Source organism: Micromonospora sp. AB353 (assembly GCF_049538395.1).
In the GTDB taxonomy this organism is placed as follows: Bacteria; Actinomycetota; Actinomycetes; order Mycobacteriales; family Micromonosporaceae; genus Micromonospora; species Micromonospora aurantiaca.
The window spans coordinates 1-56,531 of the sequence record NZ_JBMVFV010000002.1 but is presented as its reverse complement, the minus strand read 5'-3'; the positions used below and the strand labels follow the sequence as shown (position 1 = coordinate 56,531).

At 74.9% G+C, this 56,531-nt stretch carries 50 protein-coding genes (1 of these 50 running past the window's edge); 18 read left to right on the top strand and 32 right to left on the bottom strand.

The genetic code is table 11. The features are described 5' to 3' along the window. Both ACPCK6_RS01375 and ACPCK6_RS01370 read left to right on the top strand, forming a co-directional pair. On the top strand, positions 1 to 1,021 hold the 3' portion of the coding sequence (locus tag ACPCK6_RS01375) for an NAD(P)/FAD-dependent oxidoreductase (RefSeq protein ID WP_423480093.1). It extends 260 nt beyond the left edge of the window; only the last 1,021 of its 1,281 coding nucleotides appear in the window; the start codon falls outside the window, past its left edge; the stop codon is at positions 1,019 to 1,021. Beyond that, the gene (locus ACPCK6_RS01370; protein ID WP_396881561.1) at positions 1,018 to 1,731 is read left to right on the top strand and encodes an aspartate/glutamate racemase family protein; all 714 of its coding nucleotides are present in this window, start codon (positions 1,018 to 1,020) and stop codon (positions 1,729 to 1,731) included. Before ACPCK6_RS01375 ends, ACPCK6_RS01370 begins: the two co-directional genes overlap by 4 nt. 224 nt (positions 1,732 to 1,955) lie before the next feature. On the opposite strand, the gene ACPCK6_RS01365 is transcribed toward ACPCK6_RS01370, so the two are convergent. Further along, positions 1,956 to 2,645 (bottom strand): hypothetical protein, encoded by a 690-nt coding sequence (locus tag ACPCK6_RS01365; protein ID WP_423480092.1) that lies wholly within the window; start codon positions 2,643 to 2,645, stop codon positions 1,956 to 1,958. A gap of 374 nt (positions 2,646 to 3,019) precedes the next feature. Here ACPCK6_RS01365 and ACPCK6_RS01360 point away from each other — a divergent pair, with 374 nt between their 5' ends. Next, a complete protein-coding gene (locus tag ACPCK6_RS01360) occupies positions 3,020 to 5,815 on the top strand; it encodes a helix-turn-helix transcriptional regulator (protein WP_423480091.1) in 2,796 nt (931 codons plus the stop codon). 177 nt (positions 5,816 to 5,992) lie between these two features. Then, complete coding sequence (locus tag ACPCK6_RS01355; protein WP_194800084.1) at positions 5,993 to 6,529, top strand: hypothetical protein; 537 nt, start codon at positions 5,993 to 5,995, stop codon at positions 6,527 to 6,529. 10 nt (positions 6,530 to 6,539) lie between these two features. Here the strand turns inward: ACPCK6_RS01355 and ACPCK6_RS01350 are convergent, their stop codons facing one another. Further along, a complete protein-coding gene (locus ACPCK6_RS01350; RefSeq protein WP_423480090.1) occupies positions 6,540 to 7,595 on the bottom strand; it encodes an acyl-CoA dehydrogenase family protein in 1,056 nt (351 codons plus the stop codon). Between the two features lie 15 nt (positions 7,596 to 7,610). Next, entirely contained in the window at positions 7,611 to 8,750 is a 1,140-nt protein-coding gene (locus tag ACPCK6_RS01345; RefSeq protein WP_423480089.1) for an acyl-CoA dehydrogenase family protein, read from the bottom strand. 132 nt (positions 8,751 to 8,882) lie between these two features. On the opposite strand from ACPCK6_RS01345, the gene ACPCK6_RS01340 reads away from it, so the two are divergent. Beyond that, a complete protein-coding gene (locus tag ACPCK6_RS01340; protein WP_318335040.1) occupies positions 8,883 to 9,143 on the top strand; it encodes a hypothetical protein in 261 nt (86 codons plus the stop codon). Between the two features lie 37 nt (positions 9,144 to 9,180). Here ACPCK6_RS01340 and ACPCK6_RS01335 read toward each other — a convergent pair whose 3' ends face one another. Then, on the bottom strand, positions 9,181 to 9,789 hold the full coding sequence (locus ACPCK6_RS01335) for an NADPH-dependent FMN reductase (RefSeq protein WP_216933419.1): 609 nt from the start codon (positions 9,787 to 9,789) through the stop codon (positions 9,181 to 9,183). Positions 9,790 to 9,983: 194 nt separating this feature from the next. On the opposite strand from ACPCK6_RS01335, the gene ACPCK6_RS01330 reads away from it, so the two are divergent. Both ACPCK6_RS01330 and ACPCK6_RS01325 read left to right on the top strand, forming a co-directional pair. Next, the gene (locus ACPCK6_RS01330) at positions 9,984 to 11,072 is read left to right on the top strand and encodes a phosphotransferase family protein (RefSeq protein WP_396881556.1); all 1,089 of its coding nucleotides are present in this window, start codon (positions 9,984 to 9,986) and stop codon (positions 11,070 to 11,072) included. Positions 11,073 to 11,084: 12 nt separating this feature from the next. Continuing rightward, positions 11,085 to 12,083 (top strand): DUF7064 domain-containing protein, encoded by a 999-nt coding sequence (locus ACPCK6_RS01325; RefSeq protein WP_396881555.1) that lies wholly within the window; start codon positions 11,085 to 11,087, stop codon positions 12,081 to 12,083. A 1-nt stretch (position 12,084) separates the two neighbouring features. Here the strand turns inward: ACPCK6_RS01325 and ACPCK6_RS01320 are convergent, their stop codons facing one another. After that, the gene (locus ACPCK6_RS01320) at positions 12,085 to 13,794 is read right to left on the bottom strand and encodes a carbamoyltransferase C-terminal domain-containing protein (RefSeq protein WP_135243910.1); all 1,710 of its coding nucleotides are present in this window, start codon (positions 13,792 to 13,794) and stop codon (positions 12,085 to 12,087) included. A 2-nt stretch (positions 13,795 to 13,796) separates the two neighbouring features. After that, positions 13,797 to 14,060, bottom strand: coding sequence for an acyl carrier protein (locus ACPCK6_RS01315; RefSeq protein ID WP_167796881.1), 264 nt, complete (start codon positions 14,058 to 14,060; stop codon positions 13,797 to 13,799). Positions 14,061 to 14,201: 141 nt separating this feature from the next. On the opposite strand from ACPCK6_RS01315, the gene ACPCK6_RS01310 reads away from it, so the two are divergent. Then, positions 14,202 to 14,849 carry a GNAT family N-acetyltransferase gene (locus ACPCK6_RS01310; protein WP_423480088.1) on the top strand — a complete coding sequence of 216 codons (648 nt, stop codon included), beginning with the start codon at positions 14,202 to 14,204 and terminating at the stop codon, positions 14,847 to 14,849. A 12-nt stretch (positions 14,850 to 14,861) separates the two neighbouring features. Here the strand turns inward: ACPCK6_RS01310 and ACPCK6_RS01305 are convergent, their stop codons facing one another. After that, entirely contained in the window at positions 14,862 to 16,184 is a 1,323-nt protein-coding gene (locus tag ACPCK6_RS01305; RefSeq protein WP_396881552.1) for an acyl-CoA dehydrogenase family protein, read from the bottom strand. Between the two features lie 231 nt (positions 16,185 to 16,415). Here ACPCK6_RS01305 and ACPCK6_RS01300 point away from each other — a divergent pair, with 231 nt between their 5' ends. Then, complete coding sequence (locus ACPCK6_RS01300) at positions 16,416 to 18,020, top strand: (2,3-dihydroxybenzoyl)adenylate synthase (RefSeq protein WP_423480087.1); 1,605 nt, start codon at positions 16,416 to 16,418, stop codon at positions 18,018 to 18,020. Next, positions 18,020 to 18,502 carry a PaaI family thioesterase gene (locus ACPCK6_RS01295; RefSeq protein ID WP_423480086.1) on the top strand — a complete coding sequence of 161 codons (483 nt, stop codon included), beginning with the start codon at positions 18,020 to 18,022 and terminating at the stop codon, positions 18,500 to 18,502. The genes ACPCK6_RS01300 and ACPCK6_RS01295 overlap by 1 nt, the downstream gene beginning before the upstream one ends. A 44-nt stretch (positions 18,503 to 18,546) precedes the next feature. Here the strand turns inward: ACPCK6_RS01295 and ACPCK6_RS01290 are convergent, their stop codons facing one another. Then, positions 18,547 to 19,641 (bottom strand): class I SAM-dependent methyltransferase, encoded by a 1,095-nt coding sequence (locus tag ACPCK6_RS01290; protein WP_423480085.1) that lies wholly within the window; start codon positions 19,639 to 19,641, stop codon positions 18,547 to 18,549. A 67-nt stretch (positions 19,642 to 19,708) separates the two neighbouring features. Here ACPCK6_RS01290 and ACPCK6_RS01285 point away from each other — a divergent pair, with 67 nt between their 5' ends. Beyond that, positions 19,709 to 21,001, top strand: a complete 1,293-nt coding sequence (locus ACPCK6_RS01285; protein ID WP_194800073.1) for a condensation domain-containing protein — start codon at positions 19,709 to 19,711, stop codon at positions 20,999 to 21,001. Between the two features lie 10 nt (positions 21,002 to 21,011). On the opposite strand, the gene ACPCK6_RS01280 is transcribed toward ACPCK6_RS01285, so the two are convergent. Continuing rightward, positions 21,012 to 21,458 (bottom strand): VOC family protein, encoded by a 447-nt coding sequence (locus ACPCK6_RS01280; protein ID WP_135239725.1) that lies wholly within the window; start codon positions 21,456 to 21,458, stop codon positions 21,012 to 21,014. A 96-nt stretch (positions 21,459 to 21,554) separates the two neighbouring features. Here ACPCK6_RS01280 and ACPCK6_RS01275 point away from each other — a divergent pair, with 96 nt between their 5' ends. Further along, positions 21,555 to 23,006, top strand: a complete 1,452-nt coding sequence (locus tag ACPCK6_RS01275) for an MFS transporter (RefSeq protein ID WP_396881546.1) — start codon at positions 21,555 to 21,557, stop codon at positions 23,004 to 23,006. 3 nt (positions 23,007 to 23,009) lie between these two features. Beyond that, complete coding sequence (locus ACPCK6_RS01270; protein ID WP_269696772.1) at positions 23,010 to 23,876, top strand: thioesterase family protein; 867 nt, start codon at positions 23,010 to 23,012, stop codon at positions 23,874 to 23,876. Between the two features lie 4 nt (positions 23,877 to 23,880). Here ACPCK6_RS01270 and ACPCK6_RS01265 read toward each other — a convergent pair whose 3' ends face one another. Genes ACPCK6_RS01265 through ACPCK6_RS01250 form a run of 4 tightly spaced genes read right to left on the bottom strand, consistent with a single transcriptional unit; the run spans position 23,881 to position 28,740 of the window. After that, a complete protein-coding gene (locus tag ACPCK6_RS01265) occupies positions 23,881 to 24,288 on the bottom strand; it encodes a VOC family protein (protein WP_269696771.1) in 408 nt (135 codons plus the stop codon). A 9-nt stretch (positions 24,289 to 24,297) separates the two neighbouring features. After that, positions 24,298 to 25,578 (bottom strand): cytochrome P450, encoded by a 1,281-nt coding sequence (locus ACPCK6_RS01260; protein ID WP_396881544.1) that lies wholly within the window; start codon positions 25,576 to 25,578, stop codon positions 24,298 to 24,300. A 32-nt stretch (positions 25,579 to 25,610) separates the two neighbouring features. Then, positions 25,611 to 27,014, bottom strand: coding sequence for an FAD-dependent oxidoreductase (locus ACPCK6_RS01255; RefSeq protein WP_396881543.1), 1,404 nt, complete (start codon positions 27,012 to 27,014; stop codon positions 25,611 to 25,613). Position 27,015: 1 nt separating this feature from the next. After that, on the bottom strand, positions 27,016 to 28,740 hold the full coding sequence (locus tag ACPCK6_RS01250; protein WP_423480084.1) for an FAD-dependent oxidoreductase: 1,725 nt from the start codon (positions 28,738 to 28,740) through the stop codon (positions 27,016 to 27,018). A gap of 73 nt (positions 28,741 to 28,813) precedes the next feature. On the opposite strand from ACPCK6_RS01250, the gene ACPCK6_RS01245 reads away from it, so the two are divergent. Further along, a complete protein-coding gene (locus ACPCK6_RS01245) occupies positions 28,814 to 30,115 on the top strand; it encodes a condensation domain-containing protein (RefSeq protein WP_423480083.1) in 1,302 nt (433 codons plus the stop codon). A gap of 182 nt (positions 30,116 to 30,297) precedes the next feature. On the opposite strand, the gene ACPCK6_RS01240 is transcribed toward ACPCK6_RS01245, so the two are convergent. Further along, positions 30,298 to 31,677 carry a cytochrome P450 gene (locus ACPCK6_RS01240; RefSeq protein ID WP_216933403.1) on the bottom strand — a complete coding sequence of 460 codons (1,380 nt, stop codon included), beginning with the start codon at positions 31,675 to 31,677 and terminating at the stop codon, positions 30,298 to 30,300. Between the two features lie 267 nt (positions 31,678 to 31,944). Here ACPCK6_RS01240 and ACPCK6_RS01235 point away from each other — a divergent pair, with 267 nt between their 5' ends. Beyond that, entirely contained in the window at positions 31,945 to 33,402 is a 1,458-nt protein-coding gene (locus tag ACPCK6_RS01235) for an amidase (protein WP_423480082.1), read from the top strand. Here the strand turns inward: ACPCK6_RS01235 and ACPCK6_RS01230 are convergent. The 16 genes from ACPCK6_RS01230 to ACPCK6_RS01155 form a co-directional block, all read right to left on the bottom strand. Next, entirely contained in the window at positions 33,396 to 33,779 is a 384-nt protein-coding gene (locus ACPCK6_RS01230) for a hypothetical protein (RefSeq protein WP_423480081.1), read from the bottom strand. The two genes, ACPCK6_RS01235 and ACPCK6_RS01230, sit on opposite strands and share 7 nt — an antisense overlap. Continuing rightward, positions 33,776 to 36,181, bottom strand: coding sequence for an alpha-L-rhamnosidase-related protein (locus tag ACPCK6_RS01225; protein WP_423480080.1), 2,406 nt, complete (start codon positions 36,179 to 36,181; stop codon positions 33,776 to 33,778). Before ACPCK6_RS01225 ends, ACPCK6_RS01230 begins: the two co-directional genes overlap by 4 nt. After that, positions 36,178 to 37,347 (bottom strand): acyl-CoA dehydrogenase family protein, encoded by a 1,170-nt coding sequence (locus tag ACPCK6_RS01220; RefSeq protein WP_262014485.1) that lies wholly within the window; start codon positions 37,345 to 37,347, stop codon positions 36,178 to 36,180. The genes ACPCK6_RS01225 and ACPCK6_RS01220 overlap by 4 nt, the downstream gene beginning before the upstream one ends. Before the next feature lie 48 nt (positions 37,348 to 37,395). Further along, on the bottom strand, positions 37,396 to 38,331 hold the full coding sequence (locus ACPCK6_RS01215; protein WP_423480079.1) for a TIGR03560 family F420-dependent LLM class oxidoreductase: 936 nt from the start codon (positions 38,329 to 38,331) through the stop codon (positions 37,396 to 37,398). 45 nt (positions 38,332 to 38,376) lie between these two features. Next, positions 38,377 to 39,525 (bottom strand): steroid 3-ketoacyl-CoA thiolase, encoded by a 1,149-nt coding sequence (locus ACPCK6_RS01210; RefSeq protein WP_269696764.1) that lies wholly within the window; start codon positions 39,523 to 39,525, stop codon positions 38,377 to 38,379. Then, positions 39,522 to 40,745 (bottom strand): cytochrome P450, encoded by a 1,224-nt coding sequence (locus ACPCK6_RS01205; RefSeq protein WP_135239710.1) that lies wholly within the window; start codon positions 40,743 to 40,745, stop codon positions 39,522 to 39,524. Before ACPCK6_RS01205 ends, ACPCK6_RS01210 begins: the two co-directional genes overlap by 4 nt. Then, positions 40,742 to 41,440 (bottom strand): 2-hydroxychromene-2-carboxylate isomerase, encoded by a 699-nt coding sequence (locus tag ACPCK6_RS01200; RefSeq protein ID WP_423480078.1) that lies wholly within the window; start codon positions 41,438 to 41,440, stop codon positions 40,742 to 40,744. The genes ACPCK6_RS01205 and ACPCK6_RS01200 overlap by 4 nt, the downstream gene beginning before the upstream one ends. Further along, entirely contained in the window at positions 41,437 to 42,246 is an 810-nt protein-coding gene (locus tag ACPCK6_RS01195) for an alpha/beta fold hydrolase (RefSeq protein ID WP_396881536.1), read from the bottom strand. The genes ACPCK6_RS01200 and ACPCK6_RS01195 overlap by 4 nt, the downstream gene beginning before the upstream one ends. Continuing rightward, positions 42,243 to 43,316: a beta-ketoacyl synthase N-terminal-like domain-containing protein gene (locus ACPCK6_RS01190; protein WP_423480077.1), complete on the bottom strand. Its 1,074-nt coding sequence runs from the start codon at positions 43,314 to 43,316 to the stop codon at positions 42,243 to 42,245. Before ACPCK6_RS01190 ends, ACPCK6_RS01195 begins: the two co-directional genes overlap by 4 nt. Further along, a complete protein-coding gene (locus ACPCK6_RS01185; protein ID WP_194800058.1) occupies positions 43,313 to 44,530 on the bottom strand; it encodes a beta-ketoacyl-[acyl-carrier-protein] synthase family protein in 1,218 nt (405 codons plus the stop codon). The genes ACPCK6_RS01190 and ACPCK6_RS01185 overlap by 4 nt, the downstream gene beginning before the upstream one ends. A gap of 4 nt (positions 44,531 to 44,534) precedes the next feature. Further along, positions 44,535 to 44,789, bottom strand: a complete 255-nt coding sequence (locus tag ACPCK6_RS01180; RefSeq protein WP_135239705.1) for an acyl carrier protein — start codon at positions 44,787 to 44,789, stop codon at positions 44,535 to 44,537. A 49-nt stretch (positions 44,790 to 44,838) separates the two neighbouring features. Further along, positions 44,839 to 45,588, bottom strand: a complete 750-nt coding sequence (gene fabG / locus ACPCK6_RS01175; protein ID WP_423480076.1) for a 3-oxoacyl-[acyl-carrier-protein] reductase — start codon at positions 45,586 to 45,588, stop codon at positions 44,839 to 44,841. Further along, the gene (locus ACPCK6_RS01170) at positions 45,585 to 46,610 is read right to left on the bottom strand and encodes a methyltransferase (RefSeq protein ID WP_396881533.1); all 1,026 of its coding nucleotides are present in this window, start codon (positions 46,608 to 46,610) and stop codon (positions 45,585 to 45,587) included. Before ACPCK6_RS01170 ends, fabG begins: the two co-directional genes overlap by 4 nt. A gap of 2 nt (positions 46,611 to 46,612) precedes the next feature. Beyond that, positions 46,613 to 48,316, bottom strand: a complete 1,704-nt coding sequence (locus tag ACPCK6_RS01165; RefSeq protein WP_423480075.1) for a carbamoyltransferase N-terminal domain-containing protein — start codon at positions 48,314 to 48,316, stop codon at positions 46,613 to 46,615. 52 nt (positions 48,317 to 48,368) lie between these two features. Then, positions 48,369 to 48,659: a phosphopantetheine-binding protein gene (locus ACPCK6_RS01160; protein ID WP_216933389.1), complete on the bottom strand. Its 291-nt coding sequence runs from the start codon at positions 48,657 to 48,659 to the stop codon at positions 48,369 to 48,371. A 77-nt stretch (positions 48,660 to 48,736) separates the two neighbouring features. Then, entirely contained in the window at positions 48,737 to 50,416 is a 1,680-nt protein-coding gene (locus ACPCK6_RS01155) for a carbamoyltransferase N-terminal domain-containing protein (protein ID WP_423480074.1), read from the bottom strand. 226 nt (positions 50,417 to 50,642) lie between these two features. Between ACPCK6_RS01155 and ACPCK6_RS01150 the strand changes: the two genes are divergently transcribed. Genes ACPCK6_RS01150 through ACPCK6_RS01140 form a run of 3 tightly spaced genes read left to right on the top strand, consistent with a single transcriptional unit; the run spans position 50,643 to position 54,370 of the window. After that, positions 50,643 to 52,313, top strand: coding sequence for an AMP-binding protein (locus ACPCK6_RS01150; protein WP_423480073.1), 1,671 nt, complete (start codon positions 50,643 to 50,645; stop codon positions 52,311 to 52,313). Continuing rightward, a complete protein-coding gene (locus ACPCK6_RS01145) occupies positions 52,310 to 53,275 on the top strand; it encodes an FAD-dependent oxidoreductase (protein ID WP_396881528.1) in 966 nt (321 codons plus the stop codon). Before ACPCK6_RS01150 ends, ACPCK6_RS01145 begins: the two co-directional genes overlap by 4 nt. Before the next feature lie 39 nt (positions 53,276 to 53,314). Further along, a complete protein-coding gene (locus tag ACPCK6_RS01140) occupies positions 53,315 to 54,370 on the top strand; it encodes a hypothetical protein (RefSeq protein ID WP_135239698.1) in 1,056 nt (351 codons plus the stop codon). A gap of 42 nt (positions 54,371 to 54,412) precedes the next feature. Here the strand turns inward: ACPCK6_RS01140 and ACPCK6_RS01135 are convergent, their stop codons facing one another. Continuing rightward, entirely contained in the window at positions 54,413 to 55,831 is a 1,419-nt protein-coding gene (locus tag ACPCK6_RS01135) for an aldehyde dehydrogenase family protein (RefSeq protein ID WP_423480072.1), read from the bottom strand. A 14-nt stretch (positions 55,832 to 55,845) separates the two neighbouring features. Further along, on the bottom strand, positions 55,846 to 56,531 hold a 686-nt coding region (locus tag ACPCK6_RS01130; protein WP_423480071.1), incomplete at its 5' end, for an NAD-dependent epimerase/dehydratase family protein.

Sequence of the window (56,531 nt, the reverse complement as noted above, 5' to 3'; positions counted from 1 at the left end):
GCCCCGGCTCGACGGCGCGCTGCTGGCCTGGCTGTGGCACTTCCGCCGGCACTGCACCGAACGGCACGCCCGCGCCGGGTTCGAGACGCTGCTCGCGCTCAAGCAGCGCAGCCTCGCGCTGCTGCGCGAGATCTGCGCCGAGGACGAGCTGGCCGGGACGCTCACCGAACGCGGCATGATCCTCGCCTGCCACACCGAGCAGGGGTACGCGAAGGCGCGCCGGACGATCCCGGCGGCGACCGCGCGCGGCGTGCCGTTGCGCGAGCTGGACCGGGCCGAGCTGGCCCGGCTGGAACCCGGCGTCGACTTCGAGGTCGCCGGGACGCTGCTCAACGAGGAGGGCGCGGCGCTGCGCATCCCGGCGTTCCTGGTGGCGCTCGCGGCGGCGCTGCGGGCGCGGGGCGTGGACGTCGTCACCGGGGCGGAGGTACGCGACTTCGAGGTGACCGGGCGGCGGGTACGCGCGGTGCGCACCAGCAGGGGCGAGCTGCGCCCGGCCGAGGTGGTGATCGCCGCCGGGGTGTGGTCGGCGGTGTGCGCCCGGATGCTCGGCGTCGCGCTGACGCTGCAACCGGCGAAGGGCTACACCGTCACGCTGCCCGCCGGGCCGGGCACGCCCACCCGCCCGGTGCTGCTCAGCGAGGGCAAGGTCGCGGTGATGCCGCTGGGTGACCGGGTACGCGTCGGCGGCACGCTGGAACTGTCCGGGCTGGACACGTCGATCTCGCCGCGCCGCGTCGACGGGATCCTGCACACCGCGCGGCGGTACCTGCCGGCGCTGGACACCGGCCGCCGGCTGGACGTGTGGAGCGGCCTGCGGCCGTGTACCCCGGACAGCCTGCCGCTGATCGGGCGGGCCGGCGGCTACGACAACGTCAGCGTGGCCACCGGGCACGGGCACATCGGGATGGGTCTGGCACCGGCCGGTGGGCAACTGCTCGCCCAGCTCGTCTCCGGCGCCGAGCCGGACCTGCCGCTGGAGACGTTCGCGGTGGACCGCTTCCAGAGGGGGATCTCGTGAACGACCGGCCGGAGATCGGCGTGCTCTGCCTCGACACCAGCTTCGACAAGATCCCCGGGCACATCCGCAACCCGGACACGTTCGACTTCCCGGTCCGCTACCGGGTGGTGGAGGGCGCCACACCGCAGCGGCTGGTCCGCGAGGCCGACCCGACGCTGCTGCGACCGTTCGTCGACGCGGCCCGTGACCTGCAGGCGGCCGGGGTCGCCGGGATCACCGGGGCGTGCGGGTTCCTCGTGCTGTTCCAGGCCGAACTCGCCGCCGCGGTGCGCGTGCCGCTGTGGTCGTCGAGCCTGGTGCAACTGCCGATGGTGCACCGGATGGTCGGGCGTCCGGTCGGGCTGCTGGTCGCCGACGAGGCCGCGCTGACCCCGCGTCATCTGGCCGCGATCGGTGCCGCCGACGTGCCGGTGGCGGTCACCGGCATGGCCGGGCAGCCGGAGTTCCGCGAGGTGATGCTGGAGGGGCGGCGCGACGCCCTGGACGTCGAGCGGCTGGCGGCCGAGGTGGACGAGCGGGTCGACGCGCTGGCCGGCGCGCACCCGGATCTGGGGGCGCTGGTCGTCGAGTGCACGGACCTGGTGCCGTTCGCCCACCGGATCCAGGCGCGGCTGGGTGTGCCGGTGTTCGACATCGTCACGCTGACCACGATGGCGTACGCGAGCCTCACACGGCGGCCGTACCACCGGAAACGGCGCGGACCGCAATGAGGAGCTGTCGGAGAACTGCGCCGGAAACCGCCGGTTTCGTACCCGTCCGGGGTGCAACGACAACGGGCGCCGCTGACGTGCGGCACTTCCGCCGATTGGTCAATAATTGCGGCCGGAAGAAGTGGGCAAATGCCTGGAACAACTGTTCCGTGGGTGCGCTCCCGGGCTCCCGAAACGACGCAGGGTGAGCCGGTGGTGGCAGTTTCGGTGTACGGTCGCCGCGGTCAGCCGCACCAGTCGTAACCGGGCGCGCGGCGGGTGCGGTGCGCCCGCAACGGGACGCCGGAGGTGACGGCGAGCACGGCGCGCCTCGCGGTCGCCTCGATCCGCCGGCTGTCCGCCCCGGTGAGGCCGATCTGGTTGAGCAGACACCGCAGCGGGGTGGTCAGCTCGTCCGGTCCGCCGGCCACCGGGACGATCCCCGACCGGCGCAGCACCCCGGTCCACCGCGCCACCCAGCCGCGCCCCTCGGCGAGCAGCCCGGCCACGCCGCGCAGCCGCGCCGGCACCCCGGGTGGTGGCGACTGCAACCACTGCACGCAGTGTGGACAGGCGTCCGGCCCGGCCGGCTCGGCGGCTGCCGGGCCGGGGTACGCGGCGGCGACCCCGGCGCACAGGAACGTGGCGAGGGCGAGATCGCAGCCCGTCCGGATCCGCGCCGGGCGGGTGGCGGTCGCCGCGATGATCTCCAGGGCGAGCGCGCTGGACTGCTCCCGAAGGTCGGTGTGGCGTACCGGCAGCGCGCCGGGCTCGGGGCACACGGTCACCGGCCGGCCGGCGCTGCGGCCCGCGAGCACGAGACCGGCCAGCCGGGCCCGGACCACGCCGGGGTCGGTGCAGCGGCCGTGCACGTGGACGTCGGCGGAACCGCGCCGGTCGTAATACCAGCCGGTAACCTCGCCGCTTCGGTGCATACCCGAAAAGAGCGGACCGATACCCCTCGTCAGAAAGGAGTCGGCATGGGTCGAACGGCCCGGTAACGGACAGTGCAACAGCACCCAGTCACCGGTTTCCTGACCTCGTTTGCGCATGGGCGAACCCTTTCCGCGAAACACCGCGACCAGTGTCGATCGCCGGCCCGTCGTCGACAGTGGGGGAAACCCCACATTGCATCGGGGCGTTAGGGTCGTGGCGTCAACAACCGTCGATTACGCCGGTATCCGGCGCAACGGCGCGCCCGCCCGGCGCCGTGCCGTGCAGCGGCACATCATGGACGGCGACGCCCAGGCGGAGCAGGCCGGGGTCGGGCACCCGCCCGGCGCACGTCCCGAAAGGATGCAGGTGTCCGATGGCGAGCCTCGACGACGACCCGGAGGGTGCCGAACCGGCGTCGTTCGTGGGCCGGGCACCCCTGCTGGCGGCCGCCCGCCGGGCCGTCACCGCGGCGGCCGACGGCACGTCCACCGTCCTGGAGCTGCCCGGCGCGCCGGGGATCGGGAAGACGGCGCTGCTCGAACGCTGCGGGCGCCTCGCCCGCGCCGCCGGACTCACGGTGCTGTCAGCGGTCGGGCGCGCCCCCGCGACGTACGCGATGCTCGCCCCGCTCTGGCGCTCCCACGACGGCGCGCGCGGCACCGGCCGGCGTGACCCGAGGTCACGGCTGCTCGCGGCGCTCGCCGCCGGGCACAGCCGGCAGGGCGGCCCGATGCTGCTGGTCGACGACGCGCACCTGGCTGACGCGTCCTCACTGGAGCTGGTCGGCGAGCTGGTCCGCAATCCGCCGGCCGGGCTGATCCTCGTGCTGGCGTACCGGCTGGCCCGGATGTCCGCCCCGCTCGCCGCGGCCCTGGCGGTGACGAGCGGCCGGCACGAACGCCTGGAGGTGCCGCCGCTGTCGGTGGTCGAGGTCGGGCGGATGCTGGCCCAGCCGTGTCACCGCGCGGAGCGCATCCACGCGCTGGGCGGGGGCAACCCGCTGTACAGCCAGGCGTACCGGCACCTCGACGACGACTGCCTGGACCCGAGCCGGCACCAGCCGGTCGACCTGGCCGAGGCGCTGCCGCCCGAGGTGGTGCGGGTGCTCGCGCCGGAACTGGCGCTGCCGCCGGCGGAACGGGCCGTGGCCGAGGCCGCCGCGGTGCTCGGAGTGACATTCGACCCGACGCTGATCGCCGCCATGTGCGAGCTGGACCCGCAGGACTGCCAGGACCTGACCGACCGGCTCGTCGCCCGCGAGGTGCTGCGCGCCGATCTGCACGAGGAGCCGGCGCTGCGGTTCCGGCACCCGGTGCTGTGCGCCGCGGTCTACCAGCAGGTGCCGCCGGGACGCCGCCGCACGCTGCACGCCACCGCCGCCCGGGTGCTGCGCGAGCTGGGCCATCCCCCGCCCGCGTACGCCGACCACCTGGCCCGATCGGCCCGCCCGGGCGACACGGACGCCGCCCGTACGCTGCTCTCCGCCGCCGGTCATCCGTTCGTGCCGGCGGCGGACACCGTGCGCTGGCTGTCGGTGGCCGCGCGTCTGGCCCCGTCGGCGTCGGCGCGCTCCGGGCTGCCCCCGGCCGAAGGGCTGCACCTGGCCGACGCGCTGGTGCGCGCCGGCCGGGTTGCCGACGGGCGGGGCGTGCTCCAGGACGTCGCGGCCCGGTCGGACGGGGACGTACGGGCGGAGGCGGTCCTGGCCCAGGCCCGGGTGGAACGGCTGCGCGGGCAGAGCCGCCTCGGGTACACGCTGCTGCGTGACCTGATGCCGGAGCCGCACACCGCACCGCTGCCCGGACGGCTGACCGCCGCCGTCGCCGCGGAACTGGCGATCTGCGGGGCGCTGGCCGGTGAGCGGGAGGCGGCCCGCTACGCCGCGCTGGCCCGGCGGGCCGGCGGGTCGGCCGGCCGCCCGGTGGAGGCGGCGTGGTTCGGGGTGGTCTCGGCGTTCGCCGCCTGCTACGTGCCGAGCACAGTGGACGTGACGGCGACGGTGGCCGACGCCACGGCGGCCGCCGACGCCTCGACCGACGCCGAGCTGAGCACCCACCTGGACGTGCTGGCGCTGCTCGGCTGGGTGGAGTTGCTCCAGGGCCGCGAGACGCGCGCGATCCGGCACTTCGACCGGGCGCTGCGCATCGCCACCACCGCCCGCAACGACGTGCTGGTGCCGTACCTGCGCAGCGGGCGGTCCTGCGCCGCCCGCCAGCTCGGCCTGCTGGACCAGGCGCGCGCGGACGCCGTCGAGGCCGAACGGTACGCCGACCGGCTCGAGCTGGACACCATGCACCGGTTCGCGCGCATCATGCGTACCGCCGTCGTGTACTGGCAGGACGGGCCGGCCGCGGCGCTGCGCCTGGCCGAGCCGGTCGTGCGCAGTTCGGCCGACGACTGGTTCGGCTCGGTCGTCCAGCGCATCCACGCGCAGATGCGCGACGAGTGCGCCGACCGCGCCAACACGCTGACGTTGCTGATCCGGGCCTGCGGCGGGACGACGCTGCGCGCGGTGGACGTGTGCCACCGGCCCTACTGGGCCGCGACGCTGTCCGGCGCGGCCCGGCGGCGGGGCGACGTCGAGGAGGCCCGGCGCTGGGTGCAGCAGGCCGAACGGCACGCCGGCGCGTGTGACCTGCCGGGGCAGCAGGCGCACGTGGCGCTGGCCCGGGCGCGGATCGCGATGGCCACCGACCTGCCCGCGGCGGCGGCCGGCGCGGCCGGCGCGGCCGAGGCGTTCGCCCAGCTCGGCTGGCCGCTGGAGGAGGCCGCCGCGCGTCTGGTGCACGCCAAGGCGCTGGACGGGCTGCACGACTGGCAGGCCGCCGAGGCGAGCCTGGCCCAGGTGCGCCGCATCGCCGAGGCGTGCGGCGCCCGGATCCTGCACCGGGCCTCGATCAGCGCGCAGAGCCGGTTGCTGGGCCGGGCCGGTCGTGCCGGCCGGCGGACCTCCGGGCCGCCGGCCGACATGCCGACGCTGACCCGCCGGGAACGGGAGATCGTCCAGCTCATCGCGACCGGCATGAGCAACAGCGAGGCGGCGGAGCGGCTCTACGTCACGGTCAAGACCGTCGAGGCACACCTGACCCGCATCTTCCGTAAGGTCGGGGTGTCGTCACGCTCCGCGCTCATCGCCTCGATGATGGACCCCGGCACCGACGAGTATTGAGTCTCTGTGCTGGGCTCCGGCGATTCCGCGTTCGCCGCTTGGTGTATTGCGTCTTCTGTTCCGCTACGATGTGTCAACCGTGCTTCGACGCAAGCCGCGCACCCTACCTCCGACGCCCGGGCCGCGCCACCGCGGGACCAGAAACTCTGGACCGCAGGTGCCCGAAGAAGGCATGACATGAACGAATACATCGTCACCATCGTCCCCGTCGTCGACGACAGCTTCGCCAGTCCGGCGGTGCAGACGCGGGTCCGCCTCGAACTCGAGGGCGGCCGTCCGACGGTCAAGGAGGTCGTGATCCAGCCGGTCGAGGGCGCGGAGATGCGCGGCGGCGAGCTTCCGTACGTCAATCTCGAACTGCTGCTGTCCGCGTTCATCCCGGGTGCCGCCGGGGACCGGCCGGGCGTGTCGGTGACCGGTGGCGCGCTCCCCCGGGTCAGCACCGGCGCGGCCGAGCCGGCGCGTGCCGAACCGGCGAGCCCGACGGCCGGCCGGTCCCGCAAGGGCGGGCTGAGCCGCAAGCCGTCCGCGACCGCCCGGATCCAGGCCGGGCGGGCGTACCGGCGGGCGCCGCAGGACGACGAGCTGGAGGCGGTCTACCGGCAGACCGGCACGATCGCCGGGGTGGCCGGGCACTTCGGCGTCCCCGCGCACACCGCGCAGGGCTGGATCACCCGGTTGCGCCGCAAGCACTCCGCGGCCACCGACAGCTGAGCCCCGGGCGTCAGGCCGCGGCGAGGACCATCGCGGCCAGCTCGGCCCGCAGATCCGACGCCGTACCGGCGAAGTCCTGGTGCCACAGCGCCCGGCGGTACCAGCGATGGGCCGGATGCGCCCAGGTGAACCCGGCCGCGCCGAGCGTCTGGATCGCGGCCTCGGTGGCGGTGAGCGCCGCCTCCCGCGCGGCCAGTGCCGCCGCGACGACCTCCGGCTCCATGCCGGGCTCCCGCTCCGCGACGCACCAGGCGGCGCGGTAGGCGAGCGACCGCGCCGTCTCGATCCGGGCGTACGCCTGGGCGAGCGGGTGCGACACCGCCTGATTGGCGCCGATCGCGCGGCCGAACTGCACCCGGTCGCGGGCGTGGGCGACGGCGATCTCGTGGGCCCGGCGGGCGATTCCCACCGCCTCGCAGGCGAACAGCGCCAGCGCCAGCCGCCGGGTGTCGGCCAGTACCCGGCGGGCGTCCAGCCACAGATCCTCCGCCGGCGCGCCGGCGAGGTCCACCCGGCACTCGGCGCGGGTGGCGTCCCACGGCGCCGGCAGCGGCACGCGACGGGTCGCCGCGAGGTCGGCGAGGTACAGGCCGGGGCCGTCGGGCCCGCGGGCGACCACCACCGCCGAGGTGGCGGCCAGGCCGTCGACGACGCGTTCCTTGCGGCCGTGCAGCCGGACCGCGTCCCGGTCCGGTACCGCCCGGCATCCGGGCAGGTGCGCCTCGTCGAGACGGGCCCGCCCGGCGGGTGCCTCCGCCCACGCCAGCGCCACCGGGCCGGCCGGCGGCTGACCGGCGGCCCGCAGCGCCGGGCCGGCCAGCGCGACGGTGGTCAGCCAGGGCTCGCGGTGCAGCCCGTAGCCGCACTCCTCGGCGAGCACGCCCCACTCGACCGCGCCGAGGTCGGCGTCGAGCCAGCCGAGCGTGCCGAGCGTCTTCCAGGCGGCCTCGCGCCGGGCCGGGTCGGTCTCCGGGACACCGGCGGCGTCGGGGGGCTGCTGCTCGGCCAGATACCGGCGGGCGGTCTCGGCGAGGGCGAGTTGTTCCGGGGTGAACGCGAAGCGCACGGTCCCTCCACGGGTTCAGCGTGATCGGGGCAGGCCGAGCACGCGCTCGGCGAGGACGTCGCGCAGCACCTCGCTGGTGCCGCCCTCGATGGTGTTGCCCCGGCTGCGCAGCAGGCGGTCCCGCCACAGCGCCGTGGCGTGTTCGTCGGCCGCGGCGACCTCCGCGCCCAGGTGCGCCAGCCGCTGGTTGGCCTGCGACCAGAGCAGCTTCACCACCGAGGTACGGGGACCGGGTTCGCCGCCCTCGGCCAGCTCGGCCAGCAGCCGCAGGTTGGTCCAGCGCAGCGCGGTCAGATCCGTCCAGACGCCGGCGAGGCGGTCGCGGACGCCCGGGTCGTCGGCCAGCGGGGAGGTCCGCAGCAGCGCGACGAACTGGCGCAGGTGCTCCTCCAGCCGGGCGGTGAGGGTGAAGCCGAACGTGCCGCGCTCGTGGGCCAGGGTCGTCATCGCCACCCGGAACCCGTCACCGGGCTCGCCGAGCACCGCGTCGGCCGGCACCCGCGCGCCGTCGAACGAGATCTCCGCGAAGTCGGCGCGCCCGGTGATCTGCCGCAGCGGCCGTACCGTCACGCCCGGCGTCCGCAGGTCCACCAGCAGGCAGGTGAGTCCGCGGTGGCGTTGTCCGCCGGTACGTGCCAGCAGCAGGCAGTGGTCGGCGACGGCGGCGTACGAGGACCACAGCTTCTGCCCGTCGACGACGTAGGCGTCAGCGTCGAGTCGCGCGGTGGTGGCCACGGCGGCCAGGTCGCTGCCCGCCTCGGCCTCGGAGAAGCCCTGGCAGAACAGCAGGTCCCCGCGCATGATGCCGGGCAGGTAGCGGGCCCGTTGCGCGGGCGTGCCCCAGGCGACGACCGTCGGGCCGACCATGCCCAGCCCGATCACGCCGGCCTGTTCGGTGGCGCCCCGGCGGGCCGACTCCTCCAGGAAGATCGCCTGGTGCCCGAGCGGCAGCCCCCGGCCGCCGTACTCGACCGGCCAGCCCAGTCCGGCGTAACCGGCGGCGTGCAGGCGGCGCGCGTACGTGGTCAGGAAGTCCCTGTCGAACCAGCGGGCCCGGGCGGCGGCCGGGTCGTCCACGGCCGGGACCGCCTCCGCGAGCCAGGCACGGGCCCGGGCCCGGAAGGCGGCCTCGTCGGGCGAGTCACGCAGGTCCATGGCCGGACGCTAGCCGAACCGCCCAGCAAAGGCGAGATACACGAAGCGACAAGGCATGACAGGCGGCACCGGCTCTCCTAGGATCACTGGCGGATCCGGGCCGCCGAACGCCCCGGTCGAGAGGAGCATCGGGTGACCGACACCGAGACCGCCGGCCAGCGCCCCGGCGCCGGAACGCTGAGCTTCGCCCGCGACATCCGGCCGCTGTTCCGCGAGATGGACGTGGCCGAGATGACGTTCCTGCTGGACCTGACCAGCCTGGACGACGTCCGGGACTACGCCGAGTCCATCCTGGAGCGGGTCGCGGACGGCTCCATGCCCTGCGACGCGCCGTGGGAGGCGGAGAAGGTCGAGCTGTTCCGCACCTGGATCGCGCAGGGCATGGCCGCCTGACCGGTCCGGAGCCGGGCCGGGCCGGCTCCGGACCGCCCTACACGAACGTGAGCAGGGACGGATCGGGCAGCATCGGCAGGATCGGATCCGCGACCGCCGGCAGCACCCCGGCCAGGACCGGCGCGGCCGCCGAGCACCACCGCCCCACCACGTCGTCGAGCCGGTCGAACTGCGACTCCAGCACGGACAGCCCGGGCACCGGCACGCTGGCGTCCAGCGCCAGCAGCAGCGGCCGCAGGTGGCTGTCGACGGCGTGCTGGTCGGCCGCGCGCGCCGCGGTCATCACCGGCACCGCCACCGTCGCGCCCAGCGCCCGCCGGGGAAGCGGGTCCACGAACAGCTTGAGCAGCCCGGTGTAGGAACCCTTGAACGTGGGCGTGGCCACCAGCAGCAGCCGGGCCGACGTCACCTGCCGGTACGCCTCGGCGAGCGCCGCCGGCGGCGGCTGCGCCCAGTCGGCGGTGGCAAGCAGCGGGGTCAGCCCCGACAGGTCCACCACGGACGGCTCGGCCAGGCGTACGCCGCGCGCGGCCAGGCACTCCACCAGTGTGTCCGCCGCCCGGCGCGCCACGTTCGCGGTGCGCGACCCGGCACGCGGGTTGCCCAGCAGGACCGTCACCGGGTGCGGCCCGTTCGACTCGATCACCACACGGCTCCCCTCGCGCCACCGGCCCGGACGGGGCGACGGCGGTCCTCCGCGCCGGTGCACCCGGCGGGTTCACGTCGCTATCCTCGCCGATGACGCATCAGTGTCGATACGAGATACGGAGTGCGAGTGCCGATCGCGCGCATCCTCCAGGCCGTCGTCCGTCCCCGCGCCGCGTCACCGGCCGGGCCCCGATGAGCGCCCCCGCTCCGGTGACCGTGCCGGTGCGCCCGTTCCGGGAGCCCGGACTGGTCACCCCCGGCCGCCTCACCGAGGTGCTGGTCGCCGCCGGCGCCGCCGCGCCCGGTGACCGGGTCGACGCGGTCACCGCCACCCCGCTCGGCCTGGGCAAGCTCGGGCACAACGTCCGGTACGAGCTGGCCTGGGCCGGCGGGAGCGGACCGGCCAGCGTCGTCGGCAAGTTCCCGGCGCTGGACGAGCGCAGCCGCCACACCGGGCAGGGCAGCGACGCGTACCGCCGGGAGGTGGCGTTCTACCGGGAGCTGGCCGGCGCTCTGCCGCTGCCGGTGCCGCGCTGCTACGCGGCCGGGTACGACGAGTCCTCCGGCGACTTCGTGCTGCTGCTCGGTGACGCCGCGCCGGCCCGCCCCGGCGACCAGCTCACCGGCTGCACCGTCGACGAGGTGGCGACCGTGCTGACCGGGCTCGCCGCGGCGCAGGCCGTCCACTGGGACCGCCCGGCGCCCGGCTGGCTGCCGGTACGCGGCGCGGACGGCGGACGGCGGCTGGGCGCGGCGTACCGGCTCACCGCCGGGGCCTTCACGGAACGCTTCGGCGACCTGCTCTCCCCCGCCGCGATCGGCGTCGTGGAGGCGCTGCGCACCCGGATCCGGGGCTGGGTGCGGGCGGACCGGCCGCCGCTGACGCTGCTGCACGGCGACCTGCGGGTGGACAACCTGCTGTTCACCGACGGCCCGGAACCGGCGGTGACGGTGGTGGACTGGCAGACCGTCCAGCTCGGACCGGGGCCCAGCGACGCCGCGTACCTGGTCGGCGGCAGCCTGCCCACCGACGTGCGCCGGGCACGGGAGGCGGAGCTGTTCGCGTCGTACCACGACGCCCTGCGCGCCGCCGGGGTGCGGTGGAGCCGCGACGAGTGCTGGCGCTCGTACCGGGTGAACACCGTCGCCGGCCTGCACATGACCGTCGTCGGGGCGATGCTCGTCGCCCGCGACGGGCGCGGCGACGCGATGTTCGTGGCGATGGCCGAACGGCACGCCGCGCACGTCACCGACCTCGACGCGCTGACCCTGCTGAGCTGAGATCGGAGCGCGATGGACATCCTCACCGCCGCGGACGAGGACTTCGTCCACTTCACCCGCCCGCCCGGCCCGCGCCTGCCCCGGGCGTACCGGCACTGGCGGGAGAGCTACTTCTTCGTGGCCCACCCGGACCGGGCCGACGGCGACGTGCTGCTGGTGACGCTCGGCCACCACCCGTACCGGGGTGTGGTGGACGCGTACGTGATGGTGCGCGTGGACGGACGGCTCCGCTTCGACAGGTTCTCCCGCCCGGCCGGCGGTGACCGGCCGGACCCGGTGGCCGGGCCGGTCGCGGTGACCGTCGAGGAGCCGTACCGCCGGGTCGCCGTCCGCGCGTCCGGTCCCGGCGTGCCGGTGCCGCTGGAGCTGACGTTCACCGCGCGGACCGCGCCGCACGCGCTGCCCCGGGGCGTACTGGACGGCCCCGGCGGCCCGGTGTGGGACCAGCGGCACATGTTCCAGTCCGGCTGGTTCGACGGCGCCTACTGGGTCGACGGGGAACGCCGGCCGGTGCGGCGGTGGTGGGGCCAGCGGGACCACTCGTGGGGCGTACGCGACCACCGCAACGTGCCGGCCTGGATGTGGTTCGCGGTGCAGCTGCCCGACGGCATGCTGGGCCTGTGGTGCTGGGAGTACCCGGACGGCTCGCGGGTGTTCACCGAGGGCTGCTGGGCGCCGGCCGGTGACGCGCCGCCGGTGCCGCTCACCTCGTTCACGCACGAGCTGGACTGGACCGGCGCGGACGGCGTCCCGGTCGGCTACGGCCGCGACGGCGAGGCGGTGACCGGGCTGGCCGGCACCGTCACCACGGCCTTCGCCGACGGCACCACGATCCGGCTGACCGGCGCCGGCGCGTGGTCGGCACGGTACGGCCGGCTCGGCGGCGGCCAGCAGCTGATGGCGGTGCGCACCGACGACGGCCGGACCGGCACGGCCGTCTACGAGATCACCGGTGCGCGGCACCACCGGTTCTTCCCGGTCGCCCGGGCCACCGGGGTGCCGCAGCGGTGAGTCACCCGGCGGCGCCGGCTCCCGGGTCGGCGTCGGAGGTGAACAGCGTCCCGTTCGACCAGACGTACCGGACCTGACCCCAGCGCATCACCGACTCGGCGTCGGGGAAGAACCCGCTGCCGCGGAAGTTGGCGCTGGTGTTGCAGAGCACCGGCACGCCGGTGCTGCGCTCGTACGCGGTCAGCAGCCGCCACATCAGCTCGTTGTCCGGTCCGACGGTCTCCAGGCGGGCGCTGTTGTCGACGTGCGCGACCGCCGGGATGCGGGAACGCCACTGCGGCCGGATCTGGTGGTCGAACAGCATGTACGGGTCGGGTGTGCCCGGGTCGAAGACCTCCGGCGCCCGGTGCTCCAGGCAGATCGGCGCGACCGGGCGGTAGGGCTCCCGGCCCTTCACGGCGTTGAGCCGGTCCTTCATCGCCGCCGAGGTGGGCGGCGCGATGATGCTGCGGTGGCCCAGCGCGCGCGGGCCCAGCTCGGCCCGGCCGCTGACGACCACGACCGGTTCGCCGTGCACCTCCAGGATCTTGGCCAGTTCCTCGATCTCGCAGGGCTGCGCCGACCACCCGGGCGGCGGCTGGCCGACGTCGCGCACGCCGGGCCCGGCGAACACCGACCACTCCAGGTCGGCCCGTCCGGTGCGGCGCACCATCTCGGTGCAGGCCGCGCCGATCGCCGAACCACTGTCGTTGGGGAACGGCGGCACCCAGACGCCGGCGAACCGGCCGCTCGCCCGCAGCCCGGCGTTCCACTTGATGTTGAGCGCGCAGCCGCCGGACAGGCAGATCGGCAGGCCGTCCAGGTCCGGCCGCCGGGACAGCAGGCCGTCGAGCCCGGCCGCGAAGACCCGGAACAGGAACTCCTGGATCGAGCCGACGAGCGCCGCGTCGGACAGGCCGAGCGGCGCGGTGCGGGTGAGCACGCGGCGGCTCCACAGGTACGCCGGGATCGCCGCGTCGACCAGGCCGATCTCCTCGGTCACGGCGGCCATCACGGCCACCGCCTCCTCGCTGACCGTGTCCAGCGCCGCGTACGCCATCGCCTTGCCCGCGATCGGCAGCAACGCCTCCAGGCCGGGGCCGGGATCGTTTGCGCGCCGGGTGCCGTGATCGATCTTGAACGGCGCGAAGTGCGAGCAGAAGATCGGGAACAGCGCGCCGGAGATCGAGCCCACCGGTCCCAGGCACTCCAGGCTCACCCGTTCCGGGTCGAACACGTACAGGCACGGCACCATGCCGCCGTCCCAGACGGTGATCAGCGCGCGCTGCCGCCGGGCGGCGAACGGGCTGGTGCAGTAGCTGGACAGCGCGTGGTCGGTGGCGTGGCTGAAGCTGCGGAACGGCGTCGGCGCCCCGAGCAGCGGCGCGCTGCCGGTCACCCCGGTCAGCAACCGGCCGGCGCCCGGCTCGTCGTGGTAGCCGGCCACCTCGACCGGGTGCAGCGTGCCGGCGGCGTCGGCGACCTCGACCCAGGTCTCGCCCTGCGCGCCGCGCGCCCAGCCGTCCACCGCGACGCCGGCGAGGTCACCCGGGGCCAGCCCGTTGGCGGCGAGCTGGGCGACGATGTCGGCCGCCTCGTGCATGGTGGCGTGCCGGGGCCGGTTCTCCAGCTTCTCCGCCTCGATCGAGAACAGCAGGCGGTTCCCCTCGATGGCGGCGACGCCGCCGTCGTGCGTGAGTTTCAGGCCGCACCACACCTCGGGCGTCGGCATGCTCAACCCGACCGCTGCGCGCTGATGACCGACACGCACTCGTTGACAGTGGGATTCTCGAACAGCAGGAACAGATCGATGACCTCGCCGAACTCCTCGTTGATGCGGTTGCACACCTGCATCAACTGGATGGAGTCGAGGCCGAGGTCGAAGAAGCTCTCGTCGGGCCGTACGTCGACGCCCGCGACCTCCTCGACGATGCCGTGCACGACGGTGGCGGGATCCGCCCTGTTCGTTTCCTGGCCGCTCGCCTGGTCCAAAGCCATCTCGTCTTCCCCACTCCGGTCGGTGCGACAGAACCGAGAACTCCGAGGCAACATAGGTGCCGGATCGCCGCCGCCACAAGGATCACGGACGCCGTCGTCACGCCCCTGCCCGGGCCGCCGCGCCGCTGTTAGCGTGCGCCCGTGACCGACACCAGAGCCGTACCCCGGACCCTGCCCACACTCCAGATACGAGAGCTGCGCAAGGACGACCGACGGCCGGCCGCCGGACTGGTCGCCCGCGCGATGCGGGACAACCCCACCACGTACGCGATGTTCGGCGACGAGCCGCTGGACCGGCTGGCCGGGCTGATGCCCATCTGGACGGCGTTCTTCCACCGTCCCGCGCCGCCGCAGATCGGGGCGTTCTACAAGGGCTGCCTGGTGGGTGCCGCCGCGGCGGTCCCGCCCGGCGGCTGCATCGGCGCCGCGCTCGACAGCGACGCCCGCCGGATCGCGCTCGGTGCGGCGCCGCCGCTGGGCGACCCGGCGCGGGCCGAGTACGTCCGGGCGCACTACGCGATCCACGACCTGGCCGAGCCACACTGGCACGTCGGTCCGGTCGGCGTCGAGCCGCGCTTCCAGGGCCGGGGCATCGGCGAGGCGCTCATGCAGGCGCTGCTCGACGTGATGGCCGGCGACCCGCGCCCCACCTGGGGCGAGACCGACACCGAGGCGAACGTGCGCTTCTACACCGCGCTCGGCTGGGAGCTGACCAAGACCGTCGAGGTCGTCGGCATCCCGCTGTGGTACCTGCGCCGAGACGGCCGGCCGGCCGACCGCACGGGCTGAGGGCCCTCCCCGTCAGCCGGCGGCCGCCGCCGCGCGGGCCGACGCCAGGCTGTCCCGCAGTTCCTCGAACGGGTCCAGGCCCAGCGCGGTACGCCCGACGAACTCCAGCGCCTCCGGCGGCGAGTACGGCTGCATGAACCCGCCCGCGCGCACGTCCCGGTAGAGGCGGTTGAGCAGGTGCCCGGTCCGGTACGACTGGCCGCCGGTCACCGCCATCGCCCGGTCGACCACCGCGGCGGCGGACCGGTTCACGACCAGCTTCGCGACCTGGAAGTCCTCGATGGCGCGGTACGCGTCGGCCGGCTCCACCTCGGCGTCGGGGCGGGCCAGGAACGCGTCGATCGCCTCCGCGGCCCGGCCCAGCGTGGCCCGCGCGACGGCCAGCTCCACCGCCATCTCCGCCACCTGCGACCGCACCGGCGCGCGGTCCGCGAGCAACTGGCCGGAGGGCTGCTGGCGGCGCGTCACGGCCAGCTCCGTCACGTGGCTCATCGCCCGCTCGGCGATGCCCACGTACGCGGCCACGAGCGGGAAGTTCACCGCCAGCAGGCCCGGCCACTCCGTGGCCATCTCCCCCAGTGGGCGGCCGACCAGCACCATGTCCCGCCCGACGACGCAGTCGGTGAAGCGGATGTCGTGGCTGCCCGAGCCCCGCATGCCGAGCGCGTCCCAGGTGCGTTCCACTGTCATCCCCGGTGTGCCGGTGCGCACCACGGCGGTGCCGGCGTTGAACCAGCCCGCGCCGTCGGGCACCCGCAGGAACACCACCACCGTCTCGGCGATCTCGGCGTTCGTGGCGAAGATCTTGTGCCCGTTGATCCGGTAGCCGCCGGGGACCGGCTCGGCAGTCGTACGCGGGAAGCTGATCGCCCCGCCGCCGGGCTCGGTGCCGGCGTGCGACACCACGATGCGGCCCCGGCCGAGCAGCCGCAGCAGCATGGTGAGCTGCGGTGGCGGCTGCGCGGCGGCCCGCCAGCCCCGGGCCGTGCTCCACACGAACCCCAGGTGCATGTTCGCGGCGATCGCGGTGGACGGGCAGCCGCGGGCGAGCCGGGACACCGCGACGACGAGGTCGTGCAGGGACGACACACCGAGGCCGCCGAACTCCTGCGGCGCGGTGGCGGCGAGGAAGCCGCTGGCCTTCATCGCCTCGAAGTTCTCCCGGACGAACGTGTTGTCCCGGTCGTGGTCGGCGGCGCGGGTGGCGAAGTCGGCGGCGTGCTCCTGCGCCAGCTCCACCATCCGCCGGCCGGCCTCGGTGCGGGCGGTCAGCTCACCCGCGTCCGACCGGCACTCCTTGCCCCGCCCGTCCCCGCCGTTGACATCCGGGCCCATGCGTCCCCTCCCGTCGGATGACAGTGCCCCGGCCGGGCGGCCGGCTGTGCAACTGATGCGCATCCGCAGTCGCACCCGGTCACGACCGGGGGGACCTGCGCCCGCGCAGGATCGCAGCCGGGCCCCGCGGGCGGCAACGCTGACCGCTTGCCGGGCCGCGACGGCACCGGCCAAGGTGGAGCGCACCTCGCCCGAGGCGGACGCGTCCACAGTTGACAGGGGAGTCGTGCGGTGCTGAAAGGTTGTGTCGCCTGGCCCGAGACGGACGCGGAACGCTACCGCGCCGCGGGCATCTGGACCGGTGAGCTGCTCGGCGAGATCGGCCGCGAGGGGGCGCGCCGGCATCCCGGCCGCACCGCCGTCGTCGACGCCGGCGGCCGGATGACCTTCGCCGAACTCGACGCCGCCGCCGACCGGTTCGCCGCCGGTCTGCACCGGCTCGGCCTGCGCGCCGAGGACCGGGTCGTGGTGCAACTGCCGAACACGGCCGCGTTCGTGGTGGTCGCGCTCGGCCTGTTCCGCCTCGGCGCGGTACCGGTGTTCGCGCTGCCGTCGCACCGCGAGGCCGAGCTGACCTACCTGGCCCGGCACACCGAGGCGCGGGCGCTGGTCGTGCCGGACCGCTTCGGCGGGTACGACCACCGGCCGCTGGCCGCGACGGTGGCCGCGTCCGCCGCCGGCCTCGACCACGTCATCGTGGCCGGGGAGCCCGGCCCGCACCTGGCCCTGAGCGAGGTACGCGACGAGCCCCGCGACCTGCCCGCGCCGGACCCCGGCGACGTCGCGTTCTTCCTGCTCTCCGGTGGCACCACCGGGCTGCCGAAGCTGATCCCCCGCACCCACGACGACTACGCCTACCAACTGCGCCGCAGCGCCGAGGCGCTCGGCGTGGACGAGCACGGCGTCTACCTCGCCTCGCTGCCGGCGGCGCACAACGCGGCGCTGGGCTGCCCCGGCGTGCTCGGCACGCTGCGCGCCGGCGGCCGGGTCGTGCTCAGCCCGACACCGAGCCCGGACGACGTGTTCCCCCTGATCACCGCCGAGGGCGTCACACTGACCACGCTGATGCCGCCGCTGCTGGCGGTCTGGCTCGACCTCGCCGGCGACTACGGCGTGGACCTGTCCGGCGTGCTGCTGGAGGTCGGCGGCGCGCCGCTGCGCCCGGAGGTGGCCCGGGAGATCCTGAGCCGGGGGCTGCGGCTGAGCCACTGGTTCGGGATGGCCGAGGGACCCCTGTGGTACACCCGGCTGGACGACCCGCCGGAGACGATCGCCACCACCCAGGGCCGGCCGCTGATCCCGGCCGACGAGTACCGCGTCGTCGACGAGCACGACCGGGACGTCCCGCCGGGCGGCGTCGGCGAGTTCCTGGTCCGCGGGCCGACCACGCTGCGCGGCTACTACGACGCGCCGGAGTACAACGCCACCGCGTTCACCGCCGACGGCTACCTGCGCACGGGCGACCTGGTCCGGCTCACCCCGGAGGGCAACCTGATGGTCGCCGGCCGGATCAAGGACGTGATCAACCGTGGTGGCGAGAAGATCGGCGCGGCCGAGCTGGAGAGCCAGATCGAGGCCCATCCGGCCGTACGCGCCGCCGCCGTCATCGCGGTGCCCGACCCGGCGCTGGGCGAGAAGATCTGCGCCGTGGTGGTCCGGCGCGACGAGGGCGGGGGTCTCGACCTGGCGGAGCTGCGCGCCTTCCTGACCGGCCGGGGGCTGGCCGCGTACAAGCTGCCGGACCGGCTGGAGGTGGTGCCCGCGTTCAGCCACACCGGTGCCGGCAAGGTCGACAAGCGGGCGCTGCGCCGGTCCCTCACCGGGGACGGCGCCTGATGGCCGTACGACGGCTGGACGAGCACAGCGGCCCGCTGGAGACGCACTGCTTCGTGTGCAGCCCGATCAACGAGCACGGGCTGCGGATCCCGTTCTCCTACGACGACGAGCGGGCCGAGGTGCTCGCCTCGTTCACGTTCGCGCAGCGGCACTCCGGCGCGCCGACGTACGTGCACGGCGGGCTGAGCCTGGCCGTGCTGAACGAGGCGATGGCGTGGGCGGTGGTGGCCGGCGCCCGGCGCTTCGCGGTCACCGTCGACACCACGGCCCGGTTCGTCCGGCCGCTGCGCATCGGCGCCGACTACCGGGTGCGTGCCCGGATCGCGACGACCGCCCCCGACCGGCTCGGCACGACGGGCACGATCGTCGACGGCACCGACCGGGTGTGCGTGGAGGCCACCGCGGAGTTCCGGGTGCTGTCCGAGTCGACGGCGAGCCGGCTGAGCGCCCGGGTGGCGGCCCGCCGCGACCCGTCCGCCTGAGCCGCCTGATCCGCGGGGCGGCCCGGCCGGGCCGGCCCCGTGAGTCAGGCCGGCGGGTCCAGGCGGTAGAGGCGGTGGAACCGGTGCTCGACCGGCAGCACCGTGGTCGCGGCGAAACCGGCCCGCTCGGCGTAGCGGCGCACCGTGTCCGGCCGCATGACGGTGCCGGTGCCGGCCGGGGCGCCGCCGTCGTCGCCGTCACCGGTCAGGCCGACCGGCAGGCAGTGCAGCACGCTCACCGCGTACATGAACCGCTCGACCTCACCGGCCGGCGCGGTGAACCGCTCCCCCACCCGCGGCTCCATCAGCAGCACGCAACCACCCGGGCGCAGCAGGTTCCGGGCGGCGGTGAGCACCCGTACCGGCCGGCTCATGTCGTGCAGCGCGTCGAACACGCACACCAGGTCGCCGCGCTCGGCGCCGGGCCGCTCGGCCACGTCGGCGACGGTGAACACGACCCGCTCGGCCAGCCCGGCCGACGCGGCGCGGTCACGGGCCGCGCCGATCGCGGCGGCACCCAGGTCGACGCCGTGGACAGTGGCGAACGGGTACGCCTGCGCCAGCGCCAGCGAGGAGTCACCGGTGCCGCACCCGACGTCGATCACCACCGCGCCGGGCCGGGACAGCCGGGCGTGCACGTCCGGCAGGGCGGTCCGGATCCAGCGCGGCAGTTCGTGGGTGAACACCGGCCGGTTCATGCCGGCCTGCGCGGCGCGGAACTCCTCGCCGTACTCGTCGTATCCCACGCCCTCGCCCTTGGCGTACGCCTCGACCAGCCGGTCGAGCATCGGCGCCAGCCCGGCCACCGGCAGCACCGCGAGGGACAGCACCGCGAACGGGCTGGTGGCGTCGGTGAGCGCCTGCCGGTGTCCCTCCGGCAGGCGGAAGCGGCCGTCCCCGGCGGGCTCGACCACTCCGGCGGCGGCCTGCTGCTCCAGCCACTCGGTGGCGTGCCGGGCGCCGACGCCCGCGCGCGCGGCCAGCTCGGCACCGGTCACCGGCCCGTCGCCGAGCACCCGGTAGAGCCCCAGCCGATGGCCGAGGTACATCGTCATCAGCTCGGCCGCGCCGAGACTGTGCAGGAACAACCGCATCGACAGGGCCTGCGCCTGCCGCGCCGGTGAGCTGGACGGTTCCACCCTCGACCTCGTTTCACCGGCCGGATCGCATTGCGCCGGGCGTCGCCGGATCTCGATACTCCGGGGCATGGGCGTACGCGAAGTGCCGGCCTCGATCGGACAACGGTTGCTGTGGTTCCTGGAGCATTATCGGCCCGACTCGGCATCACTCAACTGCCCCGTCGTGTGCCGCCTGCACGGCCCGCTGGACGTCGGCGAGCTGCAGATCGCGCTGGACCGGCTGGCCGCGCGGCACGAGGCGCTGCGCACCACGCTGGTGCGGCAGGGGCGCAACCTGGTGCAGCACGTGCACGACCCGGCGCCGGTCCGGGTCCGCCACGTCGACCTGCCGGACCCGGACGAGGAGACGCTCGGCGCGGCGGTCGCGGCCGAGGTCCGCGACAACGTGGACGTCAGCGAGTGGCCGGTCCGGGTGACGCTGTGGCGGCTCGGACCGGACGAGCACGTGCTGTCGGTGAACATGCACCACCTGGTCTCCGACGCCTGGTCGTGCGGCATCATCGTGCAGGATCTGATCCGGCTGCTGGAGGCCGGCCCGGACGGCGAGCCGGACCTGACGCCGATCGGCTGGCAGTACCCGGAGTTCGCGCAGTGGCAGCACGAGCTGATGACCAGGGGCGAGCTGAAGCCGCACCAGGACTACTGGACCGGGCAGCTGACCGGGCTGACGCTGCCCGACGTGCCGATGCGTGAGCTGGACCCGCAGGCGCCGCGGCGCAGCTACCTGGAGGCCGAGACCATCGACCGCGAGACGTTCAACCGGCTGCGGCTGCTGGCCCGCACCGAGCGGACCACGCTGTTCACGGTGATGCTCTCGCTGTACTACCTGATCCTGCAGCGGGAGACCGGCAGCACCGACCTGGCGGTCGCGTCGTTGTTCGCCAACCGCTCCCGCCGCGAGGTGCAGTCGACCGTCGGGTTCTTCGCCAACATGCTGATGCTGCGCACGCGGATCCCGCAGGGGGCGAGCTTCCGCGAGGTGGTGCAGGCGACCCGCCGGACCGTGGTGGACGCGTTCCTGCACGAGGGCATCCCGTACCAGATGCTGCCGGTGCGGTTCCAGACGAACGGGCGGCGCGCCGACGACGTGGTGTTCCAGATGCTGCTCACGCCACCACCGGGCACGAAGGTCACCGCGCGGGGCGTCGACTTCGACCTCTACGTGCCGGAGGCGCTGCGCAGCCGGTTCGGGCTGGAACTGGGGCTGATCCCGCAACCCGGCGGCGACTGCCGGGCGCTGCTGTTCTACGACGACCAGTTCGACCCGGAGTGGGCGCGGGCGTTCCTCACCGACTACGTCGCGCTGGCCGTGCGGGCGGCGGGCGCGCCGGACCGGCGGCCGCAGCCGGACCCGGTCTGACGCGACGGCGCTACGCCGGGCGTACCTCGCGCCAGCCCGGCGCCAGCCGCACCTCGTCGGTCAGGTGCTGCCAGAACGTCCACTGGTGCCCGCCCGGGTCGGTGACGATGTAGATCCGAGCCCCGTACGGCTGGTCCTCCGGCTCGGGCGCGTCCACACCGGCCGCGACAGTGGCCTTGTGGTGGGCGTCGACGTCCTCGACGTACACGATGCACATGTGCCCGACCGGGCCGGGCGCCGACTGCTTCGCCCAGTAGCCGGGGTCGGCGCCGTGCAGCATGATGAGCGTGTCCCCGGCGTGCAGCTCCGCCTCCCGGACCACACCGGCCTCGTCGAGGTAGCGGACCTTCTCGGTGAAGCCGAACGTGCGGACCAGCCAGTCCAGCGCGGCGCCCGCGTCCTCGTAGTAGAGATACGGACTGTAACCCCGATAGTGTGTTCCGGTGAGATCGGCCATGCGGGCAGTATGCCAGCCCCGGCCGCCGCTCCCGAGCGCACGAGCCTCCCCGCCGCCGGCGCGTCCCGGGCCGGCCCGAGCCCTTGGAGCCCGCAAGTGACGACGACAGGAAAGGCGGCGCCGGCGCCGGCCCGCGCCGCCGGCGCGCCGAGCGGGGCGATCCTCGCGGTGGTCTGCCTCGCCCAGTTCATGGTGATCCTCGACGTCGCGATCGTGAACCTGGCGCTGGACCGGATGGGCGAGTCGCTGGCCATGGGCCCGGCCGAGCTGCAGTGGGTGGTGAACGCGTACACCATCGTCTTCGCCGGGTTCCTGCTGCTCGGCGGCCGCACCGCCGACCTGTTCGGACGCAAGCGGATGTTCCTCACCGGCCTGACCGTCTTCACCGTGGCCAGCCTCGTCGGCGGCTTCGCGCCGAACGCGGGCACGCTGATCGCCGCCCGGGCGGTGCAGGGCCTCGGCGGCGCGATCCTCGCCCCGACCACGCTGACGGTGCTGGTCACCACGTTCACCGACCCGAAGCAGCGAGGGCGGGCGATCGGCCTGTGGAGCGCGGTGGCCGCGTCCGCCGGCGCGATCGGCTCGCTGGCCGGCGGCGTGCTCACCGACCTGCTCAGCTGGCGCTGGGTGCTGTTCTGCAACGTGCCGCTGGGCGTACTGCTGTTCGCCGGCGCGGCCTGGGCGCTCACCGAGTCGGCGCCGGCCGCCGGGGCGCGCCGCCGCCTCGACGTCACCGGCGCGGTCACCGTCACCGCGGGTCTGGCCACGCTCGTGTACGGCATCGTCGGCGTACGGGAGCACCCATTCCTCTCCGCTCCCGTCCTGGTGCCGATCGCGGTCGGCGTCCTGCTGCTGGCGGTGTTCCTGGTGGTCGAGACGCGGGCGGCCGAGCCGATCATGCCGCCGGGTTTCTTCCGGCACCGCAACGTCGCGCTCGCCAACGTCATCGCGCTGGTGGGCGGCACCGCGATGGTGTCGATGTTCTTCTTCCTGTCGCTCTTCCTCCAGCAGGTCCTCGGCTACCGGCCGATCGAGGCCGGGCTGGCGTTCCTGCCGCTGTCGATCGGCATCGTCGCCGGCTCCGGCGTCTCCACGAAGCTACTGCCCGGCACCGGTCCCCGGCTGCCGCTGGTGGCCGGTGGCGTGGTCGCCGCGGCCGGGCTGCTGTGGCTGTCCCGGACGCCGGCCGACGCGACGTTCCTGGTCGACCTGCTCGCCCCGACGGTGCTGATCGGACTGGGCATCGGCATCGTGATGGTGCCGATCACCGCGGCCGCCACCAGCGGCATCCCGCCGGCCCAGGCGGGCCTGGCGTCCGGGGTCATCAGCAGCACCCGGCAGCTCGGCGGCGCGATCGGCCTGGCCACGCTGGTCACCGCCGCCGTGGCGCACGCGTCGCACCTGGCCGACGCGGGGCGGTCCCCGGCTGTCGCGCTGGCCGCCGGGTACGACCGCGGCTTCCTGCTGGCCGCCGTGCTCATCGGTGTCGGCACCGTGGTCAGCCTGCTGACGCCGGGCCGCCCGGCGACGCCGGCGACGGCGGGCTGAGCCGTGGGCCACCTCGCCGAGGACACCACCATCGAACCGGCCGGCGACGGCCTGTTCCGGGCGAAGCTGTGCTCGGACTGGGCGCTGATGGGCCCGAACGGCGGCTACCTGGCCGCGGTGGCGCTGCGCGCCGCCCAGCAGACCCTGTCCCTGCCCCGCCCGGCGAGCCTGTCCTGCCAGTTCCTGAGCCCGCCCCGGTTCGGCTACGTCGACCTGGCGGTGGTGACGTTGCGGGCGACCCGCCGGGCGGCGGCGGCCCGGGTGTCCATGACGCAGTTCGGCCGGCCGGTGCTGGAGGCGATGGTGTGGGCGGCGCACGACGGGCTCACCGGCCCGGACGGGCCGTGGACGCCGATGCCCGAGGTGCCCGGTCCGGACGAGCTGCCCGACCTGCGGGAGCTGCTGGAGGCGGAGGGGCGGGGCGTGCCGCCCTGGCACGACTGCGTCACGCTGCGGGAGCTGGCCGGGCGGACCACGCTGGAGACGCCGGCGCCGGTGGCGTTCAGCTGGGCCCGGTTCCAGCCGCAGGCCACCTTCGACGACCCGTGGCTGGACGCCTGCCGCTCGGTGATCCTGGTGGACAGTCTCCAGTGGCCGGCGGTGATGAACGCGTTCCCGGAGCTGGAGACACAGTTGTTCGCCCCGAGCATCGACCTCTACGTGGCGTTCCACGACAGCGCCCCGGGCGACGAGTGGCTGCTGGTGAACGCGGCCGGGGTGGCGTCGCACCGGGGCGTGCTGGGTGGGGCGGCCCAGGTCTGGGCGCCGGACGGCCGGCTGGTGGCGGCGGGGATGCAGCAGATGCTGAGCACCTCCACCCGGCGGGGCGCCGCGATGGCACCCCGCCAGGTGCAGCCGACCCGCTCGTGAGCCGCTAGGCCGGGGCCGGGGTGCTGCCGGGCTGATAGGTGCCGATGATCCAGACGTTGCCCTCGAGGTCCCGGGCGGCGTACCCGCGGGACGTGCCGAAGTCCTCGTCCTTGAGTTCCCGGATGATCTCCGCGCCGGCCGCGACGGCGCGGGCGTGGTGCGCGTCCGGGTCGTCCACCACGAGGTAGAGGCCGCCCTGCCCGACCTCGGTGGCCAGGCGGGTGCCGGTGCCGACGGAATTGACCATCACCGCTGAGCCGCGCCAGCCGAGCTCGGCGTGCGCGATGGTCCCCTCGGGGCCGGGGAACACCACGTTCTTGGTGAACCCGAACGCCTCGACCAGCCATTCGATCGCCTTTTCGGCATCCCGGTACAGCAGACACGGGTAGATGCCGACCGCATTCTCCGTCATGCCCGAACGCTACGACGCGGGCCAGCGCACCAACAGCCGTTCAGGTCCGTGGAACGAGGTGTTCGGGGCGTGACCGAAGTCCTGGCCGGGCACCAGTTCCAGCGCGGGCAGACGGCGGGTCAGTTCCTCCAGGACGACACGCAGTTGCAGCCGGGCCAGGTGCGCGCCGAGGCAGGCGTGGTTGCCGTCGCCGAAGGCCAGGTGCCGGCGCACGCCGCGCCGGGCCGGATCGAACGTGTCCGGGTCGGCGAACATCTCGGCGTCCCGGTTGGCCGACGCCGTCACCAGCAGCAGCCGGGCCCCGGCGGCCAGCGGCACGCCACCCAGGACGGTGTCCCGGACCACCCGGCGCCGCCAGGCGACGACGGGGGGCCGCAGCCGCAGGCACTCCTCCACCGCGGCCGGGATGCCGGCCGGGTCGGCGCACAGCGCCGCCCACGCACCCGGCGTCTCCAGCAGCGTCCGCACCGCGTTGGCCGCGCCGGACGCCGTGGTCTCGTGCGCCGCGGTGGTGCCGTTGAGCACCAGCGACTGCAGGTACGAGTCGCTGAACAGCTCCGGGTTGCGGGCCTGGGCGCGGACCGCGTGGGCGATCCAGCCGGCGCCCCGGCCCTCGGCCTCCTTGAGCCCGCTCACCAGGCGGGCGGCGTACTGCCAGTACCGGCCCATCACGTCGCACGCGGCCACCTGCTCGTCGTCGGTGGGCAGCCCCCAGTTGAACACGGCCTGGGACACCGAGTAGCCGCGCACCTCGGCCAGGTCCTCGTCCGGTACGCCCATGAAGACGGCGACGACCAGGGCGGGCACCTCCCACAGCAGCTCGGCCACCAGGTCGGCGTGGCCCCGGCCGGCGAACGCGTCGATCCGCTCGCCGACGAGCGCGCGCACACGTGGTTCCAGCCGCTGCACCCGGCGCCGGGTGAACGGCCTGGCGAGCCGGCGCCGCCGCCGCAGGTGCACCGGCTCGTCCTCGTTCGCCAGCACCGGGCCGCCGGTGAACCGCCGCCGGACCAGCTCGCGCAGGGCGGGGCGGGACAGCGGGCGGTACGGGTCCATCGCGTTTGCGGCCGAGAACGTGTCCGGGTCGCCGAACACGGCACGCACGTCCCGGTACCGGGTGACGATCCAGTAGTCGAGGCCGGGGTGGTGGAAGACCGGCCGTTCGGCGCGGGCCCCGGCCAGACTCGCCCCGGCTTCGGCGTTGTAGGCGGGGCCGAACGGCTCGAAGTCCGCGGCGCCGGTCACCGGGCAGCGGGCGGGCGCGTCGGTCCGGGCGGGTCGTGCGTCCATGGTGGCCTCCGAAGGTGCCGTCCGGTCGCGGCTCAGGCGGCGACTATCGCCTCGAACTCCCGCCGGGCCGGACCCTCGACGACGTCGTCGGTGACGGTCCGGCCGTCGAGGAACCCGGTCACCCGGCGCACCACGTCGCGGTCGCCGAGCAGCTGTGCGGGTGTGATGAGCAGGTGCGCCATCCGGCCGAGCGCGCGGGCGACGACCTCGTCCCGCCCGGCCAGCACCTCCATGCCGGCCATGAAGCGGGCGAACGGGTCGTCGGACACCGGCGGTGGCTGGCCGCGCAGCCCGGCCGCCATCCGCCGCAGACCGGCGGTGTCGGCGGTGACCTGGGTGCGGTACCACACGCCGAGGTTGCGGGCGGTCCACGCCTCGAACGCGTCGGTGAACGCCGCCGAGCCCGGGTCACCCGTCGTGTCCAGGGTGCGGGCGAGCTGCTGGGCGTGCAGGAACGCGATCGAGACGCCCCGGCCGTACGTCGGGTTCGTCTGGAGGGCGGCGTCGCCGAGCAGGACCAGCCCGGCCAGCGCCGGTCCGTCGTCGTCGTGCATCCGCTGCCAGCGGTTGGCGATGCCGGACATGGTGCGTACCGGTCCCTGCGGTACGCCCCGGCGGGCCCAGCGGTGGGTGTGCGGCACCGCGGCGATGAACCGGTCCCACGTGGCCGGGCGGCGCAGGGCGTGACGCAGCTCGTCCTGGTCGGACAGCGTCACCGACAGCGAGAACGTGCCGTTGTCGGCCGGGAACGCGAGCGTGGCGGCGTACCCGAGGCTCATCGCGAGCGGCCGATCAAGCGGCGGCAGCTCGGCGCCGGGCCGCAGCCGGTAGTGCCGGGTCAGGTAGACGAACCCGCACGGATGCACCAGCGCGGGCGGGCGGCGCACGTCGATCGAGTCGAGCAGCCGGGCGTGCCGTCCGGCGGCGTCCACGACGAGGTCGGCGGACACCACCTCACCGGAGTCGAGCCGGACGCCGTCCACGGTCGGCACGCCGCCGTCCGGGCGCCCGGTGACCAGCGCGCGGGCGGTCGCACCGGGTCGCAGCCGTACGGTCGGTTCGCGTCCGACGGCGCGGCGCAGCACCGCCTCGTGCATCAGCCGCCGGGCGGCGAGCGCGAACTCGTCGGCCGGGGGCGGCCCGGTGTGCAGGCGGCTGACCGGCACCCGCACCGCGCCGGCCGCGACGAGGTCGTCCAGGACGTCCGGCGCCTCCTCGGCCAGCACCCGGCACGACCGGGCCAGGAACTTGTGGGAGTGCCGTCCCTGCGGCAGGCCCGGCCGGTGCCAGTCGGTGAACCACCGGTCCGCGCCCGCGCCGTCCGGCGGCGCGGCGGCGTCGCGTTCCAGCAGCGTCACCTCGTGGCCCCGGCGGGCACAGAACAACGCGGCGGCCAGGCCCGCCATGCCGGCCCCGACGACGGCGATCCGGCTCACGTCAGCGGCGGATGTTGGAGAAGAACCGGATCGCGGTACGCCGCAGCGCCGGCTCGGACCACTGTGGCGGCTCGACCGGTTCGCCGGCGCGGCCGAGGACGGTGGTGAGGGCGTCGCGCAGCGCCCGCTCCGGGTCGTCGGGCCGGGACAGGGCCCGCCACACCACGTAGCCGTCCGGCCGGACCAGGACGGCGGTGTCCGGGCCGAGGTCGTATCGGCGTGCCGCCTCGCCGGTGTGGTCGGTCAGGTCGGCGCCGAAGGCGTACACCGGCAGGGGCACGCCCAGCGCGGCGGCCTGCTTCTCGGCGGCGGCCCGCCACGGCGTGCCGGGCGAGCCGAGCAGCAGCACGTGGTCGCGGCCGAACAGGTCCAGCAGCGAGATCTCCCGGTCGCCGTGCCGGACCGGCACGTGCGGCGCGCGGCTGCCCGGGCGGGCCTGCGCCAGTTCCGGATCCTCCAGCAGGTCGCCGTCGTCGTCGGGTTCGGTGCCGACGAACGGCGAGTGGACCCGGTAGCCCAGATGCTCCCAGACCGGGCTCACCTCCTCGGCGAACTGCAACGTCTTGAGCTGCGGCGCCATCCGCTCGGAGAGGCGGTGCAGCTGCCGGTTGGCGGTCGACTCCCCCACCGGCCGCCGCTCGGCGTCGTAGCCGGTGAGCAGGTTCGGCCCGGCGTATCCGGCGACGACGGCGGCGATGCGCCAGGCGATGTCGTAGCCGTCCTGGATCGCGGTGGCGCCGCCCAGGCCGCCGGTCTGCGGCATGACGTGCGCGCTGTCGCCGGCCAGGAACACCCGGCCCTCGCGCATCCGGTCGGCCACCCGGTGGGCGATGACGAACGTGGACTGGTCGGTGATGGTCACCTCCAGGTCCGGCTCCACCATGGCCTTGCGGACCAGTTCCACGCAGCGCTCGTCGGTGAAGTCGTCGTCGCTCTCGCCGCGCTCGATGAAGTAGTTGATGCCGAGCAGGTGGGCGCCGGAGACGCCGAACACCTCGCGGGCGTTCTCCAGGTACGCGTACAGGCCGGTGAACTCGTCGTTCTTGAAGTACGTCAGCAGCGCCTTGCGCCCGGCCAGCAGCTCGGTCAGGTCGGCGTCGAAGAGGATGGTCCGGCACCGCCACAGCTCGCCGACGCCGTGCGTGGGCAGTTCCAGCCACTCGCGGACCGGCGCCTGCCAGCCGTCGGCGGCCACCAGGTAGTCGGCGGCCACCCGGTAGCGGCGGCCGGTGGGCAGGTCGACGAGGGTGGCCACCACGCCGTCGTCGTCCTCGTCGAAGGACTCCAGCCGGGTGGAGAAGCGCAGGTCGCCGCCGAGTTCCTCGGCGGTGCGGCGCAGGATCGCCTCGATCTTGGACTGCGGCAGGGCGCCGAAGCCGGCCGGGGTCAGCCGGATCAGCCGCGACATGGTGTCGTCGTTGCCGGCCAGGAGGACCTCCGGGTTCGGATCCTTCATGTCGGTGGCGATGGTGATGTGGGCCTCGTTGACGAAGTCGATGACGTCGGCGGCGAGGATCTTCTCCTCCAGGCCGGGGATCTGGCGCAGCAGCTCCATGCTGCGGTGCACGATGCCGAAGGCCTTCGGCTGCACCGAGGTGCTCGGATGGCGTTCGACGAGGGTCACCGGCACACCGCGCCAGGCCAGGAAGAGCGCCGCGGTGAGCCCGGCGTAGCCGGCGCCGACGACGATGACCCGGGTCCGGTGTTCGATCGCATCCTCAGACATGGGTTAGGACTACCACGAGTGTCCGGACCGGCAGTAGAGCGCAGATAGCAGATACGCCCATAGACTCCTCACCATGTCGTACACGGAGATCCCGGCCTCCATCGGTCAGCGGCTGATGTGGTTCCTGGCGCACTACCGAGCCGAGACGGCGTCAGTCAACTGCCCGGCCGGCTTCCGCATCCGCGGGCCGCTCGACCCCGGCAAGCTGGCCGGCACCGTCGACATCCTGATGCGGCGGCACGAGTCGCTGCGCACCACGCTGCACCGGCGCGGGCGCGACCTGGTGCAGCGCGTCCACGAGCCCGGCCCGACCCGGGTCGAGTGGACCGAGCTGCCGGCCGGCGCGGAAGCGGAGGTCCAGCGGCAGTACGCCGAGGAGCTGCGCGCCCCGATCGCCGTCGAGCAGGCCCCGGTGCGCTGGCACGCCTGGCGGATCGGCGCCGACGACCACGTGCTCTGCGCCAACATGCACCACCTGGTCTCCGACGCCTGGTCCTGCGGGGTGCTGATCAACGACGTGATCGCGCTGCTCGGTGACGGCGCGCCACCCGCTCCGGTCGGCTGGCAGTACCGGCAGTTCTCCGTCTGGCAGCACGAGCAGAGCGCCTCCGGGCAGCTGCGCGCCGACCACGACTACTGGGCCGCCAAGCTCGACGGGATGCGGGTGCCCGACCTGCCCGCACGGCGCCCCGGGCAGGGCGCGCCGCGCCCCGGGCTGGCGCTGCACGAGTTCGGCGACGCGGACGCGGCGGCGCTGCGCGCGTTCGCCAGGGCCGAGCGGACCACGCTGTTCCCGGTGATGCTGGGCCTCTACTACCTGCTGCTGCACACCGAGACCGGCGCCGACGATCTGGCGGTGGCCTCGCTGTTCGCCAACCGCACCCGGCCGGAGGTGCAGCTGACCGTCGGCTTCTTCGCCAACATGCTGGTGCTGCGTACCCGGCTGGCCGACGGCGGCTCGTTCCGCGACCTGCTCGCCGCGACCCGCCGTACCGTCCTGGACGCCGTCGTGCACCAGGGCGTGCCCTACCAGACGGTGCCGGTGCCGGCGCTGCGCGAGGCCGGCGGCCGGGTCAACGACGTGGTCTTCCAGATGCTGCCGGACCGGGCGCCGGACTCCTGGTCGCCGACGGCCGTGCGCAACGGGCTGGAGATCGACACGTTCCGGCCCAGCCAGGGGCTGAGCCGCTTCGGCCTGAGCCTGACCGTCATCCCCCGCGCCGACCGGTTCGACGCCCGGCTGTCCTACGCCGAGGACCAGTTCGAGCCGGCCTGGGCGCAGGACTTCGTCCGCCGCTACGCGGAGCTGGCCGGGCTCGTCCTGGCCGACCCGGACGCGCCGCTGCGCCGCCTGGTCGCCGCCGCCGGCCGCTGAGCCGCCAACGGTCGCCGAGCCGCCGCCGGCCGCTGAGCTCTCGGCCGCACCCGGCCGCGCCGTCGGGCGCACGGTCGCGGCGTCAGGCACGCTCCGGGGGCCGTCGGGCGCGGTCCCGGGCCGACCGCCGACACGGGACGGGCCGGCCCTCGTCGAGGGCCGGCCCGATCGATCGGTACGTCTCAGGCGCTCGCCGCCTGCTTACGCGGCTCGGCCACGACAGTCGCCCCCTCGGACGGGGTGAGCAGCACGTGCGAGGTCTTCTGCGCCTCCGGACCGGCGCCGTCGGGGCGGCGCAGGTCCATCCGCTTGATCACCTCGGGGATGACCGCCTTCATCTCGATCATGGCGAACTGCGCGCCCAGGCAGTGCCGCCGCCCACCGCCGAACGGCAGGAACGCAGACTTCGGCACGTCCTCGCCGAGGAAACGGTCCGGCCGGAACTCCTCCGGCGACTCGAACGACTCCTCCCGGCCGTGCAGCAGCGGCACCGACGGCGCCACCCACCAGCCGCCCGGCACGGTGTAGCCGCCGATCTCCAGCGGGCCGGACAGCGCCCGGGGCATCACCGGCACGATCGGCCGGGTCCGCATCGTCTCCTTGATGACTGCCTCCAGGTACGTCTCGTCGCCGTCCTTGGTCTCCTCCAGCAGTCGCCGGTAGACGTCGGGGTGACGGACGAGCCGCTCGAAGACCCAGGCCATCGCCGCGGCGGTCGTCTCGTATCCCGCCTCCAGCAGCGTCATGAGCGCGTCGCGCAGCTCCAGGTCGGTCATCGGCGTGCCCTCGTCGTCCGCGGCACGCAGCAACTGGGACATGATGTCCTTGCGCTCGGCGTTGTCCGGCTCGGCCCGCCGCCGCCGGATCTCGTCGTAGAGGATCGCGTCGCAGTCCGCGCGCGCCTGGGTGAACCGGGCCGCCGCGCTGCCCGGGATCTTGCGGAAGATCGGCTCGATGCCGGCCCACGCCGAGCGGGACAGCACGAACGCCAGCGTCTCCATGCTGGACGCCGACGCGGTCAGCCGGGGCAGCATCTCCCGCAACTGGGCGACCCGTTCGAGGTCGCGGATGCCGAACACGACGCGCAGGAGCACGTCCAGCGCGATGGTCTGCATCTTGGGCCGGACCGGGAACGGCGTGCCGACCGGCCAGGTGGCCACCGACTCGACCGCGATGCGGCGGATCTCCTCCTGGTAGCTCTGCAGGTAGCGGGTGTGGAACGCCGACCCGATCATCTTGCGCTGCCGCAGCCACTCGTCGCCGTCGAGCACCAGGATCGAGTAGTCGCCCACCATCCGCTGCAGGAAGTCCTGCCGGGTACGGCCGGCGTTGCCGACGCTGCGGTCGGTGGCGAACACCTGGCGGGCGAGGTCCGGGTTGGCGACGTACACGATCGGCGGCATGCCGATCAGCGACACCGTGAAGATGTCGCCGTACTTGCGGTGGTTCTGGTCGAGGTAGTCGATCGGACCCCGGACGAACGACGCGGTCTGTACGAACCGCGGCGCGTTCGACCCCGGTGGAGTCTTCGAGGTGGTCGACCTGGTCGGAGCGGAAGTCATGCCAGTCTCCCCTGTGGGCAGGCGACGATCGCCACGGATGCACGCGTGGACGCTGCGGCGGCCGCCCCGTAACGAGGCCCGTTGCCCGCCCGGAGCACGCTCGCGGTGTCCCCGGCAGCGTCGCCCGCCGCGCCGCCGCCGCACAAGCGTTCAGGACGCCGCGCAACTGCGACCGGTCCGCAGTCGACCGGCCGGGCGGTACGGTGCCACGACCGTACCCAGCCCGTGCGGCCGGCGCAGTCGGCGCGGGTGCGGCCGGGAGGTGCGATGGAGGACCTGGCCACGGTGAGCGCGACCGCGTTGCTGCGCGCCCTCGACGCCGGCGCCGTGTCCAGCGCCGACCTGGTCCAGGCCCACCTGGACCGGATCGAGCGGCTCAATCCGGCGGTCAACGCGGTGGTGGCGGTGGACCGGGACCGGGCGCTCGCGGCGGCGGCAGCCGCCGACCGGGCCCGCGCCGCCGGGGAGCCCCGCGGTCCGCTGCACGGCCTGCCGATGACGGTGAAGGACGTGTTCGAGACCGCCGGTCTGGTGACCACCGCGGGCGCGCCCGAGCTGGCCGGGCACCGGCCGGACCGCGACGCCGAGGCGGTCGCCCGGCTGCGCGCCGCCGGCGCCGTCGTGGTCGGCAAGACCAACGTGCCGCCGTACGCGGGCGACTTCCAGACCGACAACCCGGTGTACGGACTGACCCGCAACCCGTGGGATCCCGGGCGCACCGCCGGCGGTTCCTCGGGCGGCTCCGCCGCCGCGCTCGCGGCCGGGCTCACCCCGCTGGAGCTGGGCAGCGACATCGCCGGGTCGATCCGGCTGCCGAGCCACTTCTGCGGCGTGTACGGGCACCTGCCGACCTTCTCGGCGGTGCCGACGCGGGGGCACATCCCCGGGCCGCCCGGCACGCTCGGCGCGTCGCCGCTGGGCGCTGTCGGCCCGATGGCCCGGCACCCGGCCGACCTCGACCTGGCGCTGGGCGTGCTGGTGGGCGGCGACGCGGGCGGCGTACCGGGCGGGACGCTGCCCCCGGCGCCCCCGGCGACGCGGCGGATCAGCGGCTGCCGGATCGCGGTCTGGCTGGACAACCCGCTGATGCGCACCGACCGGGAGACGCTGCGGGTGCTCCGGGAGTTCGTGGCGCGCCTGGCCGGCGCCGGCGCGCTGGTCGAGGACCGGCTCCGGCCGCCCCGGCCGTTCTACGAGTCGTACGAGATCTACCTGGAACTGCTGCTGGGTGTGCTCAGCACCGACTTCTCCGACGCCGACTTCGCCAAGCTGGCCCGGATCGCCCGCCGGGCGCGCCCCGACGACGACCGCCCGGTGGTGCGGCTCGCCCGGGGCCTCGCCCAGCCGTACCGGGCCTGGCACCGCAGCGCCGAGCGGCAGGCGCGGTCGGCCGCCGCGTGGCAGGCGGTCTTCGAGCGGGTGGACCTGGTGATCACCCCGTCCGCGCCGCTTCCGGCGTACCCGCACCAGACCGACGCTCCCCCGCTGGCCCGGCAGCTCACCGTGGACGGCCGGCCGGCGCCGTACGCCGGGCAGCTGGTGTGGGCGAGCCTGGCGAGCCTGGCCCGGCTGCCCGCCACCGCCGTGCCGGTGGGCCGTACCGCAGCCGGGCTGCCGGTCGGGGTGCAGGTGATCGGGCCGCGCTGGGGTGACCGGGGCACGCTGGCCTTCGCCGCGGCGGTACACGAGCTGACCGGCGGCTACACGGCCCCGCCCGGCTACTGAGCCGGACGGCCGCCGTCCGCGCGGCGGACCTGGTCGCCCACCTCGACGACCGCGTACCAGCAGACGCTGCACGCGGCGCGGGCGCTGCCGTGGGCCTGCCGGAGGCGCTCGTGCGACTCGGCGCCCGGGGTGGAGCCGACCGGCCACCGGGCCGCCACCTCGACGAGGTCGCGGGCCGCGTCGAGCACCGCGGCGAGCGCGTCGCCGAGCGGGTCGGCGCGCGGTCCGACCAGGTCGGCGACGGCGGACAGCAGCGCGTCGGCCCGTTCCACGGGGACGGTACGCGCGGCCGGGGCGGCGTCGGTGGCCGGCCGCCGGCCGTTGGCGACGGTCAGCTTGGTGCCGTTGGTCCGCGCGCCCGCCGGTTCGCCGGTCATGCCGTCACCGCGGCGCCGGGGCGGTCCGGGTCGTGTTCCCGTCCCGCCGGGACCGTCCACCGGCCGGGCGGCCGGTGGTGCCGGACGCCGCCCACGTCGATCTCCACCGGCACCGGGGACTCCACCGTCACCTCCGTGCCCACGTCGACGGTGAGCGGGCCGTGCGGCGTCGGCACCGCCCCGCGCGCCCAGTCCAGGTCACCCAGGCGCGGCGCGACCCGGGCCCGGGCGAAGCCGGGTGCCGCCGGGCCCGCGCCGAGCGTGTACAGCGGCAGGTCCCGGCTCGGCGTGGCGGACCAGCCGTGGCAGAGCGAGCCGCCCGACCAGGTCTCCGGCCAGGTGTCCGTCTCCTCCGTCAGCAACGCCCGCCAGTCCCGGCACAGCCGGGCCACGTGCTCCGCGCCGCCGAGCGCGGCGACCGCGTCGTGCACCACGTACCGGAAGAACGGTTGTGCCGCGACCACCTGGCGGTCCACGTCCCAGTCCGGCTGCGGCGGGCCCATCGCGGCCCGCAGCGGCATGACGCCGAAGGACCACGCGCTGGTCACCCGGTCCTCCCGCGCCAGCAGGAACCGCAGCACCGCGGCCCGCGACGCGGCCGGGACGAGGCCGCCGACGACTGCCGCCGCGGCGGCGTGGTCGCTGAGGCCCGGACCGGCCACGCCGTCGTGCGCCCAGTCCCGGTAGCCGCCGCGCGCGGGGTCGAAGAAGATCCGGTACGCCTCGGCGAGGCGGCGGTGCTGCGCGCGCGCCCAGCGGGCCCGGCCGTGGTCGCCGAGCCACGCGGCCATCTCGGCGAAGTCGGTCAGCGCACGTCCCCACAGCCCGTTGAGCACCGCGCCGGCGCCGCGTCCCTGCACGCTGGCCCAGTCCAGCAGCACCCAGCCGGTGACGTCGGTGAGCAGCCCGTCGCGGGCGAACTCGGCGAACCAGCGCAGCACGCCCTCGGCCACCGGCAGCAGCGCGGCCACCTCGTCCCGGTCGCCGGCCCACCACCACAGGTTGCGTACCGACCGGATCCAGTGCAGCGACCAGTCCGGGATGGTGGTGGTGGCGCGGTGCTCGAAGTCGCAGGCCACCGCCATCGGCAGCAGCCCGTCCGGGCCGGGGACGGCGGCCAGGCGCGGATGCCAGCGGGCCAGCCGCCAGTCCGGGTTGGTGACCAGGTCGACGGCCTGGTGCACCACCGAGTCGCCGGTCCAGGCGCGCTGCTCCCGGGTCGGGCAGTCGATGTACGCATCCTGCGCGGTCAGGTCGACGGTCCGCAGGCCGACCCGGTGGATCTCGTCCAGCAGCGGATCGCTGCACGTGAAGAACGGGCCGGCCGGCCGTGGGCGCAGCCGTTCGGACACGGTGACGGCGTCCACCGTGACCCGGCCGGACCCGGTCAGGCGCAGCACCGCGTACCGGCCGCCGCCCGGGTCGGCGGTCTCGAACGTGTCGGCGTGCCCGCGCAGCGTGTAGGAGAACGCGGCGCTCGGCGGTGCCGGCGCGCCCTCGCCGTCCAGGCGTTCGCCGAGCGAGCCGTCGGCGACCACGCCGGCCGGGCCGGTCAGCCGCAGCGCGAGCGTGCCGGCGACGACCCGGCCGAAGTCGGCGGTGAGCACCTCCGGCGACCCGGCGTCCAGGTCGACCGTCAGGGGCAGCGTCACCGGCTCACCGGGCGTGCCGGGCCGGTGCCGCCGCAGCCCCGCCGGGATCCTCGGCGTCACGGCCGGCGGCGCGGTGACACGCGGCGGCATCGGCCCGTACGGGTCGGTGGGCGGGACCGCCCGGCCGATGCCCCCGAGGTGCAGGGCGGTGACCACGCGGGGCGCCGACCAGCCCTCGTCCGGGTGGCCGGGCCGCAGCCAGTCCGGGTCGAGCCGGCGGCCGTCGAGCACCTCCGGGCGGGCCTGGCCGAGACCGGACGGGCGCTGGCGCGTCCACGCGTCACTCACCCGGCAGCGCCAGGTCCGGTCGGTGCCGAGGACGCCGCCGGGTAGTTCGACCTCGGCGACGAGCACCCCGGCGCCGTGGCTGAACGTCGGCACCGCCGGCATCCACCAGGCGGTCGGTTCGCCGTAGAAGCGCACCAGCACCCCGACGACGTTGACGCCGGGACGCAGCGCGGGGGCCACGTCGACGGTGTCGTGGAGCAGGCGGCGGGGATGGCTGCGGGCCGGACCGCGGGCCAGTTCCACCCCGTTGACCCACAGCACGTACCGGGAGTCGGCGGTGATCCGCATGGGCGCCCGCCCGGGCACCCGGTCGAGCGTGAACTCGCGCCGGAACAGCACCCGCCGGTCGTGGACCCGCTCGTCGACCTCCGGGATGCTCTGGAACTCGCCGGTGCGGCGGATGCCGGTGTCCTGGCACCAGATCCACCGGCCGGTCCACGGCCGGCGACCGTCCGTCGTCACATCATCCATGGGTCCGGCACCGGCACGCCGAGCAGCGCCCGGCCCACGCGGGTCTCGTGGTACTCGGAGAAGTAGCCGTGGTGGCTGCCGGCGTTGATGTCGCGCCAGCAGCGTTGCAGCGGCGACCGGTTGTAGAGGGCGCTGCCCCCGGCCAGCCGGAAGATCGAGTCGACGGCGGCGGTCCCGGCGCGCATGGCGTTGCCGGTGGCCAGCCGCACCGCGACCCGGTCGTCCATGGTCATCTCGTCGCCGGCGAGCGTACGGTCCCACGCCCGGCCCAGCGTGTCCTGCACGTACGCGTGCGCGGAGCGCAACTGCCCCTCGGCCCGCGCGACGGTCAGCTGGACCGACTGCTCCTCGGCCAGCGGCCGGCTCCCCCGCGACTTGTGCGGGGCCACGGTGACGAACTCGTCGATCGCGCGCCGGGCGATGCCCAGCGGGAACCCGGCGAACAGCACGCCCATGAGCGCGAAGAAGGACCAGCGGAAGATGGTCCCGTCCAGCTTGGCTGACTCGAAGATCGGGTTCGCGGTGTACTCCGGCGGCACCCGTACCCCGGTCATGCGCACGTCGTTGCTGCCGGTGCCGCGCAGCCCGGCGACGTCCCAGGTGTCGAGCACCTCGACGTCCGCGGCCGGGACGAAGACCAGCCGCCAGTCGGGGCGCCCGGGCGGGACGACGGCCGGCTTGTCGCCGTCCATCACCATCACGCCGTTGGCGAACCAGGAGGCGTTGCGGCAGCCGCTGTTGAACGGCCAGCGGCCGTCCACGACCAGCCCGCCGCCCGGATCCGGCGTCGCCTTGCCCAGCGGCGCGAACACGGTGGCGATGGCGCGCGGCCGGTCGGCCAGCACCGAGCGGGCGACGTCCGGCTCCAGCCAGGCGACGAAGAACGTGGCGTTGAGGCTGAGGATGGTGAAGCCGACCGAGCCGTCCGCGCGGGACAGCTCGGTGATGACGTCCACCACGGCCATCGGGTCGAGTTCGAGGCCGCCGAACGCCTGCGGCAGCATCAGGTCGATCAGCCCGGCCCGGGAGATCCGGTCCAGCAGATCGGGGGGTACGCAGCCGAGGCGTTCGCCTTCGGCGGCCCGGTCTGCGATCGTCGGCGCCAGTTCCCGGGCCGCCTTGAGGGCGTCGATCGTCACGGGGGTGGTCGAGGTCATTTGACGTTCCTCCACATTCGACACGCGTGCGGATCGGCCGTCGCCGGGTCAGTCTGCCAACGCCGGTACGGCCGGAACAACGATGTGCGCCGGCACAGCGGCCGGCTGGGTGCGGCCGAGCGGCGCGACCGCCTCGGCCAGCGCCGCGAACAGCTCGAACCGGCGCTCGTCGGCGTCCGCGCCCAGGTCCACGACCGCCACGTCGACGCCGAGTTCCGCGAGGTCCTGGAACCGCCGGTGCGCCGCCCGCGGGTCGGCCACGTCCTCGGCGCGCAGCGCGCCGAACGTGGTCCGCAGGATGTCGTCGTAGGGGCGGCCGGCCTGCTCGCAGTTGCGCCGCAGCAGGTCCAGCTTGAGCCGCAGCATCGGCAGCCCGCCCGCCTCGAACAGGTTGCAGGCGTCGGCGTAGCGGGCGACGAGCCGCAGCACCCGCCGCTCGTGCGCGCCGCCGACCAGGATCGGCGGGCGGCGCAGCGGCGGCGGGCACAGCCGTGGCCGGTCGAGCCGGTAGTGCTCGCCGGTGAACGGGGTGGTGTCGCCGTCCCACACCTGCCGGGTCAGCCGCAGGATCTCCTCCAGCCGGGCGAAGCGCTCCGGCCACGACCCGACCGGGATGCCCATGTCCCGCTGCTCCCGCTCGTGCCAGGGCGGCCCGATGCCGAGCCAGGCCCGCCCGCCGCTGAGCACGTCCAGCGTGGCGACGGTCTTGAGCAGCACGCCCGGGTGCCGGTACGTCGCCGAGGTGGTGAGCGTGCCCAGCTCGATGCGGCTGGTCCGGGCCGCGACGAACGCCAGCGCCGTCCAGGACTCCGGCACCGGGTCGTCCTCGCCGCCGAACATGGGGATCTGGAACAGGTGGTCGTTGAGCCAGAGGCTCGCCGCGCCGGCCCGTTCGGCCCGTACGGCGAACGCGGCCAGCCGTTCGCCCAGCGCCGCCGTCCCGCCGGGGCCGGTGAAGTCGCCGACGAACACTCCCATCCGCATCCTGGTGCTCCCTCCACTGCGGTCCGGCGGGTACGGGTGTGCCCGTCAGCAGCGCTGCAGGATCGAGGCGGTGCCCTGCGAGCCGCCGCAGCACATGGTGATCAGGGCCAGCTCCGTGCCGGTGCGTTCCAGCTCGTGCAGCGCGGTGGTGACCAGCCGGGCGCCGGTGGCGCCCATCGGGTGCCCGAGCGCGATGGCCCCGCCGTTGACGTTGACCCGGTCCAGGTCCGCGCCGAGGCGCCCGGCCCAGGACAGCACCACGGCGGCGAACGCCTCGTTGACCTCGTACCTGTCGATGTCGCCGAGGCTCATCCCGGCCCGGGCGAGGATCCGGCCGGTGGCCTCCACCGGGCCGTCGAGCAGGTAGTACGGGTCGGCGCCGGTCACCACCTGGTGGGTCAGCCGGGCGCGGGCCGGCAGGCCGAGCGCCCGGGCCCGGCCGGCCGACATCCACAGCACCGCCGCGGCGCCGTCGGAGACCTGCGAGGTGGTGCCGGCGGTGTGCAGGCCGCCGTCGACAGTGGGGCGCAGCGCGGCCAGCCCTTCCGGGGTGGAGGCGCGCAGCCCTTCGTCGACTGCGACCGGTGGGCCGCCGGGCACCGGCACCGGCACGACCTCGCGGTCGAAGTGCCCGGCGGCCCAGGCCGCGGCGGCCCGCCGCTGCGAGCGCAGGCCGTACGCGTCCAGCTCGTCCCGGGTCAGCCCCTGCCGCGCGGCGATCCGCTCGGCCCCGCCGAACTGCAGCCGGGGCGGGTCGTCCCACGGGTAGTCCTCGGTGCGGAAGTCGGCCGCACCGGTGAAGTTGCTGCCCACCGGCACCCGGCTCATCGACTCCACCCCGCAGGCGATGCCGACGTCGATGGCCCCGGCGTGGATGAGCGCGGCCACCAGATGGTTGGCCTGCTGGGCCGAGCCGCAGCTCACGTCCACCGTGGTCGCCGCGACCCGGTGGTCCAGGCCGGTGGACAGCCAGGCGTTGCGGGTCACGTTGAGGCCCTGCTCGCCGACCTGGGTCACGCAGCCGCCGATGATCTGGTCGACGTCCGCGGGCGCGACGCCGGTGCGCTCCAGCACGGCCAGCAGCACGTGGCGCAGCAGGACCGCGGCGTGCACGCCGCTGAGCGCGCCCCGGCGGCGGCCGATCGGGGTGCGGACCGCCTCGACGACGACCGGGTCGCGGTCGGGCGGGGTCACCGGGGCACCAACCGCACCGGCAGGCTGGTCCGGCCGCGCAGCACCAGGCTGCGGGTCAGCACCGGCTCCCCGGCCGGCTCCACCCGGATCGCGGCGGCGAACAGCTCGTGCAGCACCGCCGCGACCTCGGCGGTGGCCAGCCGTGCCCCGAGGCAGAAGTGCGGGCCCGCGCCGAAGCCGACGTGGTCGTTGGGGCGGCGGTCCGGCCGGAACTCGTCCGGCTGGTCGAACCGGCGGCCGTCGCGGTTGGCCGCGCCCCAGACCAGCAGAACCCGGGCGTCGGCGGGCAGCGTCCGGCCGTGCAGCTCCACCGGCTCGCGGGTGCCCCGCCACAGCGCCTGCACCGGGGTGTCGTAGCGGATCGCCTCGTCCACGGCGGTCGGCACCAGGCCCGGGTCGTCGCGGATGCGGTCCTGCAACCCGGGGAAACGCAGCAGCGCGGCCATCAGGTTGGTCAGCAGGTTCGTGGTGGTCTCGATGCCGGCGACGAGCAGGAACGCGCAGAACGCCAGCAGCTCCTGCTCGGACACCCCGGCGGAACGGGCGGTGGCGATCGCGTCGAACAGGTTCGCCCGGCCGGGCGTGGCGCGGCGGAGCTGACGGCTGAAGTAGCGGAACATCTCGATGCCCCGGCCCACCCGGGGTGGCCCGGACGCCTGGTCGAGGTCCTTGGTGATGACAGTGGACCAGTCCCGGAACTCCTCGTGCATGTCCGCCGGCACGCCGAGCAGGTCGGCGAGCACGAGGACCGGCAGCGGCTCGGCCAGGTCGGTGAAGAAGTCGCCGCACCCGGCCTCGCTGCGTTCCCGCAGCACCCGTACGCGCTCGCGGGCCAGCGCGCGGATCCGGGGCGTCGCCGCGGTCACCGAGGCGGGGGTGAAGGCGCCGGCCACGGCGCGCCGGAAGATCTGGTGCTCGGGCGGGTCGGTGGCGATGAGCACCCGTACCGAGGGCGCGCCGATGCGGTAGCTGACGCCGGTCTGCGGGCCACCGGCGACCGCGAAGTCCGGGCTCATGCCGATCTTCGAGGAGAACCGGGCCGGGTCGCGGGCGATGGCCACCACGTCGTCGTACCGGGTCACCATCCACACGTCGTACTCGGGCAGGTAGCTGACCGGGTCGTGGTCGCGCAGCCGCGCGTAGGCCGGGTACGGGTCGGCCAGGACGGCGGGGTCGAACGGGTCGAACAGTCGCGCCGACTCCCGTGCGCTCGCGGTCATCCGCAGCCTCCCGCCGTGTCGGTGTCGTACGCCCCGATCCGCCGGGCCGCGCCGGCCGGGGCGGGCCGCCGCACCGGGGTGGGGTGTTCCAGCTCGGCGGCGAAGTCGTCCACCCGGTCCAGGCCCCAGAACCGGTGCCGGCCGATCCGGAAGTACGGGATGCCGAAGATGTCGTCGTGGTACGCCTGTTCCAGGCAGTCGACCGCCTCGGCCCGGATCAGCGGGTCGTCGGTGGCCCGGGCCGCCGGCCCGGGGTCGAGCCCGGCCTCCCGGGCGATGCGCTCCACCGCCTCGACGGTGCAGATGTCCTCGCCGCGTTCCCAGCGGGCCGCGCACGCCGCCTCGTAGAACTGCCGGGCGCGGCCGGCGCGGCGGGCCCGTAGCCAGGCCAGGTGCGGCAGCTCCCACCACGGGTCGTCGTCGATCGGCCAGCGCATCGGCACGCCGACGCGGGCCGCCTGCCGTTTCGTGTCGTGCAGGATGTAGAGGTGCTTCGCCTTGCTCATCGGGGCGTAGTGCAGCTCCGCGCCACGTTCCCGCAGCGCCGCCTCGGTGACCGCGTCCGGGTTCCAGAACGGCACGAAGGTGACCCGGTCGTCGAGGTCCGGCACCCGCCGGCGCAGGACGGTGATCGCCAGCCAGCTGAACGGGCTGCGGAAGGAGAAGTGCACACGCGGCTGTGTCTTCGGTGTCATCGGGCCGGCCTCTCCGCGTCGGTGCCGTACCTGGCGAACCGGTCGATCGACCGGCCGAGCCGGTGGGCGTGTCGCCGGTGGCAGAAGTGGTCGTAGTCGGGCTCGCAGGCGAGCAGGCCCAGCGGCAGCCGGTCGGTGAGCGCCCGCAGGTGGTCCCGGTTGAGCCCGGGGTCGCGTTCACCGCCGACCACCAGCACCGGGATCTCCACCGTCTGCACCGGCAGGTGGCCGCTGGCCAGGTACTGCTCGAAGACCGCCAGGAACGCGCTCGGGCCGGTGCGCTCCCACGCCCGTTCGAGCATCGACTCGAGGATGTCGGGTTCCAGTGACGTCTTGCGGGCGGTCAGCCGCGAGCGCAGCCCGTCGCTGATCTGGCGCTGGAAGATCCGCCGCGACCTGTCGAACGCGCGCCAGGTCACCGGCGCGTCGTGCGGCCGGTAGAACGGCGTGGTCAGCACCGCCGAGCGGGCCGGCGGCTGCGGGCTGGTGGCCAGCAGCTCCAGGATCGCGTTGGCGCCGAAGGAGTGCCCGACCAGGACGGTCGGTGGCGCGGGCAGCTTCGACAGCCCGGCCGCCACCCACTCCCCCGGCCGCCCGGCGTACCGCCAGGAGTAGTCGTTGCCGGCGTGCCAGGGCACGCACATCGCCAGCGTCCGCCACTGCGGGCCGAGGCTGCGGGCGAGCGCGGTCCAGCCCCGGCAGTCGTCCTCCATGCCGTGCACGAACACCGCGACCGGGCCGTCGCCGTCGGCCGCAGTGGCGTCCCGGGCGTCGGCGATGAGGCCGTGCAGTCGCGGTGGGATCATCGCCGGCTCCGGCCCCGGACCACCGCGGCGCCGACGCCGCCCTCCGGCGTCCGCGCCACGAGCAGCGCGTACGCGCCGTCGCGGCCCGGGTCGGCGCGGTGCCGGGCGAGCACCGCGGCCAGTTCCCAGGCCCCGGTCGCCGCCTGGCAGTCCCCGACCACGTCGTCGACGTGCAGCCGTTCGGCCGGCGAACGCCCGCCGAGCCCGTCGTCCACCGCCGACCAGACCTCGGCGTCGTCGCGCGCGTCGCCACGCCGGCCGCAGGCGACAGTGGTCACGTCCGCGCCGTCCACGCCGGCCTCGGCCAGCGTCGCCCGGACGAGTGCGGAGAGCGCGGCGGGCCGGGACTGGCCGGCCGGGCAGAAGCCGACCCGCACGGCGAGGACGGCGCCGTCGGCCGGCCCGTCCGCTTCGCGGCGCAACACGAACGCGGCGCCGCCCTCCCCGGCGACGGTCCCGCCCGTGCGTCGCACGGTCCAGGCGCTGTGCGGGGTGAACTCCTCCACCGTGGCGGCGAGCAGCACGTCCGCACGGCCCCGCCGGAACAGGTTCGCGCTGTAGCGCAGCCCGGTCAGGAAAGCCAACGGCCCTCCGGCGACGGTGGCGTTCGGGCCGTGCAGCTTGTACCAGATGGCCGACTGACCGGCCGCGCAGTTCATCACGGTGTTCGGGAACAGCGCCGGGTTCACCAGGTACGGCGGCTGCTGGGTGAACGTCTCCGCCGCGTAGTCCACGCTCGACTTGACGCTGCCGGCGGTGGTGCCGGTGACGATGCCGATCCGGTCCCGGTTGTCGTCGGTCACCACCAGCCCGGCGTCCTCGATCGCGCGGCCGCAGGCGACCACGGTCAGCGAGGTGCGCCGGTCGAAGAAGGCGGTGCCGCGCCGGCGCAGGTGCGCCTTGACGTCGAAGCCGACCAGGGCGTACGCCCGCGCGTCGGGCAGTTCGTCGGCGTACATGCCGGTGACCGGCACCGGCTGCGGCGCGGTCCCGAGCGCCGTGGCGAGCGCCTCCGGGCTGTCCGCGGCCGGGCCCACGACGCCCCAGCCGGCGATCGTCAGCGCGCTCACGACGGCGCCCCGAGCAGGACGATGGCGTTGTTGCCGCCGAACGCGAAGCCGTTGTTCTGGGCCACCCGTACCGGCGCCGGGCGGGCCCGGTTCGGGATCGGGTCGAGCCACGACATGGCCGGGTCCGGCGACGCCCAGTTCACCGTCGGCGGCAGGAACCCCCGGGCGATGGCGACGGCGGACGCGATCGCGCCGAACGCGCTCGCCGCGCCCATGGTGTGGCCGAGCATCGACTTGATCGAGCTGACCGGTGGCACCTTCCCGTCGAACGCCTCGAACAGCGCCTCCGCCTCGGTGGCGTCGTTGGCGGCGGTGCCGGTGCCGTGCGCGCAGACGTAGTCGACGTCCGACGGGCTGATCCCGGCGTTGTCGAAGGCCAGGCGCATGCACGCGGCGATGGTGGCCGCGTTCGGCGCGACCATGTGGCTGGCGTCGCAGTTCAGGGCGTAGCCGAGCACCTCGGCGTAGGGCCGGGCACCACGCGCGGCGGCGTGGTCGGCGGACTCCAGCACCAGCATCGCGCCGCCCTCCGCGGTGACCATGCCGGAGCGGTTCAGGTCGAACGGCGCGCAGGCGGTCTCGGCGACGGCACCGAGCCGCACGAACCCGGCGTGCGCCCACCGGCACACCGAGTCGGCGCCGCCGGTGAGCATCACCTCGGCGTCGCCGGCGGCGATCGCGTCGTACGCGTAGCCGATGGCGTAGTTGCTCGCCGAGCAGGCGGTCGCCAGCGTCACCGACTCACCCGTCACGCCCAGTTCCTCGTTCACGGCGAAGGCCAGCCGCCCGGCCGGTAACCCCGCCAGCAGCGCCGGATCCACGGCGGCGAACCCGGCGTCGACCACCCGCCGTCCGAACTCCTCGGTCAGCTTCGACTCACCGCTGGTGGTGCCGACCACCACGCCGACCCGGTCCGGTGCCAGCGCACCGGCGTCGAGCGCCGCGTCCAGGCCGGCGTCACGCACCGCGAGCCGGGCCGCGGCGGCCGCGAACAGGGACGAGCGGCCCCACGCCGCGACGTCGAGCCGGCGCAGCAGGTCCGCCGGGACGAAGTCGCGGACCTCACCGGCCATGGTGCGCGGGAAACCGGTGGTGTCGAAGCTGCGGATCGGCCCGACACCCACGCGTCCCTCGCGCAGTCCCTGCTCGAAGGCGCGGGCCCCGATGCCGATGTTGGAGACCGGCCCGACGCCGGTGATCACGACACGGTTCATCGCACTAGCTGTCCCAGCCCGCGTAGGTGGCGGTGATCTCGTACACCGCCTTGAGGTTCTCCATCCCGGCCAGCTCCCGCTGCGGGATCTCCACCTTGTAGCGCTTCTCGATCCGCGCCAGCATCTCGATCGCCCGCAGCGAGTCGGCCTCGTACTCGTCCTGGAAGTCGGCGGTGTCCGTCAGCTCCGACGGCTCGACCTCGAGCACCTCCGCGACCAGCTCGCGCAGCTCCTCGAGGTGGGTTTGCTTGTCCGACATGACACTGTTCCTCTCCTGGTACGACGGTCGGTGGGGCACGGCACGGGCGTCACAGGACGATCCCGCCGTCGACGTGGAAGACCTGGGCGGTGATGTACGAAGCGGCGGGCGACAGCAGGAAGGCCACCAGCGGCGCCACGTCGTCCGGTACGCCGAAGCGCCCCAGCGGGATGGCGGCGAGCGCCTTGGCGCGCGACTTCGACGGCAGCGCCGAGGTCATGTCGGTGTCGATGAACCCGGGCGCGACCACGTTGGCCCGCGACCCGTAGGGCGCCATCTCCTTGGCCAGCGAGCGGGTCAGGCCGATGATGCCGGCCTTCGCCGCCGCGTAGTTGGTCTGACCGGCGTTGCCGTAGACACCGGCGACCGAGGAGATGTTGACGATGTCGCCGGCCCGCCGCTTGAGGAAGCGGAACCCGACGGTGCGGCACAGGTTCCAGGTGCCGGTGAGGTTGACGTCCAGCACGTCCCGCCACTGGTCGGTGCGCATCAGCACGGCCGGGGCGTCCCGGGTGATGCCGGCGTTGTTCACCAGCCCGGTCAGCGGGCCGATCTTCTTCTCCGCCAGCGCCACCAGGTCCTCGACGGCGTCCGGGTCGGACACGTCGCAGGACTGGAACAGGCAGCGCACGCCGTGGGCGGCGACCTCCGCCTCGGCCGCCTCGGCGTCCTCGCCGTCGCGCCGGTAGCAGCCGGTGACGTCGTAGCCCAGACCGGCCAGGTGCACCGCGACGGCGCGGCCGATGCCCCGGGAGGCGCCGGTGACCAGGACGTGCCCGGCGGGCTCGGAGCCGCTCATGCCGGCGTACCCCCTTCCCCGGCGCCCGGCCGGAACTCGACGTAGGCGAACCCGCCCGGCAGCGCCACCGGCGCGGCCGGATGCACGGCCCGCAGGCCGGCCACCGCCCCCAGCGCCGCCAGTTGCGCGGCGGTGCGCTGGCGGCCGGCGAAGAGGGTGAGCATCTTCAGGTCGGCGGCGACCGACCACCGGTCCGGTTCGCCGGCCGGGATGTCCTCCACCACGAGCACCCGGCGGCTCACCGCGGCGCAGCGGCGCAGGATCGCCGCGGCGGTCGCGTCGTCCCAGTCGTGCAGGATGTCGAACAGCAGATGGGTGTCGCCCTCGGGCACGGCGTCGTCGAGGAAGCTGCCGGCGACCACGTCGCACCGGTCGGCCAGGCCCGCCTCCCGCACCGCGGCACGCGCCCCGGCCGCCGGTCCGGGCAGGTCGAACACGGTGCCGCGCAGACCGGGGTGGGCGCCCAGGACGGCGATCATCGTGGCACCGCGACCGCCGCCCACGTCGACCAGGTGCCGGGTGCCGTCCCAGGGCACCACGGCGGCCAGGTCGGCGGCGACGCGCCGGGACTTGCCGGCCATCAGCGCGTCGAAGGCGTCACCGCGAGCCGGGTCGGCGGCCAGGTCGTCCCAGAAGGAGCGGCCGTGGACCCGGTCGTAGCCGGGTTCGCCGGTGCGCACCGCGTGCAGCAGCCCGGCCAGCGCCAGGTCCATCCGCCCGCCCGGCCCGTCCAGGTCCAGCCAGGCCCGCAGGCCCGACGGGTGGGCGGTGGCGAGCATCCGGCCCGCCGGGGTGACCGCGTACGTGCCGGGCTCGGGCTCGGTGTAGAGGCCGAGCTGGACCAGGTAGCGCAGGAGCCGGCCGAGCGCGTCCGGGTCGGCTCCGCCGGCCCGGGCGAGTGCCTTGAGCCCGGTGTGACCGTCGGCGATGTGGTCGGACAGCCGCAGCGTGGCGGCGACCCGCACGGCGAAGGGCGGGAGCATCTCGAGCATCGCCGAGATGTCGGCGCGACGGGCCACCATGGTCAGCGGTCCGCCGTGTACAGCCGGCCCCGCGACCAGACCCGCGGCACGCCGCCCCAGCGCATCGCGGAGGCGGCGTCGGGGAAGAAGCCGCGTCCGGGGTGGTTGGCGCTGGTGTTGCAGAGCACCGGGATGCCGGAGTGCCGCTCGTACGCGGTGAGCAGTTCGAACAGCAGCGGGTGGGCCGGGCCGACGGTCTGCAGCCGGGCGCTGCCGTCGGCGTGCACCACCGCCGGCACGCGGTCCCGCCAACCGGGCCGGATGTGGTGCTCGAAGAGCATGTACGGGTCGGGGGTGCCGGGGTCGAACACCTCCGGCGCCCGCTCCTCCAGGCAGATCGGCGCCACCGGCCGGTACGACTCGCGCAGCTTGATCTCGTTGAGCCGGTCCTTCATAGCCGGGTCGTGCGCCGGGGCGATGATGCTGCGGTGGCCCAGGGCGCGCGGGCCCAGCTCGGCCCGGCCGTCGACCACCACGACCGGTTCGCCGGTGCGGTGCAGCAGCTCCGCGAGTTCGGCGACGCTGCACGGGCGGCCGGTCCAGCCGGGTGGGACCGGCGAGTCGACGAGGTCCGGGCCGTCGAACACCGACCAGCGCAGCGCGGCACGGCCGGTACGGCGGAACAGCTCCGCGCAGGCGGTGCCGATGGCCGAGCCGGCGTCGTTCGGGAACGGCGGCACCCACACGTCGCTGAAGTCGCCGCTGGCCCGCAGCCCGGAGTTCCACTTGATGTTCAGCGCGCAGCCGCCGGACAGGCAGAGCGGCTCGCCGGCCCGCACGTACGCGGCGCCCGGGCCGGTACGCAGCCCGCGCAGCAGCAGCCGGAACAGGAACTCCTGGAACGAGGCGAGGATCGCCGCGTCCGAGAGCCCGAGCGGCGCGAGCCGGCGCCGGGCCTGGTGACTCCAGAGGAACGCGCCGGTGATGCCGATCGGCAGCATCGACTCGGCCAGCTCGGTCATCACCGTGATCGCCTCCTCGCTGGCCGGGGCCAGTGAGGCGTACGCCATCGCCTTGCCGGAGACCGGCAGCAGCGCCTCCAGCTGGGCGAAGTCGCCCAGCCCGCCGAGCCGGCGGCGCTCGTCGGCGGGGACGCCGAACGGCGGGAACAGCGAGGCGAAGATCGGGTAGAGGGCACCGACGATCGGGACCACCACGCCGAGCGAGTGCAGCGCGGGCGTGGCCGGGTCGAACCGGTAGAGGGTGGCGGGCATGCCGCCGTCCCACACCAGGATCAGCGCGGCCCGGTCCGCCGCCGCGTACGGGCTGGTGCTGTAACCGGCGAACGCGTGGCCGGTGGCGTGCGGGTAGCTGGAGTAGTCGAAGGTCTTCGAGCCCAGCGGCAGGCCGCTGCCGGTGGTGCGCGGGTGGGCCGGGAGCGGGTTGCCGGGCTCGGCGATGACCGCGTAGCCGGCCAGGTCGATCATCTGCCGCCCGCCGTCGGGCAGCTCGATCTCCGCCGCGGTCCGCCCGTCGCCGGACTGCACCCAGCCGTCGACGCTGATCGCGTCGATGTCGCCGATGCCCAGGCCGTGGCGTTCCAGCTCGGCCACCACGCCGCCCAGGTCGGTGAGGCGGGCGTGGCGGCGGCGGTTGCCGACCTTCTCCTCCTCGACCGACCAGAGCAGACGGTCGCCCCGGATGAGGGCGTGCGCGCCGTCGTGGGTCAGTTTCAGCCCGCAGATGACCTCGTCGTGCTCGGACAAGTCCGCACCTCCACCGATCGTTGCCAGCCCTCGCACGGTCCGTGGTGGACCGTCACTCCGTCGTGGCGGCCAGCGGCTCGGCGTCCTTGCTCTCCAGCTGCCGCACCACGTGGTTCTCGATGTCTGCGGCGGTACGGATGTTCTGCACGCTCTGCTCGTCGATCGGCGGCAGGTCGAACTCGTCCTCCAGGGCGAAGGCGAGCTCCAGGAGGGCCAGGGAGTGGTACTCCAGGTCCTCGACGAGGAGCACCTCGTCCTGGTCGCCCTTCTCCGGGTTGGGGGCCAGTTCGAGGACCAGCTCCCGCACCCGCTTCCGCGTCTGCTGCTCATTCGGAATCGGCACGGGGGCACCGTAACCCCGCCCCGAGCGCCCCCGGAAGCGTGCGCGAACTCGACCGCGGACACCCTCCGGAGGCGGGCTCAGAGGCGCTCGTAGAGCACGTCGTCGGACCACACGTACCGGGTGCGGCCCCAGGACATGGCGGTGCCCGGGTCGGGGAAGAAACCGCGTCCCGGCAGGTTCGCGCTGGTGTTGCAGAGCACCGGAACGCCGCTGAGGCGCTCGTAGGCGCGCAGCAGGTCGTGGACCACCCGGTTGCCGGCGTCGACGGTCTGCAGCCGGGCGCTGCCGTCGACGTGCACCACCGCCGGGATGCGTTCCACCCAGCCGGCCCGGACGTCGTGGTCGAAGAGCATGTACGGGTCGCGGGTGCCGGGCGCGAACACCTCCGGCGCCCGCTCCTCCAGGCAGATCGGCGCCACCGGCCGGTACCACTCCCGGCCCTTGATCTCGTTGAGCCGCTGCTGCATGTCCCGGCTGGTGGCGGGCGCGATGAGGCTGCGGTGCCCGAGCGCGCGCGGGCCCAGCTCGGCCCGGCCGGTGAGCACGACGACCACCTCGCCGCGTTCGTGCAGCAGCGCGGCGAGGTCCTCGACCGGGCACGGCCGCGACGTCCAGCCCGGCGGCACCACGCCGTCCCAGCGCAGCTCCGGCCCGGCGAACTCGCTCCACCGCAGGCCGGTACGCCCGGTCGTGCGGGCCATCTCGGCGCACGCGGCGCCGATCGCCGAACCGGCGTCGTTGGGGAACGGCGGCACCCACACCCGCGGGAAGTGCCCGCTGCTCCGCAGGCCGGAGTTCCACTTGATGTTCAGCGCGCAGCCGCCGGACAGGCACAGCGGCAGCGCCCGCAGCTCCGGGTGCCGGTCGAGCATCGCCACCATGCCGGTGACCAGGGCCCGGAACAGGTACTCCTGGAACGAGGCCAGCAGCTCGGCGTCGGTGGCGCCGAGACCCCGGGCGAGCTGGAGCACCCGCTGGCTCCACTGGAACGAGCGCATCGGCGTGTCGACCGCGCCGAACTGCGTGGTGACGGCGCCCATCACGTCGATCACCGCCTCCACCGGTTTGCCCAGCCCGGCGTACGCCATCGCCTTGCCGGAGACCGGGAGCAGCGCCTCCATCCCGAACCGGCGGTCCGGGTCGGCGCTGCGCCGGTCGACCCGGAACGGGTCGAAGTGCGAGGCGAAGATCGGGTACAGCCCGCCGATGAACTCGTTGACCCGGCCGACGCCGCGTACCCGGGGGCCATCCGGTTCGACCAGGTAGAGGAAGGGCGGCATCCCGCCGTCCCAGACCAGGCCGAGCGCCGGCTCGCCGCGCTGCGCGAACGGGCTGGTGCAGTAGCTGGCGAACAGGTGCCCGGTGGCGTGGGTGTAGCTGGTGAAACCGGCCGGGCCGAACCGCTGCGGCAGCGGGCCGTGCCGCGCGTCCAGGGGCCGCGCCGCGTCGGTCACCGGGTCCTCGTAACCGGCCACGTCCAGCGGATGCGGGCGCGCGCCGTCGAGCAGCCACACGTACGAGGTGCCGTCCCGGTCCCGGGCCCAGCCGTCGACGGCCACGCCGGTCAGCTCGCCCGCCGACAGGCCGTGCCGGCGCAGTTCGTCGTGGATCACGTCGATGTCGTGCAGTTCCGAGTGGCGGTTGTGGTTGCCGAGCTTCTCCGCCTCGGTGGAGAACAGCAGCCGACCGTCGTCGATCACGGCCACCGCGCCGTCGTGCGTGACCTTCAGTCCGCAGATCAGGGATCGTCCAGGCACCTTCGCAGCCTCCTCGCCGGGTCCGTTCAACTGGGCAGAATGCCCAGTTGCCCGCACCTGACCGGGCAGGCGTGCCAGGGACATCGCGCCCACGTCACACGTCGAGCGCATGCTCGCGCCGGGCCGGCCGGCGCCGCAAGCGTGCCCGCCGGCCGGCTCGCGCGGGCCTGCCGCCGTCGCGTGGCACCGCGTTACGCTCCGCCCACCCGTGCCCAGGAGGTCCCCGATGGACGGACAGGATCGCGCCGCGGCGGCAGGCTCGCCGCTGACCGACTGGGTGCACCGGCCGCGCCCGGACGCGGCGGTCCGCTTCGCCGGACCCGGCGACAGGTGGGACGAGTGGAGTTACGAGCGGCTCGCCGAGGGTGCCCGCCGGGTCGCCGCCGGGCTGCGCTCGGCCGGAACCGCCGACGGCGACACGGTGGTGATCGTGGAGCCCACCGGGCCCCGGTTCATCCAGCTCTACTTCGGTGCGATGGTCGCCGGCGCGGTGCCGGTGCCGACCGCGCCGCCCGCGTTCGGCCAGGACCTGACCGGGTACGCGCGGGCGCTGGCCCACCTGGTCGGCCGGGCCGCCCCGCGGATGGTGGTGACGTCCGCCGCGCTGGCCGGGCAGCTCGCCGGGCTGGTGCCGCAGCCGGTGCCGGTGCGGGTCGACGACGACGTGATCGCCACCGCCGACCCGGGCCCGTGGCCGGGCTGGGCCCCGGCCGAGCTGGCGATGCTCCAGTTCACCTCCGGCTCGACCCGGGCGCCGCGCGGGGTCCGGGTGCCGGTGCCGGCGCTGGAGGCCAACGTGGCCGCCATCGCGCAGTGGCTGCGGATGCGGCCGGAGGACCCGACCGCGTCGTGGCTGCCGATGCACCACGACATGGGGCTGATCGGCTGCCTCATCACGCCGGTGGTGCGGCAGAGCGACCTGTGGCTGCTCTCCCCCGAGCAGTTCGTCCGGTCCCCGCTGCGCTACCTGCGCTGCTTCGGCGTCCACGGCGCGCGGCTCACCGCGATGCCGACGTTCGGGCTGGAACACGTCGCGCGCAAGGTACGCCCGCAGGACCTGGAGGGCATGGACTTCTCCGCCTGGCGGGCGGTCATCGTCGGCGCCGAGCGGGTCGGCACCGGCGCGGTGGAGCGCTTCGTGCGGCTGCTGGCCCCGTACGGGCTGGACCCGCGCGCCATCCTGCCCGCGTACGGGCTGGCCGAGGCGACACTCGCCGTCACCGGTCTGCCGCTGGACGAGCTGTGGACGTCGGTGCCGCTGGACCCGAGGCGGGTGGTGCTCGACGGGCCGGTGCCGCTGGCGCCGGAGGCAGGTGGCGCGCTCGTCGGCTCCGGCCGCCCGCTCGACGGGATCCGGGTCGCGATCGTCGACCGGGACGGCCGGGAACTGCCGGAGGACCACGTCGGCGAGATCGTGGTGGACGGTCCCTGCCTCACCGACGGCTACCACAACGAGCCGCCGGACGCCGACACCGGCCGCCGGGACGGGCCGCTGGTCACCGGCGACGCCGGGTTCCTGCACGACGGCCAGCTGTTCGTGCTGGGCCGCATCGGCGACAGCGTGAAGGTGCGCGGCCGTACGCTGCTGGCCGAGGACGTGGAGGCGGCGCTGGAGTCGGCCGGGCTGCCGCGGCACCGGCAGACCGTCCTGCTGGGCATGCGCGGGGACCGGCCGACCGCGGTGGTCGTGGTCGAGCAGGCCGACCCGCTGCGGCTGGAGGCGGCGCAGGGGCTCGTCGGCCGGGTGACCGAGGGTGCCGACCTGGTGTTCGTCCGGACCGGCGTCGGCACCATCCCGCGAACCACGAGTGGCAAGCCGAAGCGGCGTGAGCTGTGGAGAATCTTCCTGACAGGACAGCTGACCACAGCCGCCGCACACTCGGAGGATCCTTCATGACCGCACGTCCGGACGTCGTCGTCCTCGGTTCCGGTGTCACCGGTCTCAGCACCGGCATCCGGCTGGCCGAGGGAGGCGCGCGGGTGCTCATCCGTACCGCGGAACCGCCCGCGCGGACGACCTCGATGCAGGCCTCGGCGCTGGTCGGCCCGAACCTGTCACCGCCGGACGACCCGCAGCGCGCCTGGACCGACGAGACGCTGCGGGTGCTGCGCGACGAGCCGATGCCGGGCGTGACGCTGCGCGAGGGCGTACTCGCCGCCCGGCCCGCCGGGGCCACCCCGCCGTTCGTGGAGCGGACCCCGGGGTTCCGGCCGCTGGACGAGCACGAGCGCCCGGCGGGTTTCGGCACCGCGTTCACCGTCCGGCTGCCGCTCGTCGACATGCCCGTCTACCTCGCGTACCTCGAGCAGCGTTTCCTGGACGCCGGCGGCGAGCTGCGCACCGAGCCGGTGGCCTCGCTCGACGAGGCGGCGACTGTGGCGCCGGTGGTGGTCAACTGCACCGGGCTGGCCGCGCGGGCGCTGACCGGCGACGACGAGCTGTACCCGGTGCGCGGCCCGAAGATCGTGGTGCGCAACCCGGGGATCGAGCGGTTCTTCCTGGAGGCGCCGATGACGCCCACCTGGGCGTCCATCTTCCCGCACGGCGACCACGTGGTGCTCGGCGGCGCGCAGCGGCGCAGCGACGACACCACGCCCGACCCGGCCGAGGAGCGGGACATCGTCGCGCGGTGCGCCGCGATCGAGCCGGCCCTGGCCGGCGCCGAGGTGCTCGCGCACACCGTCGGGCTGCGCCCCGGCCGCCCGGCCCCGCGGGTGGAGGCCGAGCGCCGGGGGGACGCGCTCGTCGTGCACAACTACGGCCACGCGGGGAACGGCGTCATGCTCTCGTGGGGATGCGCCCGCGACGCCGCCGCGCTGGCGCAGGGCGGCGGGACCACCGACCGGCCTGACGAGTGAGCCGGCGCCGCCGGGCGCCGGCCTGACCGGAGGGACACCATGTCCACTGCCACCTGGGCGTCCGGCGCCGACGCGTCGGCCCTGTTCCGCACCGCCGCGGACCGGGTCCGCGCGATCGACGTGCAGCACATCCGGGACGCGCTGTACGCGCCCGGCGGCTCGTACCGGTGGCCCCGGCACCGGATCAACGAGGTGGAGCTGGAGTGGCGGCGCTGGCGGCTGCGTCACCACCTCGGACTGCGCGACGAGCCGCCGGCCTCGATCCGGCTGTACGAGCGCCTGGCCGTGTCGGCCGGGGTGCCGCCGGCCGACGTGTCACCGCTGGCCGGCGGCGGGCCGCTGGTCGACGCGACGTACGACCAGATGTTCCCGCAGGGCCCGCTGATCATCCGGGCGGTGAAGTCGCGGGTGGTGCGGCGGCCCACCGACCACGAGGTGGACGAGGAGTACGCGGCGCTGCTGCGCGAGTCCAGCGGCCGGCGCAGCGACTACCTGTCCATGCTGGACCCGTCCGGGTACTACTGGCACATGCCGGACCTGATCTCGGCGGCCACCGCGCGGGAGTGCATGAAGGACGTCGAGGTGCTGCTGGCCGCCCCGCGCGGCGAGTCGTTCGCGGGCGGGCCGCAGCCGGGCTGGGACGTCGAGCACGACGCGCTGGTGAGCCGGTCGATGAACGCGTACCTGGGCGCCGGGCCGACACTCATCAAGATCCACGAGGATCCGGCGCTGGTCGCCGAGATCAGCGCCCGGATGGGCCGGCCCATGCACCCGACCCGGTGCACGTACCTGCGCTACGAGAAGGGCGACTACCTGGGCGTGCACACCGACCAGCCGACGTGTGAGGTGTCGCTGCTGTTCACCATCGCCGGCGACCCGGGGCCGATGCGCTCGTACCTCGACGAGACCGGCCACGACCCGGCCTGGCTGGACCGGTGGGTGCGGGAGGCGGGCAACTTCCCCGACGGCGGGCTGGACTTCATCTACCAGCCGCGCGAAGGGCTGGCGCTGACCGGCCGGGCCGTGCCGCACGCCCGCCTGCCGCAGGCGGAACGGGCCGTCATCGGCGCGTTGTTCTACAGCGGCCTGACCTGACCCGCGCTCCGGGCGCCCCGGACCGGGCGCCCGGACGGCGGCTCACCGGGGACGGTGACGCACCTGCGCGCCGGTGTAGCCGTGCAGCCCGGCCACACCGCCCTCCACGCCCAGCCCGCTGCACTTCAGGCCGCCGTACGGCTGGTCCGGCGTCAGCTCGGCGTGCGAGTTGACCCACACCGTGCCCGCGTCCAGCCGCGCGGCGACGTCCCAGGCACGCTGCGGATCCGCCGACCACACCGAGGCGCCCAGCCCGTACGGGCCGGCGTTCGCGGCCCGGACCGCGTCGTCGAGATCGGTGTACGGCACCACGGGCAGCACCGGCCCGAACTGCTCCTGCGTCACGACCGCCAGGTCGTCGGTGGCGCCGGCGAGCACGGTGGGGGCGTAGAACCGTCCCGGGCCGGGCAGCGGCGCGCCGCCGGCCGCGACCCGCGCTCCCCCGGCGGTGGCCGCCTCGACCAGCGCGGTGACCCGGCGCAGCTGCGCCCCGGTGGTCAGCGGCCCCAGCTCGGTGCCCTTCACCGCGCCGTCGCCGACCCGGGTGGCCCGGGCCCGGTCGGCCAGCGCGTCGACCACGCGACCGTGCCGCGACGCCGGCACGTACAGCCGTTTCACCAGCATGCACGCCTGCCCGCTGTTGGCGAACGCCTCCCAGAACAGCTTCTCGGCGATCGCGTCCGGGTCGGCGTCGTCGAGCAGGATCGCCGGGTCGTTGCCGCCGAGTTCGAGTGTGACCCGCTTGAGCCCGGCGCCGGCGGAGGCGGCGACCCGGCGCCCGGCAGCCACCGACCCGGTGAACGACACGTGCGCCGGCACCGGATGCCCGACCATCGCCGCACCGAGGTCGTCCCCGCCGGACACGACGTTCACCACGCCGGGCGGGAACAGCGGCGCCAGCAGCCGCCCCAGTTCCAGCACGGCCAGCGGCGCGTACGGCGAGGGCTTGAGCACGACCGTGTTGCCGGCCCGCAGCGCCGGGGCCAGCTTGGCGGCGGCGATCGCGACCGGGAAGTTCCACGGGGTGATCGCGGCGACCACGCCCAGCGGGCGGCGGGCCAGCTCGACGTGCCCGCGCCGGTCGTCGCGCAGCAGCTCGGCACCGAGGTCGAGCCCGGCGTGGTAGCGCAGCGCGCCGGCCGCGCCGTACGCCTCGGCGATCGCCATCGCCGCCGGTTTGCCCTGCTCGGCGGTGACCAGCGCGCCGAGGCGGGACGCGGCCCGCGACACCTCCTTCGCGGCGGCGAGCAGCGCGGCACGCCGGGCCTCGTCGTCGGCGGCCCAGCCGCCGGCGGCGGCGAGCGCCGCGTCCATCGCCCGGTCGAGCTGCCGGCCGGAACAGACCGGGGCGGCGCCCAGCGGCGCGCCGGTCGCCGGGTTGTCGACCGGGAGGACGGCGGCCGCCTCCTCGGCCACGCCGCCGATCGTCATCGCCGGGGCGTGCTCAGCGGTCGCGGTCATGGTGGCGTCCTCCGTCACATGCGGCCCGCGCGGCGGGCGTCCTCGATCGATGGGTAGACGGGCCGGAAGCCCAGGTCCCGGCGGGCGGCGGTGGTGTCCACGACGCAGCCCAGCGGGCCGCCCTCCTCCGCGTCGCCGGCTCCGGCGCCGCGCGCGGTGAACTCCTCGGCCAGCGGGCGCAGCAACGCCGCCGGGGCCGGCTCGTCGTCGGCCAGGTTGTACGTGTGCCCGGCCGCGGCCGGGCTGCGCAGCGCGGCGAAGATGCCGGCCCGCACGTCGGCGTGGTGCACCAGGTGCAGCCGCTCGTCGTCCGGCCGGTGCGCGGCCCAGCTCAGCGCGTCGGCGAGATGCGGGTCGCCCTCGCCGTAGGTGAACGCGACACGCAGCACGCACACCTCCAGCTCCCCGCCGGTGAACTGGCGCAGCGCCGCCTCCGCGCCGAGCTTCGCGGCCGGGAACGACGACTCCGGGGACTCCAGCAGCGGGTCGTCCTCGCGTACCGGCCGGTCGCCGGCGGGCGCGTAGACGAGGTAGCTGCTCATCTGCACGAACCGGCGCACCCCGGCGTCGAGCGCGGCGCGGGCCAGCGCCGCGGTCGCGGTCCGGTTCACCTCCTCGGCGCCCGGCCCGTCCAGGCCGACGAACGCGGACGCGATGTGCACCACCGCGTCGACCCCCTCGACCGCGCTGCGGCACACCG

Bases quoted from the DNA above. Each gene is read 5' to 3' on its own strand.
- ACPCK6_RS01365 (WP_423480092.1), bottom strand. From the start codon at position 2,645: ATGCACCGAAGCGGCGAGGTTACCGGCTGGTATTACGACCGGCGCGGT.
- ACPCK6_RS01360 (WP_423480091.1), top strand. From the start codon at position 3,020: ATGGCGAGCCTCGACGACGACCCGGAGGGTGCCGAACCGGCGTCGTTC.
- ACPCK6_RS01355 (WP_194800084.1), top strand. From the start codon at position 5,993: ATGAACGAATACATCGTCACCATCGTCCCCGTCGTCGACGACAGCTTC.
- ACPCK6_RS01345 (WP_423480089.1), bottom strand. From the start codon at position 8,750: ATGGACCTGCGTGACTCGCCCGACGAGGCCGCCTTCCGGGCCCGGGCC.
- ACPCK6_RS01330 (WP_396881556.1), top strand. From the start codon at position 9,984: ATGAGCGCCCCCGCTCCGGTGACCGTGCCGGTGCGCCCGTTCCGGGAG.
- ACPCK6_RS01325 (WP_396881555.1), top strand. From the start codon at position 11,085: ATGGACATCCTCACCGCCGCGGACGAGGACTTCGTCCACTTCACCCGC.
- ACPCK6_RS01320 (WP_135243910.1), bottom strand. From the start codon at position 13,794: ATGCCGACGCCCGAGGTGTGGTGCGGCCTGAAACTCACGCACGACGGC.
- ACPCK6_RS01315 (WP_167796881.1), bottom strand. From the start codon at position 14,060: ATGGCTTTGGACCAGGCGAGCGGCCAGGAAACGAACAGGGCGGATCCC.
- ACPCK6_RS01305 (WP_396881552.1), bottom strand. From the start codon at position 16,184: ATGGGCCCGGATGTCAACGGCGGGGACGGGCGGGGCAAGGAGTGCCGG.
- ACPCK6_RS01295 (WP_423480086.1), top strand. From the start codon at position 18,020: ATGGCCGTACGACGGCTGGACGAGCACAGCGGCCCGCTGGAGACGCAC.
- ACPCK6_RS01285 (WP_194800073.1), top strand. From the start codon at position 19,709: ATGGGCGTACGCGAAGTGCCGGCCTCGATCGGACAACGGTTGCTGTGG.
- ACPCK6_RS01280 (WP_135239725.1), bottom strand. From the start codon at position 21,458: ATGGCCGATCTCACCGGAACACACTATCGGGGTTACAGTCCGTATCTC.
- ACPCK6_RS01265 (WP_269696771.1), bottom strand. From the start codon at position 24,288: ATGACGGAGAATGCGGTCGGCATCTACCCGTGTCTGCTGTACCGGGAT.
- ACPCK6_RS01260 (WP_396881544.1), bottom strand. From the start codon at position 25,578: ATGGACGCACGACCCGCCCGGACCGACGCGCCCGCCCGCTGCCCGGTG.
- ACPCK6_RS01250 (WP_423480084.1), bottom strand. From the start codon at position 28,740: ATGTCTGAGGATGCGATCGAACACCGGACCCGGGTCATCGTCGTCGGC.
- ACPCK6_RS01245 (WP_423480083.1), top strand. From the start codon at position 28,814: ATGTCGTACACGGAGATCCCGGCCTCCATCGGTCAGCGGCTGATGTGG.
- ACPCK6_RS01240 (WP_216933403.1), bottom strand. From the start codon at position 31,677: ATGACTTCCGCTCCGACCAGGTCGACCACCTCGAAGACTCCACCGGGG.
- ACPCK6_RS01235 (WP_423480082.1), top strand. From the start codon at position 31,945: ATGGAGGACCTGGCCACGGTGAGCGCGACCGCGTTGCTGCGCGCCCTC.
- ACPCK6_RS01230 (WP_423480081.1), bottom strand. From the start codon at position 33,779: ATGACCGGCGAACCGGCGGGCGCGCGGACCAACGGCACCAAGCTGACC.
- ACPCK6_RS01220 (WP_262014485.1), bottom strand. From the start codon at position 37,347: ATGACCTCGACCACCCCCGTGACGATCGACGCCCTCAAGGCGGCCCGG.
- ACPCK6_RS01215 (WP_423480079.1), bottom strand. From the start codon at position 38,331: ATGCGGATGGGAGTGTTCGTCGGCGACTTCACCGGCCCCGGCGGGACG.
- ACPCK6_RS01205 (WP_135239710.1), bottom strand. From the start codon at position 40,745: ATGACCGCGAGCGCACGGGAGTCGGCGCGACTGTTCGACCCGTTCGAC.
- ACPCK6_RS01200 (WP_423480078.1), bottom strand. From the start codon at position 41,440: ATGACACCGAAGACACAGCCGCGTGTGCACTTCTCCTTCCGCAGCCCG.
- ACPCK6_RS01195 (WP_396881536.1), bottom strand. From the start codon at position 42,246: ATGATCCCACCGCGACTGCACGGCCTCATCGCCGACGCCCGGGACGCC.
- ACPCK6_RS01185 (WP_194800058.1), bottom strand. From the start codon at position 44,530: ATGAACCGTGTCGTGATCACCGGCGTCGGGCCGGTCTCCAACATCGGC.
- ACPCK6_RS01180 (WP_135239705.1), bottom strand. From the start codon at position 44,789: ATGTCGGACAAGCAAACCCACCTCGAGGAGCTGCGCGAGCTGGTCGCG.
- fabG (WP_423480076.1), bottom strand. From the start codon at position 45,588: ATGAGCGGCTCCGAGCCCGCCGGGCACGTCCTGGTCACCGGCGCCTCC.
- ACPCK6_RS01170 (WP_396881533.1), bottom strand. From the start codon at position 46,610: ATGGTGGCCCGTCGCGCCGACATCTCGGCGATGCTCGAGATGCTCCCG.
- ACPCK6_RS01150 (WP_423480073.1), top strand. From the start codon at position 50,643: ATGGACGGACAGGATCGCGCCGCGGCGGCAGGCTCGCCGCTGACCGAC.
- ACPCK6_RS01145 (WP_396881528.1), top strand. From the start codon at position 52,310: ATGACCGCACGTCCGGACGTCGTCGTCCTCGGTTCCGGTGTCACCGGT.
- ACPCK6_RS01140 (WP_135239698.1), top strand. From the start codon at position 53,315: ATGTCCACTGCCACCTGGGCGTCCGGCGCCGACGCGTCGGCCCTGTTC.
- ACPCK6_RS01135 (WP_423480072.1), bottom strand. From the start codon at position 55,831: ATGACCGCGACCGCTGAGCACGCCCCGGCGATGACGATCGGCGGCGTG.